Annotated in this window: 54 protein-coding genes and 1 tRNA gene (1 of these 55 running past the window's edge); 24 read left to right on the top strand and 31 right to left on the bottom strand. The window is 71.2% G+C overall.

What is annotated here, in order from left to right:
• Positions 1-53: 53 nt before the first annotated feature.
• Positions 54-1,436, bottom strand: a complete 1,383-nt coding sequence (locus AC3WRT_RS09960; protein WP_492721414.1) for an aspartate aminotransferase family protein — start codon at positions 1,434-1,436, stop codon at positions 54-56.
• An 11-nt stretch (positions 1,437-1,447) separates the two neighbouring features.
• Entirely contained in the window at positions 1,448-2,947 is a 1,500-nt protein-coding gene (locus AC3WRT_RS09965; RefSeq protein WP_492721416.1) for a CoA-acylating methylmalonate-semialdehyde dehydrogenase, read from the bottom strand.
• A gap of 60 nt (positions 2,948-3,007) precedes the next feature.
• Here AC3WRT_RS09965 and AC3WRT_RS09970 point away from each other — a divergent pair, with 60 nt between their 5' ends.
• Positions 3,008-4,360, top strand: coding sequence for an aminotransferase-like domain-containing protein (locus tag AC3WRT_RS09970; RefSeq protein WP_492721417.1), 1,353 nt, complete (start codon positions 3,008-3,010; stop codon positions 4,358-4,360).
• A 156-nt stretch (positions 4,361-4,516) separates the two neighbouring features.
• On the opposite strand, the gene AC3WRT_RS09975 is transcribed toward AC3WRT_RS09970, so the two are convergent.
• On the bottom strand, positions 4,517-4,894 hold the full coding sequence (locus AC3WRT_RS09975; protein ID WP_492721418.1) for a DUF5997 family protein: 378 nt from the start codon (positions 4,892-4,894) through the stop codon (positions 4,517-4,519).
• A gap of 120 nt (positions 4,895-5,014) precedes the next feature.
• Between AC3WRT_RS09975 and AC3WRT_RS09980 the strand changes: the two genes are divergently transcribed.
• Entirely contained in the window at positions 5,015-5,800 is a 786-nt protein-coding gene (locus AC3WRT_RS09980; RefSeq protein WP_492721420.1) for a LysR substrate-binding domain-containing protein, read from the top strand.
• 53 nt (positions 5,801-5,853) lie between these two features.
• Here AC3WRT_RS09980 and AC3WRT_RS09985 read toward each other — a convergent pair whose 3' ends face one another.
• Positions 5,854-6,561 carry an HAD family hydrolase gene (locus tag AC3WRT_RS09985; protein WP_492721421.1) on the bottom strand — a complete coding sequence of 236 codons (708 nt, stop codon included), beginning with the start codon at positions 6,559-6,561 and terminating at the stop codon, positions 5,854-5,856.
• 4 nt (positions 6,562-6,565) lie between these two features.
• Positions 6,566-10,351: a methionine synthase gene (metH, locus tag AC3WRT_RS09990; RefSeq protein ID WP_492721423.1), complete on the bottom strand. Its 3,786-nt coding sequence runs from the start codon at positions 10,349-10,351 to the stop codon at positions 6,566-6,568.
• 250 nt (positions 10,352-10,601) lie between these two features.
• On the opposite strand from metH, the gene AC3WRT_RS09995 reads away from it, so the two are divergent.
• The gene (locus tag AC3WRT_RS09995) at positions 10,602-11,456 is read left to right on the top strand and encodes a PAC2 family protein (protein WP_492721425.1); all 855 of its coding nucleotides are present in this window, start codon (positions 10,602-10,604) and stop codon (positions 11,454-11,456) included.
• A 50-nt stretch (positions 11,457-11,506) separates the two neighbouring features.
• On the opposite strand, the gene mshC is transcribed toward AC3WRT_RS09995, so the two are convergent.
• From mshC to AC3WRT_RS10015, 4 genes are all read right to left on the bottom strand, one after another.
• Entirely contained in the window at positions 11,507-12,763 is a 1,257-nt protein-coding gene (gene mshC, locus AC3WRT_RS10000) for a cysteine--1-D-myo-inosityl 2-amino-2-deoxy-alpha-D-glucopyranoside ligase (RefSeq protein WP_492721427.1), read from the bottom strand.
• 67 nt (positions 12,764-12,830) lie between these two features.
• On the bottom strand, positions 12,831-13,640 hold the full coding sequence (locus AC3WRT_RS10005; RefSeq protein WP_492721429.1) for an SCO1664 family protein: 810 nt from the start codon (positions 13,638-13,640) through the stop codon (positions 12,831-12,833).
• On the bottom strand, positions 13,624-14,172 hold the full coding sequence (locus AC3WRT_RS10010) for a DUF3090 domain-containing protein (RefSeq protein WP_492721432.1): 549 nt from the start codon (positions 14,170-14,172) through the stop codon (positions 13,624-13,626). Before AC3WRT_RS10010 ends, AC3WRT_RS10005 begins: the two co-directional genes overlap by 17 nt.
• A gap of 31 nt (positions 14,173-14,203) precedes the next feature.
• A complete protein-coding gene (locus AC3WRT_RS10015; RefSeq protein ID WP_492721434.1) occupies positions 14,204-14,914 on the bottom strand; it encodes an MSMEG_4193 family putative phosphomutase in 711 nt (236 codons plus the stop codon).
• Between the two features lie 100 nt (positions 14,915-15,014).
• Between AC3WRT_RS10015 and corA the strand changes: the two genes are divergently transcribed.
• Entirely contained in the window at positions 15,015-16,016 is a 1,002-nt protein-coding gene (gene corA, locus AC3WRT_RS10020) for a magnesium/cobalt transporter CorA (RefSeq protein ID WP_492721435.1), read from the top strand.
• Positions 16,017-16,073: 57 nt separating this feature from the next.
• Here corA and AC3WRT_RS10025 read toward each other — a convergent pair whose 3' ends face one another.
• Together AC3WRT_RS10025 and AC3WRT_RS10030 are read right to left on the bottom strand one after the other, a co-directional pair.
• Positions 16,074-16,934: an undecaprenyl-diphosphate phosphatase gene (locus tag AC3WRT_RS10025; RefSeq protein WP_492721437.1), complete on the bottom strand. Its 861-nt coding sequence runs from the start codon at positions 16,932-16,934 to the stop codon at positions 16,074-16,076.
• A gap of 86 nt (positions 16,935-17,020) precedes the next feature.
• Entirely contained in the window at positions 17,021-18,109 is a 1,089-nt protein-coding gene (locus tag AC3WRT_RS10030) for an LLM class F420-dependent oxidoreductase (protein ID WP_492721439.1), read from the bottom strand.
• Between the two features lie 75 nt (positions 18,110-18,184).
• Here AC3WRT_RS10030 and AC3WRT_RS10035 point away from each other — a divergent pair, with 75 nt between their 5' ends.
• The gene (locus AC3WRT_RS10035) at positions 18,185-19,120 is read left to right on the top strand and encodes an aldo/keto reductase (protein ID WP_492721441.1); all 936 of its coding nucleotides are present in this window, start codon (positions 18,185-18,187) and stop codon (positions 19,118-19,120) included.
• Positions 19,121-19,137: 17 nt separating this feature from the next.
• Here the strand turns inward: AC3WRT_RS10035 and AC3WRT_RS10040 are convergent, their stop codons facing one another.
• A complete protein-coding gene (locus AC3WRT_RS10040; protein WP_492721442.1) occupies positions 19,138-19,539 on the bottom strand; it encodes a hypothetical protein in 402 nt (133 codons plus the stop codon).
• Between the two features lie 159 nt (positions 19,540-19,698).
• Positions 19,699-20,493 (bottom strand): SCO4651 family lipoprotein, encoded by a 795-nt coding sequence (locus tag AC3WRT_RS10045; protein WP_492721443.1) that lies wholly within the window; start codon positions 20,491-20,493, stop codon positions 19,699-19,701.
• 186 nt (positions 20,494-20,679) lie between these two features.
• On the opposite strand from AC3WRT_RS10045, the gene AC3WRT_RS10050 reads away from it, so the two are divergent.
• On the top strand, positions 20,680-20,865 hold the full coding sequence (locus AC3WRT_RS10050) for a DUF5703 family protein (protein ID WP_492721444.1): 186 nt from the start codon (positions 20,680-20,682) through the stop codon (positions 20,863-20,865).
• A gap of 15 nt (positions 20,866-20,880) precedes the next feature.
• On the opposite strand, the gene AC3WRT_RS10055 is transcribed toward AC3WRT_RS10050, so the two are convergent.
• Complete coding sequence (locus tag AC3WRT_RS10055; RefSeq protein ID WP_492721446.1) at positions 20,881-22,239, bottom strand: M20/M25/M40 family metallo-hydrolase; 1,359 nt, start codon at positions 22,237-22,239, stop codon at positions 20,881-20,883.
• 121 nt (positions 22,240-22,360) lie between these two features.
• Here AC3WRT_RS10055 and AC3WRT_RS10060 point away from each other — a divergent pair.
• The 5 genes from AC3WRT_RS10060 to AC3WRT_RS10080 all read left to right on the top strand — a co-directional run bounded on the left by AC3WRT_RS10060 (position 22,361) and on the right by AC3WRT_RS10080 (position 25,511).
• Positions 22,361-22,447 (top strand) — tRNA-Leu (locus AC3WRT_RS10060).
• A 125-nt stretch (positions 22,448-22,572) separates the two neighbouring features.
• Entirely contained in the window at positions 22,573-23,076 is a 504-nt protein-coding gene (locus tag AC3WRT_RS10065; protein ID WP_492721448.1) for a MarR family winged helix-turn-helix transcriptional regulator, read from the top strand.
• A gap of 16 nt (positions 23,077-23,092) precedes the next feature.
• Positions 23,093-24,361, top strand: a complete 1,269-nt coding sequence (locus AC3WRT_RS10070; RefSeq protein ID WP_492721450.1) for an MFS transporter — start codon at positions 23,093-23,095, stop codon at positions 24,359-24,361.
• Between the two features lie 5 nt (positions 24,362-24,366).
• Entirely contained in the window at positions 24,367-25,137 is a 771-nt protein-coding gene (locus tag AC3WRT_RS10075; protein ID WP_492721452.1) for a HipA family kinase, read from the top strand.
• Positions 25,134-25,511 (top strand): DUF3037 domain-containing protein, encoded by a 378-nt coding sequence (locus tag AC3WRT_RS10080; protein ID WP_492721454.1) that lies wholly within the window; start codon positions 25,134-25,136, stop codon positions 25,509-25,511. The genes AC3WRT_RS10075 and AC3WRT_RS10080 overlap by 4 nt, the downstream gene beginning before the upstream one ends.
• Positions 25,512-25,520: 9 nt before the next feature.
• Here AC3WRT_RS10080 and AC3WRT_RS10085 read toward each other — a convergent pair whose 3' ends face one another.
• The 5 genes from AC3WRT_RS10085 to AC3WRT_RS10105 form a co-directional block, all read right to left on the bottom strand.
• The gene (locus AC3WRT_RS10085) at positions 25,521-26,348 is read right to left on the bottom strand and encodes a TrmH family RNA methyltransferase (RefSeq protein ID WP_492721455.1); all 828 of its coding nucleotides are present in this window, start codon (positions 26,346-26,348) and stop codon (positions 25,521-25,523) included.
• 74 nt (positions 26,349-26,422) lie between these two features.
• Positions 26,423-27,193: a sulfite exporter TauE/SafE family protein gene (locus tag AC3WRT_RS10090; protein WP_492721457.1), complete on the bottom strand. Its 771-nt coding sequence runs from the start codon at positions 27,191-27,193 to the stop codon at positions 26,423-26,425.
• A 46-nt stretch (positions 27,194-27,239) separates the two neighbouring features.
• Positions 27,240-28,436, bottom strand: a complete 1,197-nt coding sequence (locus tag AC3WRT_RS10095; protein WP_492721459.1) for an SPFH domain-containing protein — start codon at positions 28,434-28,436, stop codon at positions 27,240-27,242.
• 158 nt (positions 28,437-28,594) lie between these two features.
• Positions 28,595-29,044 (bottom strand): NfeD family protein, encoded by a 450-nt coding sequence (locus tag AC3WRT_RS10100; protein WP_492721460.1) that lies wholly within the window; start codon positions 29,042-29,044, stop codon positions 28,595-28,597.
• Between the two features lie 129 nt (positions 29,045-29,173).
• Positions 29,174-29,959 (bottom strand): ABC transporter ATP-binding protein, encoded by a 786-nt coding sequence (locus tag AC3WRT_RS10105; RefSeq protein ID WP_492721462.1) that lies wholly within the window; start codon positions 29,957-29,959, stop codon positions 29,174-29,176.
• A 60-nt stretch (positions 29,960-30,019) separates the two neighbouring features.
• On the opposite strand from AC3WRT_RS10105, the gene AC3WRT_RS10110 reads away from it, so the two are divergent.
• The gene (locus AC3WRT_RS10110) at positions 30,020-30,784 is read left to right on the top strand and encodes an Rv1486c family protein (protein ID WP_492721464.1); all 765 of its coding nucleotides are present in this window, start codon (positions 30,020-30,022) and stop codon (positions 30,782-30,784) included.
• A gap of 19 nt (positions 30,785-30,803) precedes the next feature.
• Here the strand turns inward: AC3WRT_RS10110 and AC3WRT_RS10115 are convergent, their stop codons facing one another.
• The gene (locus tag AC3WRT_RS10115; protein ID WP_492721466.1) at positions 30,804-31,214 is read right to left on the bottom strand and encodes a pilus assembly protein CpaE; all 411 of its coding nucleotides are present in this window, start codon (positions 31,212-31,214) and stop codon (positions 30,804-30,806) included.
• Positions 31,215-31,268: 54 nt separating this feature from the next.
• Between AC3WRT_RS10115 and AC3WRT_RS10120 the strand changes: the two genes are divergently transcribed.
• Positions 31,269-32,000 (top strand): PIG-L deacetylase family protein, encoded by a 732-nt coding sequence (locus AC3WRT_RS10120; protein WP_492721468.1) that lies wholly within the window; start codon positions 31,269-31,271, stop codon positions 31,998-32,000.
• A 16-nt stretch (positions 32,001-32,016) separates the two neighbouring features.
• On the opposite strand, the gene glgA is transcribed toward AC3WRT_RS10120, so the two are convergent.
• On the bottom strand, positions 32,017-33,219 hold the full coding sequence (gene glgA / locus AC3WRT_RS10125; protein ID WP_492721470.1) for a glycogen synthase: 1,203 nt from the start codon (positions 33,217-33,219) through the stop codon (positions 32,017-32,019).
• Positions 33,220-33,322: 103 nt separating this feature from the next.
• On the opposite strand from glgA, the gene glgC reads away from it, so the two are divergent.
• The 5 genes from glgC (at position 33,323) to cphA (ending at position 40,694) form a co-directional block, all read left to right on the top strand.
• Positions 33,323-34,579, top strand: coding sequence for a glucose-1-phosphate adenylyltransferase (gene glgC, locus AC3WRT_RS10130; protein ID WP_492721472.1), 1,257 nt, complete (start codon positions 33,323-33,325; stop codon positions 34,577-34,579).
• Positions 34,576-35,451 (top strand): LLM class F420-dependent oxidoreductase, encoded by an 876-nt coding sequence (locus tag AC3WRT_RS10135; protein WP_492721473.1) that lies wholly within the window; start codon positions 34,576-34,578, stop codon positions 35,449-35,451. The genes glgC and AC3WRT_RS10135 overlap by 4 nt, the downstream gene beginning before the upstream one ends.
• A gap of 88 nt (positions 35,452-35,539) precedes the next feature.
• The gene (serB, locus tag AC3WRT_RS10140; RefSeq protein ID WP_492721475.1) at positions 35,540-36,787 is read left to right on the top strand and encodes a phosphoserine phosphatase SerB; all 1,248 of its coding nucleotides are present in this window, start codon (positions 35,540-35,542) and stop codon (positions 36,785-36,787) included.
• Positions 36,788-36,796: 9 nt separating this feature from the next.
• On the top strand, positions 36,797-37,717 hold the full coding sequence (locus tag AC3WRT_RS10145; protein ID WP_492721477.1) for a cyanophycinase: 921 nt from the start codon (positions 36,797-36,799) through the stop codon (positions 37,715-37,717).
• Positions 37,718-37,802: 85 nt separating this feature from the next.
• Positions 37,803-40,694: a cyanophycin synthetase gene (gene cphA, locus AC3WRT_RS10150; protein WP_492721479.1), complete on the top strand. Its 2,892-nt coding sequence runs from the start codon at positions 37,803-37,805 to the stop codon at positions 40,692-40,694.
• Positions 40,695-40,793: 99 nt separating this feature from the next.
• Here the strand turns inward: cphA and AC3WRT_RS10155 are convergent, their stop codons facing one another.
• From AC3WRT_RS10155 to AC3WRT_RS10165, 3 genes are all read right to left on the bottom strand, one after another.
• A complete protein-coding gene (locus tag AC3WRT_RS10155; protein WP_492721481.1) occupies positions 40,794-43,055 on the bottom strand; it encodes a tetratricopeptide repeat protein in 2,262 nt (753 codons plus the stop codon).
• 39 nt (positions 43,056-43,094) lie between these two features.
• Entirely contained in the window at positions 43,095-43,856 is a 762-nt protein-coding gene (fabI, locus tag AC3WRT_RS10160; protein WP_492721483.1) for an enoyl-ACP reductase FabI, read from the bottom strand.
• 78 nt (positions 43,857-43,934) lie between these two features.
• Positions 43,935-44,654, bottom strand: coding sequence for a beta-ketoacyl-ACP reductase (locus AC3WRT_RS10165; RefSeq protein WP_492721484.1), 720 nt, complete (start codon positions 44,652-44,654; stop codon positions 43,935-43,937).
• Between the two features lie 119 nt (positions 44,655-44,773).
• Here AC3WRT_RS10165 and AC3WRT_RS10170 point away from each other — a divergent pair, with 119 nt between their 5' ends.
• Entirely contained in the window at positions 44,774-45,064 is a 291-nt protein-coding gene (locus AC3WRT_RS10170; protein WP_492721486.1) for a DUF3099 domain-containing protein, read from the top strand.
• Positions 45,061-45,315: a hypothetical protein gene (locus tag AC3WRT_RS10175; protein ID WP_492721488.1), complete on the top strand. Its 255-nt coding sequence runs from the start codon at positions 45,061-45,063 to the stop codon at positions 45,313-45,315. Before AC3WRT_RS10170 ends, AC3WRT_RS10175 begins: the two co-directional genes overlap by 4 nt.
• A gap of 21 nt (positions 45,316-45,336) precedes the next feature.
• On the opposite strand, the gene AC3WRT_RS10180 is transcribed toward AC3WRT_RS10175, so the two are convergent.
• On the bottom strand, positions 45,337-46,809 hold the full coding sequence (locus AC3WRT_RS10180; RefSeq protein ID WP_492721490.1) for a carboxylesterase/lipase family protein: 1,473 nt from the start codon (positions 46,807-46,809) through the stop codon (positions 45,337-45,339).
• A gap of 56 nt (positions 46,810-46,865) precedes the next feature.
• Positions 46,866-47,888 carry a GTP 3',8-cyclase MoaA gene (moaA, locus tag AC3WRT_RS10185; RefSeq protein WP_492721491.1) on the bottom strand — a complete coding sequence of 341 codons (1,023 nt, stop codon included), beginning with the start codon at positions 47,886-47,888 and terminating at the stop codon, positions 46,866-46,868.
• Positions 47,889-47,921: 33 nt separating this feature from the next.
• On the opposite strand from moaA, the gene AC3WRT_RS10190 reads away from it, so the two are divergent.
• On the top strand, positions 47,922-48,722 hold the full coding sequence (locus tag AC3WRT_RS10190) for an SURF1 family cytochrome oxidase biogenesis protein (RefSeq protein ID WP_492721493.1): 801 nt from the start codon (positions 47,922-47,924) through the stop codon (positions 48,720-48,722).
• A gap of 84 nt (positions 48,723-48,806) precedes the next feature.
• Positions 48,807-49,172 (top strand): VOC family protein, encoded by a 366-nt coding sequence (locus AC3WRT_RS10195; RefSeq protein WP_492721495.1) that lies wholly within the window; start codon positions 48,807-48,809, stop codon positions 49,170-49,172.
• A 27-nt stretch (positions 49,173-49,199) separates the two neighbouring features.
• On the opposite strand, the gene AC3WRT_RS10200 is transcribed toward AC3WRT_RS10195, so the two are convergent.
• The 5 genes from AC3WRT_RS10200 to AC3WRT_RS10220 form a co-directional block, all read right to left on the bottom strand.
• The gene (locus AC3WRT_RS10200) at positions 49,200-51,143 is read right to left on the bottom strand and encodes an ABC transporter ATP-binding protein (protein WP_492721497.1); all 1,944 of its coding nucleotides are present in this window, start codon (positions 51,141-51,143) and stop codon (positions 49,200-49,202) included.
• Between the two features lie 91 nt (positions 51,144-51,234).
• Positions 51,235-52,008, bottom strand: coding sequence for an enoyl-CoA hydratase/isomerase family protein (locus AC3WRT_RS10205; RefSeq protein ID WP_492721499.1), 774 nt, complete (start codon positions 52,006-52,008; stop codon positions 51,235-51,237).
• 39 nt (positions 52,009-52,047) lie between these two features.
• A complete protein-coding gene (locus tag AC3WRT_RS10210) occupies positions 52,048-52,245 on the bottom strand; it encodes a hypothetical protein (RefSeq protein ID WP_492721501.1) in 198 nt (65 codons plus the stop codon).
• An 87-nt stretch (positions 52,246-52,332) separates the two neighbouring features.
• Positions 52,333-53,049, bottom strand: coding sequence for a hypothetical protein (locus AC3WRT_RS10215; protein WP_492721503.1), 717 nt, complete (start codon positions 53,047-53,049; stop codon positions 52,333-52,335).
• A gap of 26 nt (positions 53,050-53,075) precedes the next feature.
• Positions 53,076-54,674 (bottom strand): ABC-F family ATP-binding cassette domain-containing protein, encoded by a 1,599-nt coding sequence (locus AC3WRT_RS10220; RefSeq protein ID WP_492721505.1) that lies wholly within the window; start codon positions 54,672-54,674, stop codon positions 53,076-53,078.
• A gap of 180 nt (positions 54,675-54,854) precedes the next feature.
• Here AC3WRT_RS10220 and AC3WRT_RS10225 point away from each other — a divergent pair, with 180 nt between their 5' ends.
• Both AC3WRT_RS10225 and AC3WRT_RS10230 read left to right on the top strand, forming a co-directional pair.
• Positions 54,855-55,973: a lipid II:glycine glycyltransferase FemX gene (locus AC3WRT_RS10225; protein ID WP_492721506.1), complete on the top strand. Its 1,119-nt coding sequence runs from the start codon at positions 54,855-54,857 to the stop codon at positions 55,971-55,973.
• Between the two features lie 6 nt (positions 55,974-55,979).
• A protein-coding gene (locus AC3WRT_RS10230; RefSeq protein WP_492721508.1) for an alanine racemase crosses the window boundary here: on the top strand, positions 55,980-56,717 show its 5' portion. Its footprint extends 279 nt past the window's final position; 738 of the gene's 1,017 nt are visible here — the first part of the coding sequence; its start codon is at positions 55,980-55,982; the stop codon falls past the right edge of the window.

A 56,717-nucleotide genomic window follows, 5' to 3' on the forward strand; every position in this document is an offset into this window, starting at 1 on the left:
TCTCGCGACCCGGCCCCACTGCGGACGGAGCACATGGCATCCGGCTGGTCGGCTCAGGTGGTGAAGGTGTCGGCCACCTCGAGCGCCTCGTCGAGCGCGGTCAGGCCCTCCTCCACCTCGGCCGGCGTGGTCGTGCACGGCGGGACCACATGGGTGCGGTTGAAGTGGGTAAACGGCCAGAGCCCACGCTCCTTGCAGGCAGACGCGAACTCCACCATCGGCCGGGCCGCCTCCCCCGCGGCGTTGTAGGGCACGAGCGGCTCGCGCGTCTCCCGGTCGCGCACCAGCTCGACCGCCCAGAAGACGCCGAGGCCCCGCACGTCGCCGACGCTCGGGTGCCTCGCCGCGATCTCGCGCAGGCGCGGGCCGATGACGTCGCGCCCGAGCATCCGGGCGTTCTCGATGATGCCCTCGTCGCGGAAGGCGTTGATCGACGCGACGGCCGAGGCGCAGGCCAGCGGGTGGCCCGAGTACGTCAGCCCGCCGGGGAACGCCCGCTGGTCGAAGGTGGCCCGGATCTCGTCGGAGATGATGACACCGCCGAGGGGCACGTAGCCGGAGTTGACGCCCTTGGCGAAGGTGATCAGGTCCGGTCGGACACCCCAGCGGTCCATGGCGAACCACTCGCCGCACCGGCCGAAGCCGGCCATCACCTCGTCGGCGATGAGGACGATGCCGTGCTCGTCACACAGGTCGCGCACCCCCTGCAGGTAACCGTCCGGCGGCACGAGGATGCCGTTGGTGCCGACGACCGTCTCGAGGATGATCGCTGCGACGGTGTGGGAGCCCTCGACCATGATCGTGTCGCGCAGGTGCGCCAGCGCGCGGTCGCGCTCCTGCTCCTCCGTCTCGGAGTGGAAGGCCGAGCGGTAGGTGTAGGGGCCCCAGAAGTGCACGATGCCGGACAGGCCGGGCTCGGACGGCCAGCGCCGCGGGTCGCCGGTCAGCGTGATGGCTCCCGCGGTGGCGCCGTGGTAGCTGCGGTAGGTGGCGAGTACCTTGTGCCGGCCCGTGTGCAGCCGGGCCATTCGGATGGCGTTCTCGTTCGCCTCGGCGCCGCCGTTGGTGAAGAAGACGGCGGAGAGCCCGTCGGGGGCGACCTCGGTGATGAGCCGGGCCGCCTCGCTGCGGGCGTCGTTGGCGAAGGCGGGTTGGATGGTGGCCAGCCGGGCGGCCTGCTCCTGGATCGCGGCGACGACCTTGGGGTGGTTGTAGCCGATGTTGACGTTGACGAGCTGGCTGCTGAAGTCGAGGTAGCGCCGGCCGTCGTAGTCCCAGAAGTGGGAGCCCTGGGCGCGGGCGATCGGCAGCGGGTCGATGAGCGCCTGCGCCGACCACGAATGGAAGACGTGGGCCCGGTCCAGCTCGCGGACCTGCTCCCCGGTCATCTGGTCCAGCAGGTCCCTGACGACGGTTCGCTCGTCGGTCTCGGTCATGGTCGCCCCTCTCAGCGGGTGCGCGGGAAGCCGAGGTCGACGCTCGAGGTGGCCGGGTCCGGCCACCGCTGCGTCACCACCTTGCCGCGCGTGTAGAAGTTGATGCCCTCGGGGCCGTACATGTGGGTGTCGCCGAAGAGCGAGTCCTTCCACCCGCCGAAGGAGTAGTAGGCGACGGGCACGGGGATGGGCACGTTGATGCCGACCATGCCGACCTCGACCTCGTTCTGGAACCGGCGGGCGGCGCCGCCGTCGCGGGTGAAGATCGCGGTGCCGTTGGCATACGGGTTGCGGTTGATCAGGGCGAGGCCCTCGTCGTAGGTCGCGACGCGCACGACTGACAAAACCGGCCCGAAGATCTCGTCGCGGTAGACGGTCATGTCGGGGGTGACGTCGTCGAGGAGGGTCATGCCGAGGAAGAAGCCCTCCTCCGGGACGTCCTGCTCCCGCCCGTCGACGACGACCGTGGCGCCCGCCTCCGCGCCGGCCGCGACGTAGTCGGCGACCTTGTCGCGGTGCTCGCGGGTGATGAGCGGACCCATGTCGGTGCCTGCTGCGGAGCCCGGGCCCACCGTGAGCTTCGGCAGACGGGAGGAGATGGCCGACACGAGGTCGTCGCCGACGTCGCCGACGGCCACCGCGACCGAGAGCGCCATGCACCGCTCGCCGGCCGCCCCGTACGCCGCGGACACGATGGCGTCTGCGGCCATGTCGATGTCCGCGTCCGGCAGGACGAGAGCGTGGTTCTTCGCGCCGCCGAGCGCCTGGACGCGCTTGCCGTTCGCCGTGCCGCGCTCGTAGATGTACCTGGCGATCGGCGTCGAACCGACGAAGCTGACGGCGGCGATCTCGTCGTGGTCGAGGAGCGCGTCGACGGCCTCCTTGTCACCGTGCACGACGGTGAAGACGCCGTCGGGAAGGCCGGCGTCCTTCCACAGCTGCGCGAGGAAGAGCGAGGCCGACGGGTCCTTCTCGCTGGGCTTCAGCACGAAGGCGTTGCCGCACGCGATGGCGTTGGCACACATCCACAACGGGACCATGACGGGGAAGTTGAACGGCGTGATGCCGGCGACGACGCCGAGCGGCTGGCGGATGCTGTAGACGTCCACCCCGCTGGCGGCCTGCTCGGAGAAGCCGCCCTTGAGCAGCTGCGGGACCCCCGTCGCGAACTCGACGTTCTCCAGGCCGCGGGCGATCTCGCCCACGGCGTCGGAGAGCACCTTGCCGTGCTCGGCGGTGACGATCGCGGCGAGCTCATCAGTGCGCGTGTGAAGGAGCTCGCGGAAGGCGAACAGAACGGCTGCGCGCTTCGACAGCGAGCTCGCGCGCCAGCCGTGTGCGGCAGCGGTGGCGGTCTTGACGGCGGCGTCCACCTCCGCCACGGACGCGAGCGCCACCTCGCCGGTCCGGCGGCCGGTGGCGGGGTCGTGGACCGGGGCGGTGCGGCCGGAGGTGCCGGGCACGCGCCCGCCGGAGATCCAGTGGTCGATGGGCGCTGCAGCAGTCGTCATGCCACCGAGATTACGTGACAGGCGCACCCCATACGAAGGTCTCATTGCTATGTTACGAACATGAGAGCCGTCATCTCCTCCCTCGAGGAACGCCTCGAGGCCCCCACGGCCAAAGGCCTGGCCCAGGCCGTCTCCCGGGCCATCCGGGATGGTGCCCTGCTGCCCGGGGACCGGCTGCCGCCCATCCGGCACATCGCCGAGGAGCTGATGATGTCGCCGACGACGGTCAGCGCGGCCTGGCAGCTGCTCGCCCGCTCGGGCACCATCCGGTCCGACGGCCGACGCGGCACGACGGTGGCACCGACCGGCCGCGGCGGGCAGCGCTACTCACGGGCCCTGCGCCACGAGTCCCCCGTCACGCTCGACCTCTCGACCGGAATCCCCGACGGCGACCTGCTTCCGGCCCTCGTGCCGGTCGTGTCCATGCTGGCCGAGCCACCGACGCCCAGCAGCTACCTCGACGACCCCGTGCTCGACGAGCTGCGCGTCGAGCTGCTCCGGGACTGGCCCTATGCCGTGGACGACCTGCTCGTCGTCGACGGCGCCATGGACGCCCTCGACCTGCTGACGCGCACCCTGTTGCGCCCCGGCGACCTCGTGGTCGTGGAGAACCCCGGCTTCCCTCCCCTCCTCGACCTCCTCGAGGACCGCGGCGTCGAGGTCGTGGGTGTTCCCCTCGACGAGGACGGCATCCGTCCCGAGCCCCTCGAGGCGCTGCTCCCCCGACGACCGGCGGCGCTGGTCCTCCAGCCCCGCGGTCACAACCCCACGGGCGTGTCCCTGTCGCCGGCACGGGCGCGCCGGCTTGCAACACTCTTGGAGGGCAACGACTGCGTCGTCATCGAGGACGACTCGAGCGGTCCCATCTCGACGTCGGCCCCGATCAGCCTCGGCGCGTGGATCCCCGACCAGGTCGTCCACATCCGCAGCTTCAGCAAGTCCCACGGCCCTGACCTCCGGATCGCCGCCGTGAGCGGACCAGGCGCCCTGCTGGCCCCGGTGCAGCGCGCGCGTGCCATCGGACAGGGCTGGACGAGCCGACTGCTCCAGCGGGTCCTCGCCGGCATGCTTCGCAACGAGGACTGCGGTCGCGGCATTGCGTCGGCCGCGACGGAGTACACCCGCCGACGACAGCTCGTCGTCGGTCGCCTCGCGGAGCACGGCATCGAGGTGCCGGGCACCGACGGGCTCAACATCTGGGTGCCGGTACGGGACGAGGTCGCGGCGGTGCTCCGGCTGGCGAGCCAGGGCATCGCCGTGACACCGGGCGCACCCTTCTCCGTCGGCCGCGTCACCGGGCCCGGGGGCCATGTGCGTGTCACGACGGGACTCGTCCGCGACCATCACGCCGAAGTCGCCGACCTCGTCGCGGAGGCGGCCACCGCGGGCGCCTGGACGACCCAGCACCGCTGAAAGCGGTCCTCGGATGGTGTCCGATCGGAGCAGCGGTGTTCGTAGCGCGCTCGGTCAACGACAGGGCCATCGAGCTGGCGGGGAACCGCGCCGAGACCACCTTCCTGACCGCCGCCGCGACCAGCTGGCGACGTGAGGAGCGTCCGCGGCGCGCCGTCAGGCGCGCTCGGCGTCCCGAGCCTTCAGGCGCGCGTCCTCGGCCCGGACGTGGGCGAAGATGTCGCGCTCTGCCATGAGCCAGGCCGGCATCTCCTCCAGGAGGGCCTTGATCTGGTCGGTCGTCAGGTGCTCGCCGACGCCGCCGCGGGCCAGGCCCGAGTTGGAGATGCCAAGGCGCCGCGCCGTCTCCTGGCGCGTGTGCGGTCCGTTGCGCCGAAGGTCCGCCAGCCACTGCGGCGGGTCGGCCTGCAGGGCGTTCAGCTCGGTGCGGCTGACGACGCCCTCCTGGAAGTCCGCCGGGGTCTCGGAGAGCAGGACGCAGAGCTTCTTCGCGGCCGTCTGGGGCTTCATGGTCTGCGGCTTCGGCGTGGGCATGGCACCAGCCTAGGCGGTCGCGGAGCGTGCCCCGCGCGCCCCTCGCGACGGCCTGCGGCGGTCCCTTCCGCCCGGTGGACTAGCCTCGACCCACCTGTCCGAGAACGTGGAGGCCGACCCATGACGGAACCGTTCCGCGTCGAGTTCGTCCCCGGTGTGACGCCCGACAAGTGGCTGCGGGTGTGGGGCGAGCGGCTCCCGGACTCCCCCCTCGAGGCCCACCCCGTCGAGGACGCGAATGCCCTGGCGCACCTCCGCGATGGCACGGCGGCGATGGTGCTGCTCCGGCTACCGGTCGAACGCGAGGGCCTGCACGTCATCCCCCTATACGAGGAGGTGCCGGTCGTCGTCGTGGCCAAGGAGCACGTCGTCGCCGCGTTCGACGAGGTCGACGTCGCCGACCTCGCGGACGAGGTCCTGATGCAGGACCCCGCACTCGTCCCCGAGTGGGCAGCAGTCGCCACGTCCGAGACGCGCGAGAAGGCCGCCGCGATGCCCCCCATGTCGACGAAGCAGGCGGTGTCCGTGGTGGCCGCGGGCTCGGGGATCGTGGTCGTGCCGATGTCGGTCGCCCGCCTGCACCACCGCAAGGACGTCGTGCACCGACCCGTCATCGGCGTGGCGCCGTCGCGGGTCGGGCTGGCGTGGCGCGTCGACGACGACGACCCCCGCATCGAGGACTTCATCGGCATCGTTCGTGGCCGCACCGAGCGCAGCACCCGCGGCGCCTCCTCGCCCGAGGCGACGCCCGTACGCGACGACGGCACGCCGCGGCAGCCCGCCGGATCGAAGACCCCCAAGGCGGGTGGCAGCCAGTCCCAGCGCCGAGCCCCCCGACGTGGTGGGCAGGCGGGTCGCACCGGCGGGGCCCGCGGGGGCGTTCCCCAGCGCAAGCGTCGCCGATGAGAGGCAAGGGCAGCGCCGAGGCCGCGTCGCGCAGCTTCTGACCTCGGCGTCGCTCAGCGAGGAGACTGCACGCTCGACACGATCGACGTGAGGTCGGCGGCCGCCACGCCGGCCAACGTGTCGATGTGCACCGCGCCATCGATGGGCGGCACCGGGACGACGTGCGGGATGGCGATGGTGGGCACGCCCGCCGCGGTTGCCGAACGCACGCCCGCGGGCGAGTCCTCGATGGCGATGCACTCGGCGGGCTCCAGCCCCACGAGCCGCGCGGCCGCCAGGTAGGGCTCGGGATGCGGCTTGCCATGGCTCACCGCGTCTCCCGTGACGAGGTGTTCGAAGGCTCCCTCAGGGAGGGCGCGCACGACCACGTCGGCGAGCGATCGCCAGGACATCGTCACGAGCAGTGACGGCACACCGAGCTCCCCCAGCTCTAGCAGCAGCTCGCGGGCCCCCGGGCGCCACGGCACCCGCTGCTCGACGCGGCTGATGACGCGGTTGAGCAGGGCGTCGACGATCTCCGGCACGGTCAGGGTGATGCCCGACTGGTCGATGATCAGCTGCGCCGAGACCTCCAGCGCGTTGCCGACGAGCTGGTGGGCGAACTCGTCGTTCCACACGCCCCCGTGGGCCCCGACGAGCTCGTGCTCGGCCTCGATCCAGTAGGGCTCGGTGTCGACGAGCGTGCCGTCCATGTCCCACAGCACGGCACCCGGCAGCGCCGGCACCACGTGGTCGCGGCCGGCGGTGTGGGAAAGGGTCACCGGGTCAGTCCTCCGGGTCGTAGGCGAGGTTCGCGGACAGCCAGCGCTCGGCCTCGGCGAGGGTCCAGCCCTTGCGGTCGGCATAGTCCTGCACCTGGTCGCGACCGAGGCGGCCGACGACGAAGTACTGGGACTGCGGGTGTGAGAAGTACCAGCCGGACACCGAGGCCCCCGGCGCCATGGCCATGCCCTCGGTGAGCGTCATGCCGGTGTTGACCTCGACGTCGAGCAGGCGCCAGAGCGTCTGCTTCTCGGTGTGCTCGGGGCACGCCGGGTAGCCCGGCGCGGGCCGGATGCCGGCGTACTGCTCCTTGATGAGGGCCACGTTGTCGAGGTGCTCGTCCGGTGCGTAGCCCCAGAACTCCTTGCGCACCCGCTCGTGCATGCGCTCGGCGAAGGCCTCGGCCAGACGGTCGGCGAGCGACTCGAGCAGGATCGCGTCGTAGTCGTCGAGGTCGGCCCTGAACTGCGCCACCCGTTCGGCGCCACCGAGACCGGCCGTCACGGCGAAGCCGCCGACCCAGTCCGACGTGCCCTCAGGCGCGACGTAGTCGGCGATCGACCGGTTGGGCACGCCGGCTCGGTGGTCCCCCTGCTGGCGCAGGTGGTGCAGCACCGCGAGCGGCTCGGTGCGGGCGTCGTCGGTATAGACCTCGACGTCGTCACCGACGGAGTTGGCCGGGAAGAAGCCGATGACGCCGTTGGCGGTGAGCCACCGCTCCTCGATGATGCGGTCCAGCATGGCCTGGGCGTCCTCGTAGAGCTTGCGGGCGGCTTGTCCGCTGGCCGGGTTGTTGAGGATGTCCGGGAAGCTGCCCTTCATCTCCCAGGCGTTGAAGAACGGCTGCCAGTCGATGTAGCGGCGCAGCTCTGCCAGGGGGTAGCCGTGGAACACCTTGACGTGCTTGGCAACCCCGTGCGAGCGCGTGATGGGTGAGACGTCGTGGTCCTGCTGGAGCAGCAGGTGCGGGTGCGGCGGTCGGTAGCCCGACCAGTCGATGGGAGTCCGCCGTTCGCGGGCCTGCTCGAGCGGCAGCAGCGGCCGGTCGTGCTTGCCCGCATGGCGCTCGCGCAGCGAGTCGTAGTCCTCCTTGAGCGTGGCCAGCAGCTTCGGCCGCAGGTCGTCGCTGAGCAGCGCGGCGGCGGTGGGCACCGAGCGGGAGGCGTCCTTGACCCAGACGACGGGGCCGTCGTAGCGCTTGTCGACCTTGACCGCGGTGTGCGCGCGGGAGGTCGTCGCCCCGCCGATGAGGAGCGGGATGGTCAAGCCCTGACGCTGCATCTCGGCGGCGAAGTTCACCATCTCGTCGAGCGAAGGCGTGATGAGACCGGACAGCCCGATGATGTCGGCCTGGTGCTCCTTGGCGGCGTCCAGGATCTTCTGCGCAGGCACCATGACGCCGAGGTCGATGACCTCGTAGTTGTTGCACTGGAGCACGACGCCGACGATGTTCTTGCCGATGTCGTGGACGTCGCCCTTGACCGTGGCCATGACGATCGTGCCGTTGGTGTCCTTCGCCGTGGCGAGGGAGGGATCGTCGAGCTTCTCCTGCTCGATGAAGGGGATCAGGTACGCGACGGCCTTCTTCATGACCCGCGCGCTCTTGACCACCTGTGGGAGGAACATCTTGCCGGCGCCGAAGAGGTCGCCGACGACGTTCATCCCGTCCATGAGCGGGCCCTCGATGACCTCGATGGGCCGGCCCCCGCGCTCGGCGATCTCGGCGCGCAGCAACTCGGTGTCGGCCTGGATGTGCGCGTCGATGCCCTTGACCAGCGAATGGGTGATGCGCTCGCCGAGCGGAAGCGCGCGCCACTCCTCCTCGCTCACCTCGGCGGCCTGACCGGCCTTGTTGTACGTCTCGGCGACCTCGAGCAGGCGCTCCGCGGCGTCGGGGCGACGGTTGAGGACGACGTCCTCGATGCGCTCGCGCAGCTCGGCGTCCACCTCGTCGTACACGGCCAGGGCACCGGCGTTGACGATGCCCATGTCGAGGCCGGCGGCGATCGCGTGGTACAGGAAGACGGCGTGGATCGCCTCGCGGACGGGGTTGTTGCCGCGGAAGCTGAACGACACGTTGGAGATGCCGCCGGAGACCTTCGCGCCCGGCAGGTTCTGCTTGATCCACCGTGTGGCCTCGATGAAGTCGAGGCCGTAGGAGGCGTGCTCCTCGATGCCGGTGGCGACCGCGAAGACGTTGGGGTCGAAGATGACGTCCTCGGCGGGGAAGCCGACCTCCTCCGTGAGCAGGCGGTAGGCACGGGAGCAGATCTGCTTGCGACGCTCGAGCGAGTCGGCCTGGCCGTCCTCGTCGAAGGCCATCACCACCGCCGCCGCGCCGTACTTGCGCACGAGGCGGGCCTGGCGCAGGAAGGCCTCCTCACCCTCCTTGAGCGAGATCGAGTTGACGATCGCCTTGCCCTGAACGCACTTGAGGCCGGCCTGGATGACCTCCCACTTCGAGGAGTCGACCATGACGGGCACCCGGCTGATGTCGGGCTCGCTGGCCACGAGCTTGAGGAAGCGGTCCATCGCCGCGACGCCGTCGATCATCCCCTCGTCCATGTTGACGTCGATGACCTGCGCGCCGCTCTCGACCTGCTGGGCGGCGACCGAGAGCGCGGTGTCGTAGTCGCCGTCCTTGATGAGCGTGCGGAAGCGGGCCGAGCCGGTGATGTTGGTGCGCTCGCCGACGTTGACGAAGAGGCTGTCGTCGGTGATCGTGAACGGCTCCAGACCGGACAGCCGCATCACGGGCGGGATCGGCTCGAACTCACGGACCGGCTTGCCGTCGACGGCGGCTGCGATGGCCGCGATGTGGTCAGGAGTCGTGCCGCAGCAGCCGCCCACGAGGTTGACGAGGCCGGCCTGCGCGAACTCGCCCAGGATGCCGGCGGTCTCGTCCGGTGCCTCGTCGTACTCGCCGAAGGCGTTGGGCAGCCCGGCGTTGGGATAGCACGAGACGTAGGAGTCGGCGAGGCGCGCCAGCTCGGCGATGTAGGGGCGCATCTCCTTGGCTCCGAGGGCGCAGTTGAGGCCGACGGCGATCGGCGAGACGTGGCGGATCGAGGCCCAGAACGCCTCCGTCACCTGCCCCGAGAGCGTGCGTCCCGACGCGTCGGTGATCGTGCCCGAGACGACGACCGGCCAGCGCCGGCCCTGCTCCTCGAAGAGCGTCTCGACGGCGAAGATCGCGGCCTTGGCGTTGAGCGTGTCGAAGATCGTCTCGATGAAGATCAGGTCGCTGCCGCCGTCGACCAGCCCCCGCGCGGCGTCGAGGTACGCGGCGACGAGGTCGTCGTACGAGACGTTGCGGGCGCCGGGGTCGTTGACGTCCGGGGAGATCGAGGCCGTACGCGTCGTCGGCCCGAGCGCGCCCGCGACGTAGCGGGGTCGGTCGTGGGTGCGCTCGCTCATCGCGTCGGCCTCGCGGCGGGCCAGGGCGGCCGCCTCGAAGTTCAGCTCGTAGGCGAGCGCCTCCATGCCGTAGTCCGACAGCGAGATCGCGTTGGCGTTGAAGGTGTTGGTCTCGATGATGTCCGCGCCGGCCTCGAGGTACTCGCGGTGGATGCCCGCGATGATGTCGGGGGCGGTGAGGGTGAGCAGGTCGTTGTTGCCCTGGACGTCGCTGGGCCAGTCCGCGAACCGCTCGCCGCGGTAGCCGGCCTCGTCGGGGCGGTCGCGCTGGATCGCCGTGCCCATGGCGCCGTCGAGGATCATGATGCGCTGGCCGAGGGTGGCGGTCAGGCTCTCGGTGGCGTCGGGTCGCTGCTGCGGCGACTGGGACAACGTGGCTCCTCTCGGCGGCACGGGAGCGTGCCGTATGACGGGACCGGCCCGATTCTACGGACCTGCTGTGACGCGCGCCGCCCCGCCCGCACTACGGTCACACGGCCGCACCCCCCACGGCATACCCAGCGGGGATCGGCGGGCTCCCGAGCTCAGGTGGGGCGCGTCCGGCGCGACACCGGCACGCGGACAGCGTCAGGTCCTAGTCTGAAGGGGTGGGCGCGTGCGCGGCCACGGTGAAGGAGATGACGTGCTGGAGTTCGAGGACGTGCCGGAGCTGACCGATCCGGTGCTCATCGCAGCCTTCGAGGGCTGGAACGACGCGGGCGAGGCCGCCACGAGCGCCGTGCGACACCTCGCCGAGGTCTGGGACGCCGAGGTCGTGGCCGCCTTCGACCCCGAGGAGTACTACGACTTTCAGGTCAACCGTCCCCGGGTGTCGCTCGAGGACGGCCGCCGGATGCTGAGCTGGCCGACGACCCGCATCCTCGTGGCCACCGAGACCGGATTCGGGCGCGACGTCGTGCTGGTGCAGGGCATCGAGCCGTCGATGCGCTGGCGGGCCTTCTCGATCGAGCTGCTCGAGCTGGCCGAGCAGCTAGGGGTCACCACCATCGTCACGGTCGGCGCGCTGCTGGCGGACGTGCCCCACACCCGCCCCATCCCGGTCACCGCGACCGCGGAGGACGAGGCCGGGATCCACCGCTTCGACGTCGAGGCGTCTCGCTACGAGGGCCCGACCGGCATCGTCGGCGTCCTGAGCCACACGGCCACCGACTCGGGCATCCCGACCGTCTCGGCATGGGCGGCCGTGCCCCACTACGCCGGCGGCGCCCCGTCACCCAAGGCGACGCTGAGCCTGCTGCGACGCATCGAGTCGCTCCTCGGCATCACCGTGCTGCACGGCGACCTGGAGGAGAACGCTCGCGCGTGGGAGCGCGGCGTCGACGAGCTCGCGCAGTCGGACGAGGAGGTTGCCGAGTACGTCCAGTCGCTCGAGGAGGCCCAGGACACCGCCGAGCTGCCCGAGGCGAGCGGTGACGCGATCGCCCGCGAGTTCGAGCGCTACCTCCGCGGCCGCGACGACGACCCGCCCGGCCGGTAGATCTCCAGACCGCGTATGCCGCCGGTGCCCTCGGTCACCCGGCGGACGTGTCAGAGGCGAACGCCGAGGAGGGCGTCGAGCGCCCGGCCGAGCACGCCCGGGGCGCCCGGGTCCTCGCCCCCGCGCGTCAGCGCCTGGCTGGCCCACCGGTCGACGGCCTCGAGCGCCCGCGGGCTGTCGAGGTCGTCGGCGAGGGCGGCCCGCAGGTCGTCGACGGTCTGGTCGGCGACCGGACCGCCGTTGCCGGACAGTGCCTTGCGCCAGGTGTCGAGCCGCTGCTGCGCGTCGACGAGCTGGTCGTCGGTCCACATCCAGTCGTCCGCGTGGTGGCGGGCGAGCAGGGCGAGCCGGATCGCCATCGGGTCGACGCCTTCACGACGCAGCCCGGACACGAGCACGAGGTTGCCCTTGCTCTTGCTCATCTTCTCGCCCTCGAGACCGACCATGCCCTGGTGCACGAAGGCACCGGCGAAGGAGGGCGCCCCGCTGAGCGCCCGGCCGTGGGCTGCACTCATCTCGTGGTGCGGGAAGATGAGGTCGCTGCCACCGCCCTGCACGTCGACGGGGATGCCGAGGTGGTCCAGCGCGATGCACGCGCACTCGATGTGCCAGCCGGGGCGACCCCAGCCGAGGCTTGCGCCGTCCCACTCGGGCTCGCCCTCGCGGTGCGCCCGCCAGAGCAGCGCGTCAAGGCGGTTGCGCTTGCCCTCGCGCTCGGGGTCGCCGCCGCGCTCGGCGAAGACCTCCATCATGCCGGCCTCGTCGAGGTGGCTCACCGACCCGAAGCGCGGGTCGTGGGCCACGTCGAAGTAGTAGTCGGAGGCACCCTTTCTCGACGCGTCCGGAGCCGGCACGGCATACGCCCAGCCGTCGGCGACGAGCTTCTCGATGGGACCGACGAAGGTGGGGATGCTCTCGACGGCGCCGAGGTACTCGTCCGGCGGGATGACGGCCAGCGCGGTCATGTCCTCGCGGAAGAGGGCGATCTCGCCGGTGGCGAGGTCGCGCCAGTCCACGCCGTCGCGCTCGGCACGCTCGAGCAGGGGGTCGTCGATGTCGGTGATGTTCTGCACGTAGCGCACCGTGTGGCCGCTGTCGCGCAGGGCGCGACCGAGCAGGTCGAACGTCACGTACGTCGCCGCGTGTCCCAGGTGGGTGGCGTCGTAGGGCGTGATCCCGCAGACGTAGAGGGTGACGACGTCACCGCGCGCCGCCGGGACCAGCTCACCGGATGCCGTGTCGCGCACGCGCACCTCGGGGGCACTGCCGGGGACCTGCGGGATGAACGGCATCGGCCAGCTTCTCACTCGCAGACTCTATCCCGGCGTCCGTGAGACCTCCGACGGGCCATGGGGCGTGAGTCAGAGTGTGCAGTCAGAGTGGCGGCCAGGGCACCGACGGCCAGTCGCGGCTCGGGCGGGGATGGACGCCCCGGGCGATCAGGCGGTCCACGCGCGCGGCCAGCGCATCGACGTCGGACTCGGGCAGCAGGGCGAGCAGGCGGTCGCGCACGGCGTCGTCGTCGAGGGCGCGCCGCAGCCGTGCCAGCCGGGACAGGTCGGCGTCGGTGAGGGGCTCCCCCGCCCAGCCCCAGAGGACGGTGCGCAGCTTCGGGGTCGGTGAGAACGTCACGCCGTGGTCGATGGCCCAGAGTCGCCCGTCGACGTCGCGGAGGCAGTGGGAGCCCTTGCGGTCGGAGTTGTTGAGGGCGGCGTCGAGGACCGAGAGGGAGCGCACGTCATCGGCACCGGAGTGCACGACGGTGACCGCGGCACCGCCGGGCGTCTCGCCGTCGAAGACCGCCCGCCAACCGTCGGGGGCCCGCCCCTCGGGGACGAGGTCGACGACGACGTCGTCGGACACCGGGTCGAACGGGTCGCCGATCCAGAGCTGCACCGACCCGGGGCCGAGGGGACCGTCCCGCAGGACGGTGGGCGGCACGACGTCCCAGCCGCCGAGCTGGGACACGACGTGGGCGGCCACCTCGCGACCGGCCAGCGTGCCGTCGGGGAAGTCCCACAGCGGGCGCTCGCCGCGCACGGGCTTGTAGATGACATGGCCCCCCGGCAGCGACGAGACCCGCGCGACGACGGCGAGGTTGGAGGAGTCGGTGATCCGCCCCAGGACCTCTAGCTCGCCGGTCAGGTCGACCGACGACGGACTGCGGTCAGCGTTTGTAGCCATTGGCCCGCGGGCAGATGTGGCCCGTGGGGTCGAGGGGGTTGCCGCAGAACGGGCACGGCGGCCGGCCGGCCGAGACGAGGGCGTTGGTGCGGCGAGCGAAGGCCCGCGCCTCGGCTGGCGTCAGGCTGATCCGGATCGAGTTGCGCCCCAGGGGACCGACCTCGTCGTCCGGGGCGTCCTCGTCGACCTCGTCGGGGTCGTGGTCGTGACACTCGATGACGAGCTTCTGGCGCTCCTCGTCCCACGCGAGCGACAGGGTCTGCACGCGCCAGTCCTCGTCGAACGGGGTCGTCAGCGGCTCGGTGTCCTCCGGCGCCCCGCCTGGCTCGCCCGGCTCGACGGCCAGTCCCGGGGCGAGCTGGTCGAGCACGTCGTTGATGCGGTCGGCGAGGATGGAGACCTGCTGCTTCTCGACCCCCACGGTCACGACCACGGGGCCCGTGCTCGCCTGCAGGTAGAAGGCGCGCTGACCGGCGGGGCCGACCGTCCCGGTGACGAACCGGTCAGCGGGATCGAAGTCCTGGACCGTCATGCGATCGACCCTATCCGAACCGTCCCAGCGCTCATGTGCCCCCGCCCACGACCGCGTCGCCCTCCTCGGCGGCCGGCTCGGCCGGCGGGCGCAGACCCGTGAGGTCTCCGCCGACGTCGTTGAGCCGCAGGACGAACGGCTTGCGGCTGGTGTAGCGGACGACGCTCACCGACGCCGGCTCAACGTTGATCCTCTGGAAGTCGTCGAGGTGCGCCCCGGTGGCGTGCGACAGGATGGACTTGATGACGTCACCGTGCGACACGGCGACCCACACCGCGTCCTTCCCGTGCTGCTCGAGGATGCGGGCGTCCGTCTCGCGGACGGCCCGCAGTGCCCGCTCCTGCATCTCGACCATGGACTCCGCGGGGTATGCCGAGGAGTCGGGAAAGCGCGCCTCGCTGGGCCGGTCCTGCACGACCTTCCACAGCTCCTCCTTGGCGAGCTCGGCGATCGGTCGTCCGGTCCAGGCGCCGTAGCGGCACTCGCCGAAGCCCTCGTGGATGCTGCGCGCCACGTGGTCAGGCAGGGGGGCGGCGAGCAGGTCGGCCGTCTGCACGCAGCGGTCGAGCGGAGAGCTGACGACCTCGACGACTGGCAGCACGGCAGTGGCCAGGCGCTGCCCGACGGCGGCAGCCTGGGCCTCCCCCGTCTCGTCGAGGAAGACCCCGGGCATCCAGCCGGCGAGGGTGCCGGCGGTGTTGGAGGTGGAGCGCCCGTGGCGTACGAAGAGAACGGTCGGCACGAGCCTCACCCTAGCTCCCGACCACGCCTGCCCCGCGGCCCGCCGGAGGCCGCCGGGCCACCTGCGCGACGGCGCCGGGCAGACGTGGTGAAGTAGCCCTGTGATCATGGACAAGGCCATCTATCGCAACGGCCGGCGCCAGGGGTGCGGCGACCTCAGTGACGAGCTCGACGTGCTGCGCGTCACGCAGGACGGCTTCCTCTGGATCGGCCTGAAGGACCCCACCGACCAGGAGTTCGACCTGGTCAACGACGAGCTGCACCTGCACCCCCTCGCCGTCGAGGACGCCGTCAAGGGGCACCAGCGGGCGAAGATCGAGACGTACGAGTCGTCGGTGTTCGTCGTGCTGAAGACGCTGCGCTACATCGAGGCGACGAGCGACATCGAGACCGGCGAGGTGATGCTCTTCATCGGCGACCGCTTCGTGGTCACCGTCCGGCACGGGGAGGGCAACCCGCTGGCCGGGGTGCGCCAACGGCTCGAGACCGAGCCGGAGCGGCTCGTGCACGGGTCGATGACCGTGCTGCACGCCGTCATGGACTCGGTCGTGGACAACTACCTCGTCGTGGACCGCGAGGTGCGCAAGGACCTCGAGCAGATCGAGGAGCAGGTCTTCGCCTCCGACGTCGGCGGCGACGCGAACACGATCTACCGCCTCAAGCGCGAGGTCCTCGAGTTCCGCCGGGCCACCCAGCCCCTCACCGACACCCTGACGCAGTTCATGGAGCGCACCCGCGGGAGGGGTCTCACCGAGGCGATGCTGCCGTTCTTCCGCGACGTGGCCGACCACCTGCGCCTCGTCAACGACCACGTCGAGTCCTATGACCGTCTCCTGACCGACGTGCTGTCGGCCCACCTGGCGAGCGTCTCGGTCAAGCAGAACGAGGACATGCGCCGCATCTCCGCGTGGGTCGCCATCGCGGCGGTGCCCACGATGATCGCCGGCGTCTACGGCATGAACTTCGAGCACATGCCGGAGCTGACCGCGAGCGTGCACGTGGGGGACGGCGAGCTCTACTACGGCTACTACCTCGTGCTCGCAGTCATGGCGACCGCCTGCGTCGGCCTGTACCGGGCCTTCAAGCGCTCCGGCTGGCTGTAGGACGACCGAGGGCCGGCTCCCAGGGAGTGGGAGCCGGCCGTCGCGTGGGGACCTGCGTCAGGTGGCGCTCAGCACGCCAGCCGAGAGGACGGCGACCAATACGACGCCGAGCACGACGCGGTACCAGACGAACGGCATCAGCGTGTTGGTCGCGACGAAGCGCAGCAGCCACGCGATCGAGGCGTAGGCCACGATGAAGGCCACGACCAGTCCCACGAGGACCGGCCCGACGCCCAGCGCCGAGAGGCCGTGCCTCTCCTCGACCGCCTGGAAGAGGCCCGCAGCGGTCAGGGCCGGGATCGCGAGGAAGAAGCTGAGGCGGGTGGCCGTGACACGGTCGATGCCGCGGGCGATGCCGGCGGAGATCGTGGCGCCCGACCGCGAGATACCGGGGATCAGCGAGAAGCACTGCACGAGACCGATGACGAGGCCGTCGACCGGTCGGACCGCGTGCTCGCCCCGCAGCGCGCCGCGCGCCTCGTACCGGGCGTACAGCCGCTCGGCGGCGACCATGACGACGCTCCAGGCCAGCAGGGCGGCCGCAACGACCCAGAGACTGCGCAGCCCACCGGAGATGAGGTTGCGACCGAGGAAGCCGACGATGCCCACCGGGATCGAGCCGATGACCACGGCCCAGGCGAGGCCGTAGTCCGGGTCGTGCCGAGCCGCTGCGCTGCCGAGCCCCCGGAACCATGCGACCGCGAAGCGGACGATGTCGCGGAAGAAGTAGAGCAGAGTCGCCGCGATCGCGCCGAGCTGGATCACGGCGGTGTATGCCGTCACGGCGGCGTCGTCGACCTCGAGGCCGAGCAGCTTCTCGGTGATGGTGAGGTGGCCGGTGGAGGAGACCGGGAGGTACTCGGTGAGGCCTTCGACGACGCCGAGGATGACGGCGTCGAGGTAGCTGAGGTCAGCCATGGGTCAGGGTGGGCCTTCTGTGCTGGAGGGACGGGACAGGCCGTGGACCCGGGAGGGTCTGCGGCCGCTGGGCACAATGTCGCACCCTATCCGCAACGCGGGCTGGGAGAGCCGGGCGCCGACAGGCCCGCGATCCCCGCCACGACCGTCAGCGTGGTCAGCGCCTGGTCCCGCGTCATGCCACCCCCGACCGCGACGGCGAGCGTCGTGACGCCCGCCGGCTCGTAGCGGGCGAGCCGCTCGGCGATGCGACGGGGCGAGCCGAGCAGCGCTGTCTCGTCGATGAACTCGAGCGGCACGGCGGCTGCGGCCTCCCGGTGGCGGCCGGCGAGGTAGAGGTCTTGGATGCGCGCGGCGTCCTCCTCGAAGCCCATCCGGCACGCGAGCTGGTTGTAGAAGTTCTGCTCGCGTGAGCCCATGCCCCCGATGTAGAGCGCGCAGTAGTCGCGCACGTGGTCGGCCGCCGCCTCGACGTCGTCGAGGAGCACGACGGGCGCCGTGGCGACGACGTCGAACCCGGTCATCGGCGACGCGTCCGGTCCGCGGCCGCCGCGGCGGCGCCCGGTCTCCATGGCGGTGAGCAGGTCCCCGGCATGCTCGGGGCTGAAGAAGATCGAGAGCCACCCGTCGGCGATCTCCCCGGTGAGCTCCAGGTTCTTCGGGCCGACGGCGGCCAGGTAGACGGGCAGGTCGGGCCGGACGGGACGGGACGCCAGCTTGAGCGGCTTGCCGACACCACCGGGCAGGGGCAGCGGGTAGTGCGGGCCGGCGTGCGTCACCGTGTCCCGGCGCAGGGCGGCCCGGACGATCTCGACGTAGTCGCGCGTGCGCGCCAGCGGACTGCGGAACGGCACCCCGTGCCAGCCCTCGCTCACCTGCGGACCGGAGACTCCCAGCCCGAGGCGGAAGCGGCCACCGGACATCGCGTCGATGGTGGCTGCCGTCATGGCCGTCATGGCGGGGGTGCGCCCGGGGATCTGCATGACGGCCGAGCCGAGGTCCACGTGCTCGGTGAGCGCGCCGATCCAGGCGAGCATCGAGGGACTGTCGGAGCCGTATGCCTCCGCGACCCACACGCTGTCGTAGCCGAGCCGGTCGGCGGCCTGCGCGATGGCCACCTGGTCGGCTCCCGTCGTTCCGCGTCCCCAGTAGCCGAGATTCACACCGATCCTCATGGTGGGCAGGCTATCGGCGCGGCTCCCGACGTGGCGGTCACTCTCTGGCCGGCGCGGCCCACTAGCGTTCGTGCCATGCGCAGGCGTCTCGGCTCGTCCGGTCTCACGGTCACTCCCCTGGCCCTCGGAACCATGCTGTGGGGCAACGCCGTCGACCGCCACGAGGCCGGTGACCACCTGCGTGCGTTCGTGGACGCAGGGGGCAATCTCGTAGACACGGCATACGGCTACGGCGGCGGGGACGCCGAGACCATCCTCGGCGGTCTGCTGGGGGGCGTGGTCCCCCGCGACGACGTCATGGTCTGCACCAAGGCGGGCATCTCGCGAGCCGGCGGGCAGCGCCGGGTCGACGTGTCGCGCCGCGGACTCATGGCGCAGCTCGAGACGTCCCTGCGCCGCCTGGGCACCGACCACGTGGACCTCTGGCTCGTGCACACGTGGTCCGACGACGTGCCCCTGTCAGAGACCCTGTCCGCGCTCGAGTGGGCCGCCGGATCCGGCCGTGCCCGCTACGTCGGGGTCTCCAACTACTCGGGGTGGCAGTCCGCCCGCGCCTTCAGCCTGCTCGAGACCGCACGGATCCCTCTGGTGGCCAACGAGATCGAGTACTCCTTGGTATGCCGCACGCCCGAGCACGAGGTCACGCCGGCGGCCGGCGCGCTGGGCTTCGGCCTGCTGCCGTGGTCACCACTGGGTCGGGGCGTGCTGACCGGCAAGTACCGCAACGGCATACCGTCGGGCTCTCGGGCCTCCTCGAGCGACTTCCCCGGCTTCGCCGAGCGCTTCCTCGACGAGCACACGACTCGCGTCGCGGACGCCGTGGCGATGGCCGCTCGTGGTCTGGGCGCCAAGCCGGCCGAGGTGGCGCTCTCCTGGGTACGCGACCGCCCGGGTGTGGCCGCACCCATCGTCGGGGCTCGCACGGCGACCCAGCTGCGCTCGGCGCTCGCGAGCCTCGAGCTGACCCTCCCCGCGGAGATCGTCGCCGCGCTCGATGACGTCTCGGGCTAGCTCCGGCGGCTCACGCGTCAGGCGCGGGCGCCGCTGCCCTGGTTGACGCCGTCGCCGACCTCGTCATCATCGTCGTCATCATCGTCGTCATCATCGTCGTCGTCATCGTCGTCGTCGTCGTCGTCGTCGTCGTCGTCGAGCTCGTCGTACTCGTCCGAGTCAAGGCCGGCGTAGACCCGGACCTCCGGCCCGTCCTCGTCGTCGGGACCCTCGAGGTCGTCGCCGTAGATCGCCAGCGGCGTTGCCACCTCGGTCGCCTCGTAGAGCGCCTCGTCGTAGTCGTCGAACGCCTCCGCGAGGTCCTGGGCCGCGGCCATCACCATCGGGTGGTCGGGGTCTCGGCTGGCGTTCGCGGCCTCCAGGTGTCGTTCGAGAGCGGCGATCAGCTGCTCGAGGGCGGAACGTGGGTCGACGGTCATGTCTCGACCGTAGTCGACCGGTGGGGACCAGAGAACCGGTTCCGGGCCCGCAAAACCGCGGAAAGCCCCGAAACGCAGCGGTCCCGCAGCGAGGCGTGCTCGCTGCGGGACCGATGAGATGCGCTGGACAGGGTGTGACCCGTCAGGCGGCGCGGCGTGTCACATGGGCGCCTTGACCGTCTGGGCGGCCGGCGGAGCCGTGATGTCGACGGGCTCGCCGTACTTGCTCATGGTCATGTCGGCCTTGACGCCGGACAGGTCGAAGGTGACCTTGCGCAGCTGGTCCTTCTCGTCGAGCCACGCGGTGTAGGCGACGGAGGCGGGTAGCTGCGCCTTCGACCCGGCGGGAAGCTTCGCCGCCATGGCCTTGGTGTCGAGGGTCAGGTCGTACTTGAACGTCTTGGCCCCGTCGACGGTGTCCTCACCGACGTACTTGACGCTGGTGACTGCGGCGCCGAACTGGTCGTACATCTTGGTCGGGTCGGCCTGGTCGAGCGACTGCGACAGCTGCTTGCCCAGGGTCGAGCTGCTGTCGGTGACCGCCCACTTGGCCACGGGCAGCCCCGGGAAGCCCTTCAGGTAGACCGTCTTGTCGACGAGGATCATGTCGAGCTTCATCGAGGAGCCCATGTCCATCGACATCTTCATGGCCGGGTTGTTGGCGTCGACCTTCGTGTCGCCCGTGATGGCGATCTTCTGGCCGGCGGCGTCCATCGACATCGTCACGTGCGCCGAGCTGGCCCTCTGGCCCGCGGCCTTCATGGCGGCGACGAACGCTGCCTTGTCCTTGTAGGGCTGGCCCGCCGTGGGGGCGTCGCTCGTGGCGGCGGCGGAGGTCGCCTGCGTCTGTGCCGTCGCGGGAGCCGGGCTCTCGCTCTTGCCGCAGGCCGCGACGCCGAGGACTGCGGGAAGGACGATGGCTGCTGCCGCGAGGCGGCGGGTGTTCCAGTTCATGTGTGTTGACCTCCTGTGCCTCCAACGCCAGGCGGCGCCGGGCGGTTCCCCTGCTTGCCCGACCACATGGGTCCTGGGCTCTCCCCGGTGCGGTCGGATGACGCAGAGACGGTACCGCGGCCATGGCGACCGCCGTGCCGCAGATCCGGTCTCGGTGGGGTCACGGTTGGTGTCAGAATGGAGGCGATGACGGATTACGAGTACCGGGTCCTGACGTTCGACCGCCACACGTCCAAGGCCCAGGCGAGGCAGGCGGTGCGAGAGCATGCCGAGTACGGCCGCTGGGAGCTGTCACGCACCGTGATCTACGAGGGCGGGGTCCGCCGCATGTGGCTGCGGCGCCGGATCATGCGCGTGCAGCGCACGGCCTGACCCTCTCCAACGCCCTCAGCAGGTGCGCAGGAAGTCGCCCAGCACGCGCGCGCCGAAGCGGAGCGACTCCACCGGGACGCGCTCGTCGATGCCGTGGAACATCGGTGCGAAGTCGAGGTCGGCAGGCAGCCGCAGCGGCGCGAAGCCGTAGCCGCTGATGCCGAGGCGCCCGAGGGACTTGTTGTCGGTGCCACCGGAGAGGCAGTAGGGCAGCACCGCCGCCTCGGGGTCCTCACGCAGCAGCGACTGCTTCATCGACTCGACGAGGTCACCTGAGAAGGGCGACTCGAGCGCGACGTCGCGGTGCACGACCTCCACCTCGAGGTGCTCGCCGGCGAGCTCCCGGATGGTCGCCATGAGCGACTCCTCATGGCCCGGGAGGAAGCGGCAGTCGACCGCCGCGCTGGCGGTCTGTGGGATGACGTTGTGCTTGTAGCCGGACTCGAGCATCGTGACGTTGGCCGTGTCCCGCAGGGTGCCGCGGACGAACCCCTGCGCGCCGCCGAGGGTTGCGAGGAGCGGCTCGAGGTCTTCGTCGCCTGACGGGATGCCGGTCATCGTGCCCAGCGTGTCGAGCAGCTCCCGGACGGAGGCGATGTACTCGCGCGGCCACTCGTGGGCGGCGATGCGGCCGATCGCTGCGGCGAGACGCACGATGGCGTTGTCGTCGTTGGGAACCGAGCCGTGCCCAGCGCGGCCGTGCGCCCGCAGCCGGAGCCAGGCGATGCCCTTCTCGGCCGTCTGCAGCAGGTACGCGCGCTGCTGGCCCGAGGGGGTCGGCACGGTCACGCTGTAGCCGCCCACCTCGCTGATCGCCTCGGTGACGCCCTCGAACCACTGCGGCTCGTGGTCGACGAGCCAGTGGCTGCCGAGCCTGCCGCCGGCTTCCTCGTCGGCGAAGAACACGAAGGTGGTGTTTCGCGCGGGCTTGGTGCCGGTGCGGGCGAAGTGGCGGATGTTGGCCAGGATCATGGCGTCCATGTCCTTCATGTCCACCGCACCGCGACCCCAGATGCAGCCGTCGCGCTCCTCCGCGCCGAAGGGGTCGACCTGCCAGTCAGCAGCGTTGGCGGGAACGACGTCGAGGTGTCCGTGTACCGCGAGGCCCGGACGCGAGGGGTCCTCGCCCTCGATCCGCACGATGACGGTCGCGCGCCCCGGCTCGCTCTCGAGCAGCGTGCCGTCGAGACCCACCTCGGCGAGCTCACCCATGACGTACTCGGCGGCCTTGCGCTCCCCCGGCCCCGAGCCGTCGCCGTAGTTGGACGAGTCGATCCGGAGGAGGTCGCCGCAGATTCGCGCGACCTCCTCCTCGGGCGTCACGGCGGTCTGTGCCGTGGGGGTCACGGTGCGGTCTGCGGCGTCGTGGCTCATGTCCGACAGGGTATGCCGCGGGCCGCCGGCCGCCGCACCCGTCCGTTTGGTCTTTTGGTCGGGCCACGTGTAACGTTTCGCCTCGCCGCAAGGGATCCTCGGAGCCCCTTGTTGACACCTTGTCGGGGTGGCGGAATGGCAGACGCGCTAGCTTGAGGTGCTAGTGCCCTTAACGGGCGTGGGGGTTCAAGTCCCCCCCTCGACACCACAAGACCCCCGGGATCCTGCAGGTCAGGAGCCCGGGGGTCTTCTCGTCCGTCTGGACCGATGTCTCGTGGGCTTGACCGCGCCTGCCTCTGGCCCTCGGTCCGGCAGCCCCCGTACCCTTCGAGCGTGAGCGACGAGAACGTGGCCGAGCTGGTGGACGACCTCTATGACGTCATCGGGCTGCTGCGGCGCCGCTCCCGGCGCCTGGTCGGCGTCCCGCTCCCCGAGCTCGCCCTGTCCGGCGCCCAGCTCGAGCTGGTGCGCGTCGTGCGCCGCAACCCGGGGATCACGGTGGCCGAGGCGGCTCGGGTGCTGGGGCTCGCACCCAACACCGTGTCGACCCTCGTCGGTCAGCTGATTGCTTTGGCGGTCCTCGTCCGCGAGCGGGACACGACCGACCGCCGGGTCGCGCGGCTCCACCTCACCCCCTCGGCCAGGGCGGGTCTCGAGCAGTGGCGTGACCGCAGGGCCCAGGGCACTGCTGCGGCGTTGGCCGCGCTTCCCGCGGACGAGCTGGCCCGGCTGGCGGCGGCCCTGCCGACGATCGCCCGCGTCGCGGCCGGGCTGCCCGCCTCTGACACCCCGGAGCCCGAGCCCGAACCGGTGCTGCCGTCGGCCGGAGGTCGCTGACCGTACGCTGTGCCGCGTGACCTTCCTGCGCGCTCTCTGGACGCTGCTCCGGGGACGCGGCTTCCGACGGCTCTTCGTCAGCCGGGTCACGTCGTCCTTCAGCGACGGGATCTTCCAGGTCGCGCTCGCCAGCCACGTCCTGTTCAACCCCGAGCAGGCGGCCGACGCCCGCGGCATCGCGATCGGTTTCGCCGTCGTGCTGCTGCCCTACACCGCCCTCGGACCGTTCGTCGGCGTGCTCCTCGACCGGTGGCCCAGGCGCCGCGTCATCGTCGTGAGCCAGCTGATCCGGGGCGCTGCGATGCTGGGCGTGGCCGTCCTGGTCACGAGCTCCGGGACTGGCCCTGTCTTCTACGGGCTCGTCCTGCTCGTCTTCTCGGTCAACAGATTCATCCTGGCCGGGCTCTCCTCGGGGATGCCCCACGTCGTGCCGCGTGAGGCTCTCGTCAGCGCGAACTCCGTCGCCCCCACCTGCGGCTCACTGGCCTACCTGCTCGGCGGCGCCGTGGGCACCGGTGTGCGCGCCCTCGGCGGCAGCGACATCCTCGACGTGTTCCTCGCGGCCGCTGGGGTGCTCCTTGCCGCCTGGGCAGCCGCCCGGCTGCCCTTCATAGGCCCGGACGACACGAGCGACTCGCCCTCGGTGGGGCAGATCACGCGTTCGGTGGTCACGGGTCTCGTCGAGGCCGTGCACACCCTCCCCCGACGCGCCTGGCTGCTGCTCGGGCTCGTCTTCGTCACTCGCGTCCCGTTCGGCTTCCTGCTGCTCCAGACCCTGCTGCTCTTCCGTGGGCCGTTCGAGGGTGGCCACGGCCCGATGGGGTTCGGTATCGCCGCCGGCGCCTCCGCCGTCGGCTTCGCCTCCGCCGCCTTCGTCACCCCATGGCTGGCGCCGCGCCTGTCGGCGATCCGGTATGCCGCCCGGATGCTCGCGCTCGGCGCGCTGGTCTGCGCGGCGCTGGGGTTCTTCCTGGCCCCCTGGAGCATCGTCGTGGTCGGCTTCGTCGTCGCCTTCACCTCCCAGTGCGTCAAGATCACCGTCGACTCGCTCATGCAGGCGCACGTCGAGGACCACCTGCTGGGCCGCGCCTTCTCGGCCTACGACGTCGTCTACAACGCCGGCATGGTGGCGGCGGCCGCGCTGGGGGCGGTGGTCCTGCCGGCGAGCGGCCTCGCGTGGTGGCCGCTTCTGCTCTTCGCCTGCCTCTACGGCACGACGGCGCTGCTGCTGGGCCGCCTCTGGTCGCGGGCCACCGTGCTCGACCACGAGTGCCCACTAGGCTGACGGGCGTGCTGCCCGAGCTGACCGCCACCCGCTACGTGACGCCGCTCAAGGAGGGCGGCTCGCTCCCGGGCATCGTCGAGGCCGACGACGACGGCACCTACGTGCTGAAGTTCCGTGGCGCCGGGCAAGGACTCAAGGTCCTCGTGGCCGAGGTGCTCGTCGCCGGCCTCGCGCGGCTGCTGGAGGTCCCCGTCCCCGATCTGGCCGTCATCCGGCTCGACCCGCGGATCGCGAAGTACGAGGCCGACGAGGAGGTCCAGGACCTGCTGACCGCGTCGGTGGGCACGAACCTCGGCGTCGACTTCCTGCCCGGGTCGCTGGGCTACGACGGCTCCCGACCGCCCGACCCCGACCTCGCCGAGCGGATCCTGTGGCTCGACGCGGTGACGGCCAACGTCGACCGTACGTGGTCCAACCCCAACCTCCTCGTCTGGCACGGCCGGACGTGGGCCATCGACCACGGGGCGGCGCTCTACTTCCACCACTCGTGGCCCAGTCGGGCGCCCGCGCCCGAGCGCTTCGCCGCGCAGCCGTTCGACGCGAGCCGCCACGTCCTGCGTGACGTCGCCGGAGACGTGGCGCGTCGACACGACGAGCTTGCAGCGCGGCTCACGCCCGAGGCCGTCGACGCCGTCGTCGCGGAGGTGCCGCAGGAGTGGATCGAGACGACGCCCCACCTCGCCGACGCGCCCGCGGTGCGGACGGCATACGCCTCCATGCTGCGCGCCCGGCTCGACGGCCCGCTCACCTGGCTGCCGCGGGAGGTAGCGGCGTGAACGCGTACCAGTACGTCCTACTGCGCCTGGTGCCGCGCGTCGACCGCGAGGAGTTCATCAACGTCGGGGTCGTGCTCTACTCCCAGGACGCGGAGTTCCTCGACGCCGCCTGGGAGCTCGACGAGTCCCGGGCCGCGGCGCTCGGGCCGACGTGCGACCTCGACGGCGTGCGCTCGATGCTGGAACGGGTCCGTGCCGTGTGCCGTGGCGAGACGGGCCGTGGCCTGCCGACCCTCGACAAGCCGGGGCAGCGCTTCGGGTGGATCATCGCCCCACGCTCCACGGTCGTGCAGCCGGGGCCCGTCCACGGCGGGCTCTGCGACGACCCGGCGGTCGAGCTCGAGCGTCTGCTCGACCGGCTCGTCCGCACCTGACGCCGACGCTCAGACGGGTCGGGCGTCGCCGCGAGAACGCAGCGCCCACATCGCGACGGCACTCGCCGCCGCGACGTTGAGCGAGTCGACCCCACCGGCCATCGGGATCCGCAGGGTGAGGTCGGCGTCGGCGACCGTCCGGTGGGACAGCCCGTCGCCCTCGGCGCCGACGACGAGCGCCAGCCTGGCTGGCGGCTGCGCCTCGAGGTCGTCGAGCGACACCGAGTCGTCGGACAGTGCCATCGCTGCCACGGTCAGGCCGGCGTCGTGCAGCAGCCCCATCCCCTGCGGCCACGGGTCGATCCGCGTCCAGGGCACCTGGAAGACGGTCCCCATGGACACCCGGATGGAGCGCCGGTAGAGCGGGTCGGCGCAGCGCGGCGTGATCAGGACCGCGTCGACCCCCAGCGCGGCCGCCGAGCGGAAGATCGCGCCGACGTTCGTGTGGTCCACGACGTCCTCGAGCACGATGACGCGCCGCGAGCCCTCGAGCAGCGACTCGGGGCTCGGCAGCACCGGGCGCTGCATGGCGGCCAGGGCGCCCCGGTGCAGGTGGAAGCCGGTGAGCTGCTCGATGACGTCGTGGTCACCGAAGTACACCGGCACCCCGGCCTGCTCGGCGTCGTCCACGATGTCGGAGAGGTCGTCCAGCCAGCGCCTGGCCATGAGGTAGGACCGCGGCCGGTGACCGGCCCGGAGGGCACGCCGGATGACCTTCTGGCTCTCGGCGATGTAGAGGCCCCGCTCGGGCTCCGTCCGGCGCCGGAGGACGACGTCGGTCAGGGAGACGTAGTCGGCCAGCCGGGGGTCGGTGGGGTCGCTGATCTCGATCGGCACGCCCGACAGGCTAGTCGGCGTTCCGGCTCGCCCCCGACGGCGCCGGCCGTGGGCCGCTGCCTCGGGGTGCACCGTCAGGGGAACCAGACGAGCTTGCCGACCGCCACGAGTCCGATGGCGATGATGAGGGCGCGGAGCACGCCGGGCGGGATGCGCCGACCCACCCGCGCCCCGATGATGCCGCCGACGAAGGCGCCGGCGCCGATGAGCACGACGATGAGCCAGTCGATGTCGTCCCGGGCGAACAGCACGAAGACGGTCGCCGCCACGAAGTTGACGATCAGTGACAGCACGTTCTTGTAGCCGTTGAGGCGCTGCAGGGGCTCCAGGCTGAGGGCGCTGAACAGGCCCATGAGCAGGACGCCCTGCGCTGCGCCGAAGTAGCCCCCGTAGACGCCTGCGACGAAGACGCCCACGGCGATGGCCGGCGTGTGCCAGCGCGGCGCCCGCACGTGCTCGCCCTGGGGATGCGCGTGCGCCTGGATGCGCGGACCGGCGACCACCAGCACCAGGGCGATGAGGATGAGGACCGGGACGATCGCGCGGAAGGCCGCCGCCGGCAGCACCAGCAGGAGCGTGGCGCCGACGACCGAGCCGACGAACGACAGGGGCGCGAGCCGCCGCAGCGTGCGGGCCTGTCCGTCGAGCTCCTGCCGGTAGCCCCAGGCCCCCGTCACACCGCCCGCGACCAGCCCGATGTTGTTGGAGACGTTCGCCACGAGCGGGTTGACGCCGAAGAAGAGGAGCGTCGGGAAGGTGATCAGGGTGCCCGACCCGACGATCGTGTTGATGATGCCGGCACCGGTCCCGGCCAGCGCGACGGCGACCCCGGACCAGAAAGACACCCGGTCACCCTACAGAGGGCGACCGGGTGTCTTCAGGCGGTGTCCGTCAGCGTGACGCGGGCGGCTCCGGCGGTGCGTCGGTCATCGCGCCCGGCATGCCCCCACCGAGGTCGACCGGAGGATCGACGGGAGGCACGGGGGGCGCCGTCATGGGGGGCGGAGCCATCTCGGCACCGGCCGGGGGGACGGATTGCTGCGCCCGACCCGCGGGGTTGGAGTGCTCCGTCGACTCGGCGCTGAGGGCAGCCGCCTCGCCGCGGGCCTCGGCGAGGGCCTTGGCCGGGTCCTCGAGCAGCGTCTCGGCGAAGGCGTCGTCGACGGCGTCGCCGTTGTCGACCCACTGGTCTTCGTCGCCGTTGCCCATCTGGCCCTGCTCACTGCCGCCGAGCGCGTTGCCGATGCCCTTGAGAGCGTCGGTCAGCTCCGAGGGGACGATCCACATCTTGTTGGAGTCACCGCGCGCGAGCTGGGGCAGCACCTGGAGGTACTGGTAGGCGAGCAGCTTCTGCGTCGGCTTGCCGCGGTGGATCGCGGCGAAGACCTGCTGGATGGCACGTGCCTGGCCTTGTGCCTCCAGGATGCGGGCCTGGGCGGAACCCTCGGCACGCAGGATCTGGCTCTGCTTCTCACCCTCTGCGGTGAGGATCGCCGACTGCTTGAAGCCCTCGGCCGTGAGGATGGCGGCACGGCGGTCACGCTCCGCGCGCATCTGCTTCTCCATCGTCTCCTGCACGGAGTGGGGCGGGTCGATCGCCTTGAGCTCGACGCGGTTGACCCGGATCCCCCAGTTGCCGGTGGCCTCGTCGAGGACACCTCGCAGCTGGCCGTTGATCTGGTCGCGGCTCGTCAGGGCCTGCTCGAGGTCGAGCGAGCCGATGACGTTGCGCAGAGTCGTGACCGTCAGCTGCTCGATGCCCTGGATGAAGTTGGCGATCTCGTAGACGGCGGCCTTGGCGTCGGTCACGGAGTAGTAGATGACGGTGTCGATGTTGACGACGAGGTTGTCGCTGGTGATGACTGGCTGCGGCGGGAAGGTGACGACCTGCTCACGTAGGTCGATGTTGGCACGCACCTTGTCGACGAACGGGATCAGGAAGTGGATGCCTGCCGTCAGGGTCTTGTTGTAGCCGCCGAGCCGCTCGACGATCTGTGCCGTCTGCTGGGGCACGATGCGCACCGTGCGCACGACGATGACGAGTGCCACGATCACGATGAGTATCGGAATGATGTAAACCGGGTCCACGACCTTCTCGACCTTCTCCTGTGTGGTCCGTGCTCCCCCGAGGAAGCACGGTACGTGCGAACGGACCGGTCGGCCCGTTCGGTGGTTCGGTGGTTCGGTGGTGTCAGTGCGGTGGCGGCGGTGCAGCGCCGGCACGGTGGGGGGCGGCGGTGGTCGACTCAGCCCCCCACGATGTGGGCACGGCGCACGATGGCCGTGGCGCCCTCGATGGAGTCGACGACGACCTCCTCGCCGGGCTCGATGTCGTCACCGAGGGTGCGCGCCGACCAGGTCTCGCCCGAGAGCTTGACCCGGCCCCCGGCCGGGTTGACCCGGTCGATGGCGACAGCCGAGCGGCCGACGTGGGCGGCCGCGCCCATGAGCTGTTGGGGTGTGCTGGCCGACAGCCGTCTCTTGAGCCAGGGACGCACGATCGCGAGCAGCGCCACGGCGACGAGGGCCGCGACGATCGCCTGCACGGCGGGAGTGGCGCCGAAGGCTGCAGCGACGGAGGCTCCCACCGCGCCACCGGCGAGCATGAGGAAGGTGAAGTCGGCCGTGACCGTCTCGATGGCGACGAGGACGAGAGCCACCGCGAGCCACACCATCCACGCGTGCCCCTCGAACACGTGACCCACCCTGCCTTCGTCGAGCCGACGATGGACGCCGACGTCCCGTCCGTCACTCCTGTGACGTTTTCGATTCTGCCTTAGTTCCCTGCCCCGACCTACGGATCGGTGCACGAGGGAACGTTTCGATCAGGACTCGGCCCGAGCGGTCCACCGCTCACCGTGCTGCTCGAGGACGAGCGGGAGCCCGAAGGTGGCGCTCAGGTTGTCGGCGGTGAGTGTGACCGGGATGGGTCCCGCGGCGACGACCTTGCCGTCGCGGATCATGAGGACGTCGGTGAACGACGGCGGGATCTCCTCGACGTGGTGGGTGACGAGCACCATCGCGGGGGCCTCCGTGTCGGCGGCCAGGTCGCCGAGGCGGCGCACGAGGTCCTCGCGTCCGCCGAGGTCGAGACCCGCGGCAGGCTCGTCGAGGAGCATGAGCTCCGGGTCGGTCATCAGTGCCCGCGCGATCTGGATGCGCTTGCGCTCCCCCTCGCTGAGGGTGCCGTAGGACCGGTCCGCCAGGTGGTCCGCGCCGAGCGCCTTCAGCAGCTCCATCGCGCGGACGTAGTCCACGTGGTCGTACGTCTCGCGCCAGCGGCCGATGATGCCGTAGGACGCGGTGACCACGACGTTTCCGACGAGCTCGTCGCCCGGGATGCGCTCCGCCATCGACGAGCTCGCGAGGCCGATGCGCGGCCGCAGCTCGAAGACGTCGACCGCCCCGAGCACCTCGCCGAGGATCCCGGCGACGCCGGTGGTCGGGTGGAGGCGCGCGGCGGCGATCTGCAGCAGGGTCGTCTTGCCGGCGCCGTTGGCGCCCAGCACGACCCAGCGCTCGCCCTCCTCCACCTCCCAGGTGATGTCGTCGAGCAGCGTCGAGGCACCGCGGCGGACGGTGACTCCGGCGAAGGCGAGGACGTCGCTCATGGACCGACCCTATGACACGGCCCGGCGGCTCGCCGATGCGGCGCCCCCTACGATGGCGAGGTGTCCGAGCTCCCTGCGTCCGTCCGACTCGCGCTCTGGGTGACCGCCTCCTGGCGCGGCGACCTCGGCACCGCGGACGCCCTGCGGCGCGCCTTCCCCGACCTCGACCACGTGGCGGGGGACCTTGCGCGACTGGACCTCTGGTGTGACCTCGGCGAGCGGGCGCTCTTCGTCGCCCTTCCCCGCCCCGGTGACATCAGTCGTATGCCGCGGGGCTCGGGAGCGGCCACGGCGCACGCGGCGGACGCGGGCGAGTGCGTCTTCGTCGCCGGCATCGGCGGCGTCCTGGTGCCGACGCTCTCGCAGTTCGGTCCTGAGGGGGACCTCGGGGTCCGCGCGGACTGGACCGCGTACGAGGCGGATCCAGTGCCGCGCCACCGCATGGAGATGCTCGACCTGCGACAGATCGAGCGCGACCTGATGACACGGCTGCGTGAGCACACCGTGCGCTTCGAGCAGGTCGGCGGCCAGCCCTGGGGACAGGAGGCACGGGCCGAGGCACACCTCGACCTCGACACCGCCCTGTGGGGCATCCCGACCGCCACCTCTGGCCGGGCCCTGCGCATCATGGCCCTCGCGGCCAACCTCTCCCGTGTGGCGCACCGCACCGAGAGCCTCACCTCACTCGGCTCGGGTGGGCTCGACGCCGGCACGGCCGCCAACCGCTCCCGGCTGCTCCGCGACCTCGCCGCCGACGCGGACACGGCCCTGGCCGACGCCACGAACATCGCGGTGATGTCGATCGCGGGCTGGCGCCCGGCCTGACCTCGCGCGGGGATCGGCCTCAGGCTGTAGTGGATCCGAGTCGCGCCAGCAGCGCGCGGGCGTACGCGCGCTCGGCGTCGATGTCGACCTGCCGCTCGACCGCGCCGTGCTGCAGGAGGACCGACACGGCATACCCTCCGTCGAGCTGTTCGAGCGAGACGAACGACTCGCCCAGCAGGTCACGCAGCTGGTCCTCGCGAGGCAACCAGACGACCTTGTCCTGCTCGACGCTGTCGAGGGCCCACTCCGTGGTGCCGTTGAAGCCGATGACGTCTCCGGTGGTGAAGTGGTGGACGTCGACCGTGATCTCGCTGATCACGAAGACCTCCTCCTCCATCCCGTCGACGGGCACGACGAAACGGTCACCGGAGACCGGTTCCCAGGTGAGGCCGGCATCGGTGAGCCGACGGGCGAGCTCGATGGTCAGCATCTGTCCATCGTCACATCCGCTCGGGACTTCGCCAAGCAACCCTAGATTGGGTCCATGACGGACGAGCCCCTGCTGCAGCCCCTTGACGAGAGCACCTTCGAGACGGTCCTGTGCGTCGTCGCGCACCCGGACGACCTGGAGTACGGCACCGCGGCCGCGGTCGACAGGTGGGTTCGGGCGGGCAAGAGCGTGACCTACCTGCTGGCGACGCGTGGCGAGGCCGGCATCGACACCATGCCGCCGGAGGAGGCCGGGCCGCTGCGCGAGCAGGAGGAGCGTGACGGTGCGGCCAGGGTCGGGGTCGACGTCGTGGAGTTCCTCGACGGGTTCAGCGACGGCGTCGTCGAGTTCGGTCTCCCATTGCGTCGGGCGATCGCCCGCGAGATCCGGGTCCGTCAGCCCGACCTGGTCGTCACGGCCACGTATGCCGACCACTTCCCGGGTGGCTTCGTCAACCAGGCCGACCACCGGGCCGTGGGCCTCGCCGTCGTCGACGCCAGGGCCGACGCGGGCAACCGGTGGATCTTCCGCGACCTGCTCGACGAGGGCCACGAACCGTGGCAGGTCCCCCGGCTGCTCGTCGTCGCCGACCCGCAGCCGACGCACTTCGTCGACGTCTCGGACCACTTCGACGCCGCTGTGGCGTCGCTGTCCGCCCACGACGCCTACCTCAAGGCGCTCGGGCCCGACTACCCGGAGCCCCCAGAGCTGCTCGGCCGCATCCTCGGAGCGGCGGCCGACCTCGTCGGGGTGCCCTACTCGCTGACGGGTCGCCTCATCGGCTGACGGGTGCTCGTCGGCCTCAGGCGTCGAGCACGGACCGATAGACCTCGAGGGTGCGGTCGCCGATGGAGGCCCATGAGAAGGACTCCACGGCACGGGCTCGGCCGGCGCGGCCGAAGGCACGGGCGCGGTCCACGTCCGAGACCGCCTCCGTCAGCGCCGCCGCAAGGTCGGCGACGAAGCGGTCGGGGTCGACGGGGGTGCCTGTGCCGTCCTGGACCTGTTCGATCGGCACCAGCCAGCCCGTCTCGTCGTGGACCACCACCTCGGGGATTCCCCCGGTGGCCGTCGCGACGACCGCGAGCTCGCAGGCCATCGCCTCGAGGTTGACGATGCCGAGGGGCTCGTAGACGGACGGGCAGGCGAAGACGGTGCCGTGGCTCAGCAGCGCGACGACCTCGTTGCGGGGCAGCATGTCGGGGATCCAGACGACACCCTCTCGCTGCGCCCGCAGATCATGCATCAAGCCCTCGACCTCGGCAAGGATCTCCGCGGTGTCGGGGGCTCCTGCGCAGAGGACGAGCTGGACGTCGGGAGGCAGCTGCGCGCAGGCGCGGAGCAGGTAGGGCAGGCCCTTCTGGCGGGTGATGCGACCGACGAAGACCACCGACCGCCTGTCGGGATCGACGCCGTGCCGTCGGACGATCTCGGTGGCCGCCGGCGAACGGTCCGCCGACCACAGCTGCGCGTCGATCCCGTTGTGCACCACGTGAACTCGCACCGGATCGAGCGACGGATAGCTCCTCAGGATGTCCTCGCGCATCCCCGCGCTCACGGCGACCACGGCGGCAGCCGACTCGTAGGCCGTGCGCTCGGCCCACGACGAGACGCGGTAGCCACCACCGAGCTGCTCCGCCTTCCACGGCCGCATCGGCTCGAGGGAGTGCGCGGTCACGACGTGCGGCATACCCCCGAGAACCGACGCAAGGTGGCCGGCCAGGTTGGCGTACCACGTGTGGGAGTGGACGAGGTCCGCGCCGACGCAGTCGCCCGCCATGCTGACGTCGACGCCGAGCGTCTGCATCGCCGCGTTGCCGCCGGCGAGCTCCGTGAGGTCGGCGTATGCCGTCGTCCCCGGCTCGTCGCGCACGGCACCGAAGCAGCGCACCTGCACGTCGATGTCACCGCGCGAGCGCAGTGCCCGGACGAGCTCGGCCACGTGCACCCCCGCGCCTCCGTAGATGGCGGGCGGATACTCCTTGCTGAGGATGTCGACGCGCACGTGTCGACCCTAGTGCCGCCCGCGGTTCGGCGAGAAGGACGCGCGACGTCCATCCTGCGCGCCTCGCCTGTCGGCCGGTCGATGGCTGCCCTAGGGTGGCGGCATGGCCCGACGAAGCCCAGCCGCTGGTCCGAAAGTCCTCGCGATCGTGCTCGCCGGCGGTGAGGGCAAGCGGTTGATGCCGCTCACCGCCGACCGGGCCAAACCGGCCGTGCCGTTCGCCGGCATCTACCGGCTCATCGACCTGGCGTTGTCGAACGTCGTCAACTCCGGCTACCTGCAGGTGGTCGTGCTCACGCAGTACAAGTCGCACAGCCTCGACGCGCACGTGACGAAGACGTGGCGCATGTCGGTTCTGCTCGGCAACTACGTGACGACCGTCCCGGCACAGCAGCGCGTCGACAAGAACTGGTACCTCGGCAGCGCCGACGCGATCTTCCAGAGCCTCAACCTGATCCACGACGAGCGACCCGACATCGTCGTGGTCGTGGGCGCCGACCACGTCTACCGCATGGACTTCAGCGCCATGGTCGAGCAGCACATCGAGTCGGGCGCCGCGTGCACCGTGGCGGCCATCCGGCAGCCGATCTCGCTCGCCAACCAGTTCGGCGTCATCGAGGTCGACGACGCCGACCCCTCGAAGATCGCCGCCTTCCTCGAAAAGCCCAGCGATCCCAAGGGCCTGCCCGACAACCCCGACGAGGTGCTGGCGTCGATGGGCAACTACGTCTTCACGGCGTCGGCGCTCGAGGAAGCCGTCACTGCCGACCGCGACACCGACTCGAGCCACGACATGGGCGGCGACATCGTGCCCTACTTCGTCGGCCGCGGCGAGGCCGGCGTCTACGACTTCAAGGACAACGACGTGCCCGGCGCCACCGATCGCGACCGCGGGTACTGGCGCGACGTCGGCACGATCGAGTCCTACTACGACGCACACATGGACCTCATCTCGATCCACCCCGTCTTCAACCTCTACAACTACGAGTGGCCCATCTACACGCAGCACAGCCCCTACCCGCCGGCGAAGTTCGTGCACGGCAGCGGCGACCGCATCGGCGAGGCGCTCAACTCGGCCGTCTCCCCCGGCGTCGTCGTCTCCGGGGCGCACATCTACGCGTCGGTGCTCTCGCCCCTGGTGCACGTCCACTCGTACGCCAGCATCCAGGGGTCGGTGCTGCTCGACAACGTCCAGGTCAACCGGCACGCGCAGATCCGCCGGGCCATCATCGACAAGAACGTCGTCATTCCGGAGGGGTGCCAGATCGGCATCGACCACGAGCACGACCGCGCCCGGGGCTTCCATGTGACCGACACCGGCATCGTCGTCGTCGGCAAGGGCCAGGTCGTCAGCCGATGAGCCAGGAGACCATCGCGGCCGAGGGCCAGCAGGCCCCGGCCAGTGCCGGCGACCCCCGTCCGGCGCGCGTCGGCATCCAGATCCCGCCGCAGCACGCGACCTGGGCCCAGATCCGGCAGACGGCCGCGACGCTCGAGGAGCTGGGCGTCGACGTCCTGCTCAACTGGGACCACTTCTATCCCTTGAGCGGCGACAGCGGGGGCCTGCACTTCGAGTGCTGGACCATGCTGGGCGCCTGGGCAGAGTCCACCGAGTCCGTCGAGATCGGCGCCCTCGTGACCTGCAACAGCTACCGCAACCCGAACCTGCTCGCCGACATGGCGCGGACCGTCGACCACGCGAGCGGCGGCCGGCTCATCCTCGGCATCGGCTCCGGCTGGCAGCAGCTCGACTACGACGCGTACGGCTACGAGTTCGGCACCGCCGGCGGCCGCCTCGACGACCTCGCGCGGGACCTGCCCGTCATCCGTGACCGGTGGACGAGGCTGAACCCGCCACCCACCCGTGGCATCCCGATCCTCATCGGCGGTGGCGGGGAGAAGAAGACCCTCCGGATCGTCGCGGAGCACGCCGACATCTGGCACGGCTTCGGCGAGCCCGAGCAGATCGCCCACAAGCACCGGGTGCTCGACGAGTGGTGCGCCCGCCGCGGCCGCGACCCGCTGGAGATCGAGCGGTCGGCCGGGGTGGCCTTCGTGCCCGGGCGCAACCCGGACCAGTCCGGGGACTACGCGAGCAACGCCCAATCGCTGCACGAGGTCGGCACCCGGCTCTTCACCGCGAGCGTGGCAGCTGCGAATCCCGACCTGGCGCGCGTGCGCGACCTGCTCGAGTGGCGCGACGACGTCAACGCGTCCACCGACGCCCGATGAGCGCCGCCCGGCTCACCTCGTTCGTGACCAGCGGTCGTATGCCGGAAGGCGGCGCCCCAGCGCCCGCACCCTCACTACCCTGACGCGGGTGACCGACGCGAGCCGAACCGACGGAACGGACATCCACACCCTGAGCGTGACCGTGACGGGCGATGACCGTCCCGGCGTGACGGGGACGCTCCTGGGGGCGCTGTCGGGGGCGGGCGCGGAGGTGCTCGACATCCAGCAGGTGGCCGTGCACGGTCACCTCACCCTCACCGTCCTGCTGCAACCGGGCACCCACGTCGACCAGCTGCGTGACGCCGCAGCCGTCGCGGCGCACCGGCTGGGGCTGAGCCTGACCGTCGTCGAGGGCACCGGCGTCAACGCCCGCTCCCGCCAGGGCCGCGCGGCCGTCGTCGTGCTCGGGGCTCCCCTCAGCGCCGACGCGGTCTCGCTCGTCACCGCGCGCATCGCCGACCACGGCGCCAACATCGACCGCATCCGCAGGCTCTCGCGCTACCCGGTGACCACCGTGGAGTTCGACATCTCCGGCGCCGACGTGCCGTCCCTGCGGACCGAGCTTGCGCTCGTCGCGACGTCGGAGGGCATCGACATCGCCGTGGCCCCCGGTGGCCTGGCGCGTCGCGGCCGTCGTCTCGTCGTCCTCGACGTCGACTCGACGCTGATCCAGCAGGAGGTCATCGAGCTGCTCGCCGCGCACTGCGGACGGGAGGCCGAGGTGGCCGAGGTGACGGCACGCGCGATGGCCGGAGAGCTCGACTTCGAGGAGTCGCTGCGCGCCCGGGTGGCGACGCTGGCCGGCCTACCGGCATCGGTCCTGGACGAGGTGCGCGAGGCGGTCCAGCTCACCCCTGGAGCTCGCACGCTCGTGCGCACCCTGAAGCGCCTCGGCTTCACGGTCGGGCTCGTGAGTGGCGGCTTCATCGAGATCGTCGGCGAGCTGGCCGACGACCTCGGCATCGACCATGCCCGCGCCAACCGGCTCGAGATCGAGGATGGCCACCTCACCGGACGGGTCGTCGGCGAGGTCGTCGACCGCGCCGGAAAGGCCCGCGCCCTGAGGGAGTTCGCCGAGCAGGAGGGCCTGCCCCTCAGCCGCACCGTCGCGATCGGGGACGGCGCCAACGACCTCGACATGCTCGACGTCGCGGGCCTCGGCGTCGCCTTCAACGCCAAGCCGATCGTGCAGGAGCAGGCGCAGACCGCGGTCAACGTGCCCTACCTCGACTCGGTGCTCTACCTGCTCGGGATCTCGCGCGAGGAGATCGAGGAGGCGGATCTCGACGACGGCACGCCGACCCTGGCTCCGCCCGTCCCACACGCCGGTCACTAGGCTGGCGCGATGCAGACCGTGGCCACCTCGTCCGCAGCCCCGACCCCGGACGGCGTCCGCCGCACGCTGCTCATCATCGGCGGTGCAGAGGACCGGATCGGTCGCTCGGTGGTGCTCAAGCGCTTCGTCAAGCTCGCCGGCGGACGTCGGTCGCACATCGTCGTCATCCCGACGGCGTCCTCCTTCGCGGAGGAGGTCTCAGAGTCCTACCGCGACGTCTTCACCCGTCTGCGGGGCGGGGAGGTCTCGGTGGTCCACCCCGAGACGCGGCGTGACTCCGACGACTCGGCGATGGTGGCGGCGCTCGACAGCGCGACCGGCGTCTTCATCACCGGTGGCAGCCAGGTCAAGCTCGCCCAGAACATCGTCGGCACTCCCGTCGGGGCCGCGGTCGTCCGCGCCTACGAGCGCGGGGCGGTCGTGGCCGGCACGTCAGCCGGTGCCTCGATCATGAGCCGGTTCATGATCTCGCTCGGTGAGGAGGGCCTGACACCCAAGCAGCGGGCCAGCCAGATCTCCGCGGGGCTCGGCCTCGTCGAGGACGTCATCATCGACCAGCACTTCGACCAGCGCGGCCGCTACGGGCGGCTCATGTCGATGGTGGCCGCCTCACCCAACCTGCTCGGCATGGGCATCGACGAGAACACCGCCGCGGAGATCCGGAACGAGAAGGTCATGTCGGTCATCGGCGCCGGATCGATCTTCGTCGTCAACGCCCGCAACGCCATCACCGACGCTGCGGACGCGCGCCGAGGAGCACCCCTGCTGGTCTCGGGAGCAGTCGTGCACTCCCTGCCGACGGGCAGTACCTTCGACCTTGACCACGTCGAGCTGACCGCCTTCGTCGAACGCCACCCGGATGTCGAGGGCGCCGTCGTCCCCGCCACGGTCCGAGCAGCCCGTTCGTCGACGGACAGCGCCGCTCACTGAGTCCTGTCCGCCCAGTCACCACGCACCGAACGTCGAGGCCGTATGCCGCAGGGCACGGTCTGCTCGACCACGTAGGAGGAGCTCCATGGCCGTCGAGGTACCCACCCCAACAGGACCGGCCCGCCCGGACCTGACGATCCTCGAGACCCGGATCTACCGCGGACCGAACGTCTGGAGCTACCAGCAGGCGGTCCATCTCGTCGTCGACCTCGGCAGCCTCGAGGAGTACCCGACGGTCTCGCTGCCCGGCTTCACGGACCAGCTGCTCGAGCTCGTCCCCGGCCTGGAGCGACACACCTGCTCGCTGGGTCGCCGTGGCGGCTTCGTCGAGCGGCTCCGCGAGGGCACCTGGCTGGGGCACGTCGCCGAGCACGTGGCGCTGCAGCTGCAGACGCTCGCCGGCCACGACTCGCGTCGCGGCAAGACGCGCGCCATCAAGGGCAAACCCGGCCACTACAACGTCGTCTACAGCTACACCGACGAGACGGTGGGAGTCGCCGCCGGCAAGCTCGCCGTCCGCCTCCTCAACCACCTCGTCGACGCCGAGGACGGCTTCGACTTCGAGACCGAGTTCAACGCCTTCCTGCGCCAGGCCGAGCGCGTCGCGTTCGGGCCCTCGACGGCCGCGATCCTCGAGGAGGCCGCCGCGCGGGACATCCCATACATCCGGCTGAACTCCGCCTCCCTCGTCCAGCTCGGGCAGGGCGTCCACGCCCAGCGCATCCGCGCCACCATGACGTCGAGGACCGGCGCCCTCGCCGTCGACATCGCCGGCGACAAGGACCTCACCGCCAAGCTGCTCGGCTCGGCCGGGCTACCGGTGCCCAAGCAGGAGGCCGTGCGCACGTTGCACGGCACGCTCGAGGCCGCCCGACGCATCGGCTTCCCCGTGGTCGTCAAGCCGCTGGACGGCAACCACGGCCGGGGCGTCTGCCTCAACCTGCAGAGCGACGAGGAGGTCGAGAAGGCCTACGACATCGCCAAGGCGGAGTCGCGCCGCGGCACCATCGTCGTCGAGTCCTTCGTGACCGGACGCGACTACCGCTGCCTCATCGTGGGCGGCCGGATGCAAGCGATCGCCGAGCGGGTGCCTGCACACGTCGTGGGCGACGGCAGGCACACCGTCGCCGAGCTCGTCGAGATCACGAACGCCGACCCCCGCCGCGGCGTGGGTCACGAGAAGGTCCTCACCAAGATCAAGGTCGACGCCAACGCGCTCGAGGTCCTCGCCGGCCAAGGCCACGCCCTGGAGTCGGTGCCGCCCGAGGGCGAGATGGTCAAGCTCGCGCTCACCGGCAACATGTCGACCGGCGGAATCTCCATCGACCGCACCTTCGACGCCCACCCGGACAACGTCGAGATCGCCGAGGAGGCCGCGCGCATCGTCGGCCTCGACGTCGCGGGGATCGACTTCATCTGCCCCGACATCACCTACCCGGTCCGGGAGACCGGCGGGGCCATCTGCGAGGTCAACGCGGCGCCCGGCTTCCGCATGCACACGCACCCCACGGTGGGTGAGCCGCAGTTCATCGCCAAACCCGTCGTCGACCTGCTCTTCCCGCCGGGCGCGCAGTCGCGCGTGCCGATCGTCGCCGTCACCGGCACCAACGGCAAGACGACGACCGCGCGGATGATCGCCCACATCTTCAAGGGCCTCGGCCGCAAGGTCGGCATGACCTCCACCGACGGCGTCGTCATCGACGAGCGCCTCGTCATCAAGGCCGACGCCTCTGGCCCGCGGTCGGCGCGGATGGTGCTGCAGAACCCCCGCGTCGACTTCGCCGTCATGGAGGTGGCGCGCGGCGGCATCCTGCGCGAGGGCCTCGGCTACGACCGCAACGACATCGCGGTCGTCACCAACATCGCCCCGGACCACCTGGGGATGAAGGGCATCGACACCCTCCGCCAGCTGGCCGACGTCAAGGCCGTCATCGTCGAGGCGGTGCCACGGGACGGTTTCGCCGTGCTCAACGCCGACGACCCGCACGTGCGCAACATGCGACGGCGCTGCTCCGGCGGCATCGTGTGGTTCTCCATGGCCGAGCCCGGCAGCGAGGTCCGCGAGTTCGTCGACGACCACTGCCGGCGCGGCGGCCGCGCCGTGGTGCTCGAGCCGAGCGACCGCGGCGAGATGATCGTCATCAAGCACGGACGGCGCAGCATGCAGCTGGCATGGACGCACCTTCTGCCGTCCACGTTCGGCGGCGCGGCGCGCTTCAACATCGCGAACGCCCTCGCTGCGGCGGGTGCAGCCTTTGCCGCCGACGCCCCGCTGCACGACATCCGGCAGGGCCTGCGCACCTTCGCGACGACCTACTACCTCTCCCCCGGCCGGCTCAACCTCGTGCAGGTCGGCAACGCCGAGGTGTTCGTCGACTACTGCCACAACCCCGCCGGCATGCAGGAGCTCGGCGCCTTCGTCGACCGCTATGCCGACCAGAAGCAGGGCCAGTCGGACCTCGGCCGCACCTCGCGCATCGGCATGATCGGCGCGGCGGGCGACCGGCGAGACGACGACATCCGTGAGCTAGGCGCCGTCGCGGCCCACCACTTCGACGTACTGGTCGTACGCGAGGACGCGCGCCTGCGCGGACGCAAGCCGGGCGAGACGGCCGCACTGGTCGCCGAGGGCGCGAAGGCCGCGATGCAGGACGGTGCGCGCTGTCGACAGGTCGAGATCGTGCTGGACGAGCTGGAGGCCACGCGGCACGTCCTCGCCCGCACCAACCCCGGCGACCTCGTCGTCCTGTGCGTGGACCAGCACGCCCGGGTGGTCGCCGAGCTCGAGGAGCGCACCAAGCACGCGCAGGCGGGCGCCCGCATCGGCACGCCCGCCGCGGCCACGAGCGACCCCGACCTCGACCCGAGCACGCTCACCGAGACGGCCGAGGCCGAGGGCGACGAGGCCGAGGGTGAGGCCCTCGGCGCCGTGCCGTCCGACGCCCAGCCCGAGATGGCCGACGACACCGCCGTCTGACGTCGAGCGGGCCCCTAACCCACCCTTGGTACGCGGGAAAGTGCCCACTCGACGTTGCGTCAGCCGTCGAGTGGGCACTTTCCCACGCCCTGGTGGCCCTCAGTCGCTCACCGGGGCGAGCTCGTCGGCATACGCCCGCAGGGCTCGGCGGTAGGTCTGGGTGTCGACGTCTGTCGTCGCCTCCAGCGTCGAGCGGATCAGGTCGGCGACAGCCTGGCGCTCCTGGCCGAGGTCGGCCTGCACGAGGGCGCGCAGCATGAGCGCCGCCGTGTTGTGCGGCCGTGCCTCGAGCACGTCGGCCACGACAGCCTGCGCCTCGGCGGCCCGACCCACGACGCGCAGGCTGGACGCGAGCTGCAGCTGCGCACGGTGGCGGTGCGGCTCGCGCAGGCCGCCGGCCAGCGCCTGCTCGTAGAGCCCGATGGCGCCCTGCTCGTCGCCCATGGCGTCCTTCGCGCCGGCGAGCTCGAACACCAGGCGCGGGTCGCCGGGGCGGCCGTCGACGAGCTGCTGCGCCACGGCCAGCCTGGCGTGGTCGTCGTCGGTCTCCCAGAGCGCCGCGATCTCGGCCTCGAGCTCGTGCTCGCCGCGCGCGGCCACGACCTTGCGGCGGATCGCCTTGGCGTCGTCGACCTTGCCGCCCTGATCGCGGATCCAGGCGTGGACCTCCGTCCGCTCCGCGTGGCACATCAGGGCGATGACGTCACCGTCGAGGGCGTGCGGCACGATCGCCTGGAAGGACTCCAGCTCCGTGTCGTAGTCCGGCACGTCGAGCACGCCCACCTTCGCCAGGCCCTCGCGGAAGAGGCCGAGCAGCTCCTCCGGCTGGCGTCCGCGCAGGTAGTGGCGGGCGATCTTCAGGACGACCTCCTCGGCGGAGTGACCGGCGATCTCGCCCATCGCGACGATGGCCTCGTCGGCGCGGTCCCCGGCGCAGCCGAGGCCCAGGCGCACGGCGCCGCCCGGCGCGGCCAGTCCGCGGGCCACCTCGAGCAGCGCCTCGAGGCCCGCCTCGTTGTGGGCCATGTCCATGATGACCGTCGCCCTGCCCCCGTTCGGGAGCGGGAGCGTGTACGTGTTGAGCCGGCCCCAGTTGTGCTCCGGGTTGGGCGCGAAGGTGCGCAGCCCCTCGACGACCGCTGAGCGGGGGACGCCGAGGCCGAGGGCGGCCGCCGCACCGGCGAGGGCGTTGGCGATGTTGTTGCGGGAGAGCCCGCTGAGCGTCATCGGGACGTCGACGATCTTGACCAACCGGTCGGGGTCGCCGTTGGACGACAGGACGACGATCTCGCCGTCGAGGACGGTGATCCCGCGGCCACCGGCGTTGATCGACTCCCACAGCGCGGGCGAGGCCGGGTCGAGGCTGAACGCCCACGGCTTGGCCCTGATCCCGAAGTGCATCGCCCAGACCCGGGGGTCGTCGCCGTTGAGCACCACCCAGCCCTGTGGTTTGGTGACCGTGGTGACGATCGCCTTGACCTCGGCGAGCTGGTCGAGGGTGTCGATGCCCTGCAGCCCGAGGTGGTCGGCGCTGACGTTCGTGACGACGCTGACGTCGTTGGCCGTGACCCCCATCCCCCTGAGCAGCATGCCGCCCCGGGCGGTCTCGAGGATGCCGACGTCGAGGCCGGGGGTCTCGAGCACCCCCCGGGCGCCGGCCGGACCGGAGAAGTCGCCCTCCTCCTTGGTCTCTCCCATGACGACGATGCCGTCGGTGGAGCTCCACGCGGTCCGCAGGCCCGCCGTCATGCAGATGTGCGCCATGAGGCGCGTCGTGGTCGTCTTGCCGTTCGTGCCGGTCACCGAGGCGACGGGCACGCTCGGGGTGATGACGCTGGGCCCGGGCCCGTCGGGCGCCGCGAGGATGACGGCCGCGGCCTGCTCGATCACGTCGTCGGCACGCGTTGCCGGGTCGAGCAACCCGGCCATCACGGCACCGACCTGCTCGCCCGCGACACGTCCACGCGTGCGGTGCACCCACGGGAACGCGAGCACCACGTCGTCGACGGTCTGACCGGCCCGAACGCGTACGCCCAGGCGCCCGGCGCCGATCTCGGTGCCGACACGTCGGGTGACGGTGCGGATGACGCGCATGACGAAGCGCTGGCGCAGGGCCGTCCCCCGCTTGCCGGGCCGCGCCGAGCGCATCCCGAGCCGGCGGGCCAAGGCCTCGGCGTCGGTGCGCTTCAGGTCGAGGTAGCCGGGCACGTGCAGGATGACCTTGATCGCGGGCCGCGAGAAGTAGAGGTTGGGCCCGTCGAGCACCCGCACCTCGTCGACACGGACGGCGTCGGCGGGGACCCGCGACACCGCCTCGGGATCCGTCGTCAGGGCATCGGTCTGGGTCCCGGCGTGAGGCATGGGCAGGACTCTAGCGAGAGCTGCAGAGACGGCGCGCCGTCACTGTCCCATCGCGTGGACGCCTCCGTCGACGTGGACGATCTCGCCCGTGGTCGCCGGGAACCAGTCCGAGAGCAGCGCCGCACAGGCCTTGGCCGCGGGCACCGGGTCGTTGACGTCCCAGCCGAGCGGCGCCCGCTCGTCCCAGACCTGTTCGAACTGCTCGAAACCCGGGATCGACTTGGCCGCCGTCGTGCGGATCGGTCCGGCCGCGACGAGGTTGCAGCGCACGTTCTTCGGACCGAGGTCGCGGGCGAGGTAGCGGTTGGTCGACTCGAAGGCGGCCTTGGCCACGCCCATCCAGTCGTAGACCGGCCACGCGAACTTGGCGTCGAAGGTGAGGCCGACGACCGCCCCGCCGTCGGACATCAGGGGAAGCGCCGCGACGGCGAGCGACTTGAGGCTGTAGGCGGAGATCTGCAGTGCCGTCGACACGTCCTCCCAGGAGCCCTCGAGGAAGTTGAAGGCGCCCTGGGGAGCGAAACCGATGGAGTGCAGCACACCGTCCAGCCCGTCGACGTGCTCGCGCAGACGATCGGCGAGCGTGTCGAGGTGCTCCTGGTCGGCCACGTCGAGCTCGATGACCGCCGGCGTCTCGGGGAGGCGCTTGGCGATGGTCTGGGTGATCCTCATCGTCCGGCCGAAGGAGGTGAGCACGACCGTCGCGCCCTCCTGCTGTGCGGTCTTCGCGACGTGGAACGCGATCGAGCTGTCCATCAGGACGCCGGTGATGAGGAGCTTCTTGCCTTCGAGGATTCCCATGCCTGCGACTTTCTCGTGTGGTGAAGAGGCTTGCTACGCAAGGATGCTCACGGCATACGACCGTATGCCGTGGGTGGCTCAGTGGCCCATGCCGAGCCCGCCGTCGACGGGGATGACGGCACCGGTGATGTAGCCGGCGTCGTCGCTCGCGACGAAGCGGACGACAGACGCGACCTCCTCCGGGGTGGCGAACCGGCCCGCTGGGATGGTGGAGAGGTAGGTCTTCTTCTGCTCCTCGGGCAGCACTGCCGTCATCTCGGTGTCGATGAAGCCGGGCGCGACGACGTTGGCGGTGATGCCCCGGCCGCCGAGCTCGCGCGAGATCGACCGGGCCAGCCCGACGAGGCCCGCCTTGGACGCGGCGTAGTTGGTCTGGCCCGGCGAGCCGTAGAGGCCCACGACGCTGCTGATCAGGACGATCCGCCCGCGGCGCTTGCGGATCATGCCGGTCGACGCGCGCCGGGCGCAGCGGAAGGCACCGGCGAGGTTCGTGTCGAGAACGGAGTCGAACTCCTCGTCGCTCATGCGCATCAGCAGGGTGTCGCGGGTGATGCCGGCGTTGGCGACCAGCACCTCCACGGGCCCGCCGAAGATCTCCTCGGCGGCCGTGAAGGCGGCATCGACGGAGGCCGAGTCGGTCACCTCGCAGATGACGCCTCGCAGGCCCTCGGGCGGCTCGCCGGACCGGTGCGTGATGACGACGTTGTCACCGGCGGCGGCGAAAGCCCTCGCGATCGCCAGGCCGATGCCGCGGTTGCCTCCGGTCACCAGCACGTTGCGCGCCTGGGTCGTTGACACTGTGCGTCCTCCATCCGTCCGGCCGCTGCCGGGTCGCTGTCACTGCCCGAAACCTAACGGACTACCGAAGGGTAGACAGCACCCACAGGCACCCGCTCGAACAGGCTTATGGTGGAGAGGTGCCAAGAGCCAAGAACCAACCCGTGGTGCACACCGTCACCTCGGCGTCGACCTCCACGACGGACGACCAGGACCAGCGGGTCCGTCGCTACTTGACGATGATGGGCATCCGCATCGCCTGCTTCGGCCTCGTCTTCGTGACGTCGGGCTGGCTGCGCTGGACCGCCGTGCTCGCCGCCGTCTTCATCCCCTACGTCGCCGTGGTGGTGGCCAACGCCGTGAGCCCGCGACAGGCGGGCAGCATCCAGTCCGTCACTCCCCGTGACGACACCCCACGCATCGAGCCGTGAGCTCCCACGAGCCGGCGCCGCTGTCCTCCCCCTCGGACGGCGGCGCTGACCATGTCTGCAGCGCCAAGGGCTGCCGTCGGTCCGCGAGCCGTGCGGTCGTCTGGAACAACCCGAAACTGCACGCCGCCTCCCGCCGCAAGGTGTGGCTCGCCTGCGACGACCACGAGAAGAGCCTGGCCGACTTCGTGGCTCTGCGTGGCTTCCTCATCGAGGTCGTCCCCGTCGAGCACCTGACCGAGGCCGACGGCTGACGGATCCGCAGGAGCGGACCCTCAGCCCCAGAGCGCGAGCTCGTCGGCCCGAGGCGCCGGGGCCACGGACGACGCGACGCCGAACGTCATGACGGCGGGGCGCTCGGGCGACCACGTCGGCCATCCCGTGTCGCCGCTGCGGCCGAAGCTCACCCAGGCCCGGTGCATCTGCGCGGCCAGGTCATGCGGGGCGTCGTCTCCCACCATCGGCACGGCGCCGTCGAGGGTGTCGAAGACGAAGGCCAGCTCGAGCGCGTGGCACGCGCCCAGTCCGGCCACGGGCGTCTCCCAGTCGAACTCGTACACCTGGACCGCTCCGCCCGCGGCGTGGTGCGCGGCGGCCAGGCGGGCCGTGGGAGCGCGGAAGGCGGCATCGGTCAGGATCGCGCAGGCGACGTCGCCGGGGGACGCCGTCGGGCGGTTCGCGGCATACGTCTCCAGTGCGTGCTCCGGCCAGCCATACCGCTGGGCCAACAGCGGCAACACCTCTGCGGTGACCCCCGCGGCGACGCCGGTGGGCACCAGGAAGAGGCGGAACTCATCGCGCGTCGTCCCGATGAGCAGTGGGATCCCGGCCGCAGCTCCCTCACCGATGCGCTCCTCGGGCACTCCGGGCACGACGTCGCCGTCGACGACCGGGAAGAGACTCATGATCCCGAGTCCTCCGCGCAGCACCGACGCGCCCCACCGCCGCGGGTCCGGGTCCGTCTGGATGGCCAGCGCCACGGCGGACTGGGCGGCCACCACGACGTCGGGGTCGAGCGCGCCGAAGGCCTCGGCCGTGGCCGGCACCCCGAGGTGGGCGGCGATCTCGGCGCTGACCCGGCGTGCGTCGTCGAGCGTGCAGACCGCCATGCCGCCACCACTCTGGACGACGGCCTTGTGGAAGAGCCCGTGCGCGACCGGCGAGGTCATGAGTGTCGCCACGCTCATGCCGCCGGCAGACTCGCCGAACACCGTCACGTCGTCGGGGTTGCCACCAAAGGCGGCGACGTTGTCGCGCACCCACTCGAGCGCCGCGACCTGGTCACGCAGCCCCAGGTTGGTCGGGGCTCCCTCGAGCACCGCGAAGCCCGGCACACCCAGGCGGTAGTTGACGCCCACCACCACGACGCCGTCCCGTGCGAAGGCGGCACCGTCATACGTGGGCACCGAGTTGGCGCCGCGCACGAAGGCGCCGCCGTGGATCCACACCATCACCGGCAGTGCCGTGGCGTCCTCGGGCGCCCACACGCTGACGTTGAGGTAGTCGTCACCGGGAGCCACCGAGCTCGGCAGCACGGCGTCCATCGGTGCCGGGTAGGCCGACTGCGCTGCGGTCGGGCCGTGCTCGGTCGCTGCCCGCTCCCCTTCCCAAGGGAGGACCGGCGCAGGTGCCCGGTAGCGGTCGACCCCTACCGCCGGCGCGGCGTACGGGAGGCCGAGGAAGGCGTTCACGCCGTCCCGGTTCACACCACGGACGAGGCCACCAGAGACACGCACCACGGGATCCATGCGCACATCAAACCAGCCCCGGCTCCCGTGGGAGCGACGCGACACCGGGCCGCGCGTCAGCCGCCGATGGCGGACATGGGGCGGTCGGGCTGCACGAAGTCGGGGTCACCGATGCCGTGGCCGCGCCGCTTGCGCCACATCTCGCCGCGCATGAGGCCGAGCAGCTCGTCGTCGGTCGCGCCCTCGCGCAGCGGCCCGCGCAGGTCGGTCTCCGTGGTGGAGAAGAGACAGTTGCGTACCTGTCCGTCCGCGGTGAGGCGGGTGCGGTCGCAGGCGGCGCAGAACGGTGCGCTGACGCTGGCGATGATGCCGACGGTCTGGGGTCCGCCGTCGACGAGGAAGCGCTCGGCCGGTGCGCTCCCCCGGTCGGCCGCGGGCAGCGGTGTGAGCTGCCACCGGCGCGAGAGACGCTCCTGGATCTCGGCGGCGGTGATCATCTGGTTGCGGTCCCACGCGTGCTGCGCGTCGAGCGGCATCTGCTCGATGAAACGCAGCTCGTAGCCGCGCTCGAGGCACCAGGCGAGGACGTCGGCGACCGAGTCGTCGTTGATGCCCCGCATGGCGACCGCGTTCACCTTGACCGGGGTCAGGCCGGCATCGGCGGCGGCCATGAGGCCGGCCTCGACGTCGGCGAGCCGGTCCCGGCGGGTCAGCTGCGTGAAGGTCTCGGAGTCGATGGTGTCGAGGCTGACGTTGACCCGGTCGAGACCCGCCGCCTTGAGTCCCCTGGCGACGCGCTCCAGCCCCACCCCGTTGGTCGTCATAGCGATCCGCGGCCGCGGCTCGAGAGCCGCGATGCCGGCGACGAGGTCGACGAGCGAGCGGCGCAGCAGCGGCTCGCCCCCCGTGAGGCGCACCTGCGTCACGCCGTCGCGCACGAAGATGCCGATGATCCGCAGCAGCTCCTCGTCGGTCAGCATCTCCGCCTTGGGCATCCACGGAAGGCCCTCGGCAGGCATGCAGTACGTGCAGCGCAGGTTGCAGCGGTCGGTCACCGACACGCGCAGGTCGCGGGCCGCCCGGCCGAACTGGTCGGCCAGGCCTGCCGGTCGAACGCTCGGGTCCGGAAGGTGGGTCATGGTCTCCACTCTAGGCCGGGGTACCGTCGATGGGTGGTTCGACTCTGGCTGACGCGGCGCTGGCTGCTGTCGACCCTCGTCGCGATCATCTTCGGGGTCGCCTGCTTCTACCTGGGCCTGTGGCAGTGGCACCGGCACGTCGAGCAACGCACGAAGGTCGACGCCATCTCCCGCAACTACGGCGCCGCCCCCGCGGCGTTCGCCCCCTCGCTCGTCGAGTCGCCCCTCCCGGCGGAGCGCCAGTGGACGCGGGTGACCGCGACGGGGACGTATGCCACCGGCAGCGACCTGCTCGTGCGCAACCGCACGCTCGACCAGACGGTCGGCTTCGAGGTGCTCACCCCCCTGCAGACTGACGGCCTGACGCTGCTCGTCGACCGCGGCTGGGTGCCCAACGCCGCGGATGCGGAGACGAGCCCCCCGGTCGACCCACCCCCGTCCGGACCGGTGAGGGTCACGGGCTGGCTGCGCACCGGGGAGGTGAGCCTGGGGCGCGACCTGCCCCACCCCCAGCTGGCGAGCGTCAGCGTCACCGACGCGCGCCTGCAGGTGCCGTCACTGAGCCCGGTGAACGCCTACCTCGTCCTCGGCGAGCAGCGGCCGACCCCCGTGGCGGGCGCCCACCCGCTGCGACTGCTCCCCCGCCCCGAGGAGGACCTCGGGCCGCACCAGGCGTACGCCTACCAGTGGTGGCTCTTCATGCCCGGCGGGCTGGTCTTCATTCTCTTCGCGATCCGCCGCGAGGCCGCAGCCGGCCGCCTCGAGCAGGCCGGCCCGGACGCTGCGCCGGCCAGGCCCAAGAAGGTGCGTATCTGGGACGAGGAGGACGCCTGACGGGTGTCCCGACACCGCTGGGGCCCACGAGGTGAGAGGGTCAGAAGCCACACCCCTCGTGAAACACCACCAAGGAGATCCGCTGTGCAGATGCGCCTGGAGCTCGTCCCGTTGCCGACCACAGATGTCGACGCCAGCAAGGCGTTCTACGTCGACGGCATGGGCTTCGTGCTCGACCACGACGTCGAACCGGGCAACGGGATGCGTGTGGTGCAGCTGACGCCGCCGGGGTCGAGCTGCTCGATCGTCATCGGCGTCGGGATGAGCGCGCCCGACGCCCCTCGGGTGCAGAACCTCCACCTCGTCGTGGACGACGTGGAGCAGGCCCACGAGCTGCTGACCCGCAATGGCGTCGACGTGTCACCGGTCCAGGACATGGGCGGCGTGAAGTACGCCCACCTGAGCGACCCCGACGGCAACACCTGGGCACTGCAGCAGCTGTTCCGCTGAGCTCCGCCCTGGCGGCGCGAGCCCTGCTCAGAGGTGCCCGAGCAGCTTGGACGCCTCGGTGGACGGATCTCCCGGGACGTCGCCGTTCTGGTGCCGCTCCACGCGCTCGACCGCCCGGTCGTCGAACTGCGTCGCGTGCAGGTCGGCGTAGAGCCCGCCTGCCGCGAGCAGCTGGGAGTGGCGTCCGGTCTGGACGACACGCCCGTGGTCGAGCACGACGATGAGGTCGGCCTGGCGGATGGTCGAGAGCCGGTGGGCGATGACGATCGAGGTGCGGCCCTCGAGGGCTGCATCGAGGGCCCGCTGCACCGCGACCTCGGACTCCGAGTCGAGGTGCGCGGTCGCCTCGTCGAGCACGACCACGTCGGGCGCCTTCAGGAGCAGCCGCGCGATGGCGAGGCGCTGCTTCTCGCCACCGCTCAGGCGGTGGCCGCGGTCGCCGACGACCGTGTCGAGGCCCTCGGGGAGCTCCTCGACGAGGTCGCTGATCTGGGCCGCCCGCAGAGCCGCGTGAATCTGCTCGTCGGTGGCCTCCGGTCGGGCGTAGAGCAGGTTGGCGCGGATGGTGTCGTGGAAGAGGTGGGCCTCCTGCGTGACGACGCCGACGCGGTCGCGCAGCGAGGTCATGGTCACCTCGCGCAGGTCGCGCCCGCCGATACGCACGGTGCCGTCGCTCGGGTCGTAGAGCCGCGACACGAGAGAGGTCAGGGTCGTCTTGCCGGCACCGGAGGGCCCGACCAGGGCGACGAGGTGCCCGGCGGGGGCCGTGACGGTGATGTCGTGCAGCACGACCCCGCTGCCGCGACGGTCGCCCGACGCGACGGACTCGAGCGAGGCCAGGGACACCTCGTCGGCTGAGGGGTAGCGGAACGAGACGTGCTCGAGCTCGACGCCGAGCGGCCCCTCGGGCAGGGGCGCGGCGCCGGGGAGCTCCTTGACGAGCGGCTGCAGGTCCAGGACCTCGAAGACCCGCTCGAAGGAGATCAGGGCCGTCATGATGTCCACGCGGACGTTGGACAGTGACGTGAGCGGGCCGTAGAGCCGTGCGAGCAGGGCTGCGAGGGCCAGCAGCGTGCCGACCGACAGCGTGCCGTTGACAGCCATGACTCCACCGAAGCCGTAGATCATGGCCGTCGCGAGGGCGGCGACCAGGGTGAGGGCGGCCATGAAGATCGTGCGGTTGAGGGCGATCTGGATGCCGATGTCACGGACGCGGCCAGCGCGCTCGGCGTACTCGGCCTCCTCACGCGACGGGGTGCCGAACAGCTTGACGAGCAGGGCTCCCGCGACGTTGAAGCGCTCGGTCATGCGCGTGCCCATGTCGGCGTTGAGCGTCATCTGACGGTGCGCGAGGGCGGCGAGGCGCCGGCCCATGAGCTTGGCCGGGATGAGGAAGAGAGGCACGAGCAGGAGGGAGCCGACCGTCAGCTGCCACGAGAGCGCGAGCATGGCGCCGATCACGAGCACGACCGACACGACGTTGGAGACGACGTTGGACAGCACCGAGGTGAACGCCTGCTGGGCGCCCACGACGTCGTTGTTGAGGCGGGAGACCAGGGAGCCGGTCTGGGCGCGCGTGAAGAAGGCGATGGGCTGGCGCAGCACGTGCCCGAACACCTGCGTGCGCAGGTCGTTGATCAGGCCCTCGCCGATCCGGGAGGAGTACCAGCGGGAGACCACCGTGAGAAGGGCGTCGGCCACGGCGATGACGGCCACCACCAGCGCGAGCCGCACCACGACGGCTGAGTCCTTCGGGATGACGCCGTCGTCGACGAGGCTCTTGAGCAGCAACGGGACCGTCACCACGAGGACAGAGTCGAGCACCACGACGGCGAGGAAGGCGATGATGGCCGTCCGGTAGGGCGCGGCATACGTCAGTACCCGGCGACGGGTCCCCGGTGAGAGGCTCCTCTCGGCCACGGACGCGTCACGTGACATCGATCGCATCGCCATCCACGGCTGCATGCCCATACGGGACCTCCTGTCGTCCCTTCATCCAACCGCGCGGCACCGACAGCGATTCCCTCGGGCCCCTGCAGTGGGGCACACGGCTCACCGAGCCTCAGCCTGGGGAGCCGCCGAGCATGCCCAGCAGCAAGCCGGTCTGGGTCGCCCGCTCCCGTGCCAGCTGCTCCTCACGGTCTGCCCTCACCGCGCCCAGCAGGAGGGGCTTGAGCGCGCGCAGCGCCGTATCCGGAGCCGACAGCAGCGCCTCGACCAGCGAGCCGGTCGCCTCCTCGAGGTCGGCGGCCGGCGCCAACGAGCCCACCAGGCCGATGTTCTGCGCCTCGGGCGCCGAGACCTTCCGACCCGTCGCACAGATCTCGAGCGCCCGCGAGTAGCCCACGAGGTGGACCAGCGGCCCGGTGCCGCCGAGGTCGGGCACGAGCCCCAGGCTCGTCTCCCGCATCGCGAACCAGGCGTCCAGGGCCGCGATGCGCAGGTCGGCCGCAAGAGCCAGCTGGAAGCCCGCGCCGATCGCATAGCCGTGCACCTGCGCGACGACCACGGCCGGGCAGTGACCCCACGCCGTGAATCCCTGCTGGTATGCCGAGATCCCCCGTTCGATGAAATCCGCGCCTCCCCGGGCGAGCTCGACCACGCTCTCCTCGCCGGGCACACCCTCCGGGGTGAACATCGCGGTGTCGATGCCGGCGGAGAAGGCATCTCCCGCGCCGCGCAGGACGACGACGCGTACGTCCCGGGGAACCGAGCGGGCTTCGTTGGCGAGCGCCGCCCACAGCGACGGCGTCTGGGCGTTGCGCTTCTCCGGGTTGTCGAGCGTGAGGGTGCGGACGGGCCCGTCGGTCTCGACCCGAAGGTGCGGATGCGTCATGGACGGAGGCTACCTCCGGCCCTCCACGGGCAGCCCGGATCAGGCAGCGGTCGAGTGCGCGCGTGCCGGCGGGACCACGCGCAGGACGCCCCAGCCGCTGACGGGCACCGGCTGGACCAGCTCGACGCGGAAGACGCGCGCGCAGTCCAGGCACGACCACGCGGAGGTCGGGTCTGGAAACGGCGTGACCCCGTCGCCCGTGCAGTACGGGCAGGTGAGGTGGTGGTCGGTCGGCATGACACCCAGTGTGCAGAGGCGACCTTGCAAAATCAATAACAGTCCATTATGTGATTCACAGGCGCCAGTTATGCGAGACCGGAGCCGTCACTGCCCGAGGGCACCCACCGCCCGCGCCACGACGAGCAGCGAGGTGAGCAGGGCGGCCGTGGCCTCGAGGCCCATCAGGGCCTTGGCCCGCGCCGAGAGCGGCATCGTGTCGGTCGGGCTGAAGGCACTGGAGTTCGTCAGGGACACGTAGAGGTAGTCGATGAACTCGGGCCTCCAGTTGCTGCGCTCGCTCGACGTCGCGGCGACCTCGGTGATCGTGTCCTGGTTCTCGTCCTGCGAGAACCGCCAGTCAGCCGGGGGCATGCGATCGCGCGCCACCGTGTGGCGCGCCACCGGGCCGCCGCGGTCGATCTCCCAGAAGAGGAGCGCGAAGCCGATGACGTTGGTCAGCCACACCTGCATGCCGGCGAGCAGCAGACCTTGGGCGCCGGCGTCCGACGAGGACGTGAGGCTGCGCACCAGCATGCCGAGGGCCACGAGGTTCGTGGCGATGACGACACAGGCGAGCGCGATCGACGCGATGCGCGACCACCGGGACTGGCGCACCATGCGGCGCGGGTTCGTCACGAGCAGCGCACCGAGCAGGACGAGCTCGACGACCGGGATGGCCAGGCGCGGTCCGACGAGCACGCTCTCGGGCAGGACGGCATACGCCAGTACGGCGACGACGACCGCGGCCGCCGGCCAGAGGCGGTTCTCACCCGTGCTCGAGCGCGTCTCGCGCCGCCGTCGTGCCCTCGTCCCTGAAGTCATGGCGACAACCTAGCCAGTGGCGCCCGTCAGGCGAGGGAGATGAGGTCCTTGTAATCGGGCCCCCACAGGTCCTCGACGCCGTCGGGCAGCAGCAGGATGCGCTCCGGCTCGAGGGCGTCCACCGCTCCCTCGTCGTGCGTCACCAGGACGACGGCGCCCTCGTACGTCTTGAGGGCACCGAGGATCTCGGCGCGCGACGCCGGGTCGAGGTTGTTGGTCGGCTCGTCGAGCAGCAGGACGTTGGCCGCCGACACGACGAGCAGGGCGAGCGACAGGCGGGTCTTCTCCCCACCCGACAGCACCCCGGCCGGCTTGTGGACGTCGTCGCCCGAGAACAGGAAGGAGCCGAGGACCTTGCGCACCTCGGTCTCGCCCAGCTCGGGCGCGGCCGACTTCATGTTCTCCAGCACCGAGCGCGTGACGTCCAGGTTCTCGTGCTCCTGGGCGTAGTAACCGAGGCGCAGGCCGTGGCCGGGCTCGACCTCACCCGTGTCGGGGGCGTCCACGCCGGCCAGCATCCGCAGCAGCGTCGTCTTGCCGGCGCCGTTGAGGCCGAGCACGACGACCTTGCTGCCGCGGTCGATGGCGAGGTCGACGTCGGTGAAGACCTCGAGCGAGCCGTAGGACCGCGAGAGGCCGTTGGCGCGCAGCGGCGTCTTGCCGCAGGCGGCCGGCTTCGGGAAGCGCAGCTTGGCGACCTTGTCCTGGACCCGCTCGCCCTCGACACCGGCGAGCAGGCGCTCGGCGCGCTTGGCCATGTTCTGGGCCGCGGTCGCCTTGGTCGCCTTGGCCCGCATCTTGTCCGCCTGCGCGAGGAGTGCGCCCGCCTTCTTCTGGGCGTTCTGCAGCTCGCGGCGCCGGCGCTTCTCGTCGGTCTCGCGCGACTGCAGGTAGGTCTTCCAGCTGACGTTGTAGATGTCGAGAGCCGAGCGGTTGGCGTCGAGGTGGTAGACCTTGTTGACGACGGCGTCCAGCATCTCCGCGTCGTGGCTGATGATGATGAGCCCACCCTTGTAGGAGCGGAGGTACTCGCGCAGCCACACGATCGAGTCGGCGTCGAGGTGGTTGGTCGGCTCGTCGAGGAGCAGCGTCTCGTTGCCGGAGAAGAGGATCCGTGACAGCTCGACGCGCCGGCGCTGACCACCGGAGAGCGTCTTGAGCGGTTGACCGAGGATGCGCTCGTCGAGCCCCAGCGCGCTCGCGATCGACGCGGCCTCGGACTCCGCGGCATAGCCGCCCTGCGCCTCGAACTCCACCTCGAGCCGCGCGTACTTGCGCATCGCCTTGTCCCGGACCTTCTCGTCCTCGCTGCCCATGCGCGCCTCCGCCTCGGAGCGCTCGCGCACGATGGCGTCGAGGCCCCGGGCGGAGAGGATGCGGTCGCGGGCGAGGATCTCGAGGTCGCCGGTCCGTGGGTCCTGCGGCAGGTAGCCGACAGCGCCGGTGCGCGTCACGGTGCCGGCGGCCGGCTGCCCTTCGCCGGCGAGAACCTTGGTCAGCGTGGTCTTGCCGGCGCCGTTGCGCCCGACGAGGCCGATGCGGTCGCCGGAGTCGATGCGGAAGCTCGCATCCTCCAGCAGCAGACGCGCTCCCGCGCGCAGCTCGATCCCGGTGGCGACGATCACGGCATTCCTCCTATCGGTGCCGCACTACGTCAGCGGCCGGACAACCCCTCCATTCTAGGAGCCGTTCCGGGGTGCTCTCGACGCCTTGTCCGTGCCGATCACGGGTTGGAGGCGGCGCGACCGGCGAGCCCGGCGATCCGCGGCCTGAGGGAGCCGAGCCCTCGGGTAGCGTGAGCCAGCGTGAACGCGCCCATCTCCGTTCGTGACATCACCGCAGCCGAGCACCTCGCCTGGCTGCGGACCCAGCCGTCGGCGAGCTTCCTGCAGACGCCCGCCTGGGCGGACGTCAAGAAAGAGTGGCGCTCGGAGTCGGTGGGCTGGTTCGAGGGCGAGCAGATGGTCGGCGCGGCACTCGTGCTGCACCGCTCGCTCCCTCGGATCAAGCGCTCGCTCGCCTACGTCCCCGAAGGCCCGTGCATCGACTGGTCGTCACCACGGCTGGTCGAGGTGCTGCGCGCCCTGCGCGACCACCTCAAGGCCAAGGGCGCCTTCGCCCTGCGGCTCGGACCGCCCGTTGCCACCCACCGCTGGGGTGCGGAGACGATCAAGGCGGCCATCGCCGACCCAGCTGTCCGTCGCTACGACGAAGCGACGCCCGACGTCGTCGAGCCGGTCGGGACCGCGGTCGTCGCCGAGCTGGCGCGGCTGGGCTTCCGGCACCTCAGCCCTGACGACGGCTTCGCCGCGGGCCAGCCGGAGTACGTCTTCCAGGTGCCGCTGGCGGGCCGCACCGAGGCCGACGTGCTTGCCGGGATGAACCAGCTGTGGCGGCGCAACATCAAGAAGACCGCGAAGAACGGGGTCACCGTCCGAGAGGGGGACGCGTCCGACCTGCCCGCCTTCCACCGCACCTACGTCGAGACGGCCGAGCGCGACCGCTTCACTCCGCGCGGGCTCGCCTACTTCCAGGCCATGTATGCGGCACTGTCGGCGGAGGATCCCGCCCGGATCCGCGTCTACCTGGCCGAGCACGAGGCCGACGTCCTGGCGGCGACGATCTTCATCCGGGTCGGCGAGCACGCGTGGTACTCCTACGGTGCGTCGACCTCGGCCAAGCGCGAGCTGCAGGGCTCGACGGCGATCCAGTGGCGGATGATGCAGGACGCCCTGGCTGCAGGAGCCGGCGTCTACGACCTGCGCGGCATCACCAACACCGTCGACACCGACAACGCCCACATCGGGCTCATCCGTTTCAAGGTGGGTACGGGTGGCGAGGCCGTGCGCTTGGCCGGCGAGTGGGACCTGCCGTTGAATCGGTTGCTGTACAAGGCTTTCGACCTCTACATGAAGCGGCGGTGAGCGCCCGTGTCCTTCGTCCTGCACGTCGACGCTGAGAGCTGGCGCGCCGGCCACGACCGGTTCGTGGCCGCCCACCCCGGGGTCGTCCCGGTCGTCAAGGGCAACGGCTACGGCTTCGGCCGAAACCTGCTCTGCATCGAGGCTGCCCGGCTGGGGGTGCCGATGGTCGCCGTCGGGGCGTACGCCGAGGTGGCGTCTGCCCTCGCTGCGTTCACTGGCGACGTCCTTGTGATGGAGCCCTACCGCGCCGCGATCCACGCCGAGCTGCCCGACCTCGTCGACCGACGCGTCGTGCACACGGTGACCACGCAGTCCGACCTCGACAGCCTGCGCGGAGCCTCCAGCGAGGCGCGGGTCGTCGTCGAGGGGCTCACCTCGATGAACCGCTACGGCACGCCAGTGGCTGATGTGGCGGAGCTTGCGGGCTTCGCCGATGCGGTCGGGGTCACCGTGCACCTGCCTCTCGGGACGGGCCACGTCGAGGAGATCTCGCGCTTCATCGCCGCCGTTCCGGGCGAGCGCACGTGGTTCGTGTCGCACGTGTCGACAGGTGAGCTGTCCACTCTCGCAGCGCGTTTCCCGGAGCACGAGTTTCGGCCCCGCATCGGCACCGACCTCTGGTACGCCGACAAGGGCTCCTACGAGGTGCGCGCGCACGTGCTCGACGTGAGGCCCGTCACCAAGGGCACGCGCGTCGGCTACCGCCAGCGGCCGCTCCCCGCTGGGCACATCGTGGTCGTCAGC

It is taken from the genome of Terrabacter sp. FW104-15G4B, assembly GCF_058790095.1.

Excerpts from the sequence above, each read along its gene's own strand:
- AC3WRT_RS09960 (WP_492721414.1), bottom strand. The coding sequence starts at position 1,436 with ATGACCGAGACCGACGAGCGAACCGTCGTCAGGGACCTGCTGGACCAG.
- AC3WRT_RS09965 (WP_492721416.1), bottom strand. The coding sequence starts at position 2,947 with ATGACGACTGCTGCAGCGCCCATCGACCACTGGATCTCCGGCGGGCGC.
- AC3WRT_RS09970 (WP_492721417.1), top strand. The coding sequence starts at position 3,008 with ATGAGAGCCGTCATCTCCTCCCTCGAGGAACGCCTCGAGGCCCCCACG.
- AC3WRT_RS09975 (WP_492721418.1), bottom strand. The coding sequence starts at position 4,894 with ATGCCCACGCCGAAGCCGCAGACCATGAAGCCCCAGACGGCCGCGAAG.
- AC3WRT_RS09980 (WP_492721420.1), top strand. The coding sequence starts at position 5,015 with ATGACGGAACCGTTCCGCGTCGAGTTCGTCCCCGGTGTGACGCCCGAC.
- AC3WRT_RS10005 (WP_492721429.1), bottom strand. The coding sequence starts at position 13,640 with ATGGCTACAAACGCTGACCGCAGTCCGTCGTCGGTCGACCTGACCGGC.
- AC3WRT_RS10010 (WP_492721432.1), bottom strand. The coding sequence starts at position 14,172 with ATGACGGTCCAGGACTTCGATCCCGCTGACCGGTTCGTCACCGGGACG.
- AC3WRT_RS10025 (WP_492721437.1), bottom strand. The coding sequence starts at position 16,934 with ATGGCTGACCTCAGCTACCTCGACGCCGTCATCCTCGGCGTCGTCGAA.
- AC3WRT_RS10030 (WP_492721439.1), bottom strand. The coding sequence starts at position 18,109 with ATGAGGATCGGTGTGAATCTCGGCTACTGGGGACGCGGAACGACGGGA.
- AC3WRT_RS10035 (WP_492721441.1), top strand. The coding sequence starts at position 18,185 with ATGCGCAGGCGTCTCGGCTCGTCCGGTCTCACGGTCACTCCCCTGGCC.
- AC3WRT_RS10040 (WP_492721442.1), bottom strand. The coding sequence starts at position 19,539 with ATGACCGTCGACCCACGTTCCGCCCTCGAGCAGCTGATCGCCGCTCTC.
- AC3WRT_RS10045 (WP_492721443.1), bottom strand. The coding sequence starts at position 20,493 with ATGAACTGGAACACCCGCCGCCTCGCGGCAGCAGCCATCGTCCTTCCC.
- AC3WRT_RS10050 (WP_492721444.1), top strand. The coding sequence starts at position 20,680 with ATGACGGATTACGAGTACCGGGTCCTGACGTTCGACCGCCACACGTCC.
- AC3WRT_RS10055 (WP_492721446.1), bottom strand. The coding sequence starts at position 22,239 with ATGAGCCACGACGCCGCAGACCGCACCGTGACCCCCACGGCACAGACC.
- AC3WRT_RS10105 (WP_492721462.1), bottom strand. The coding sequence starts at position 29,959 with ATGAGCGACGTCCTCGCCTTCGCCGGAGTCACCGTCCGCCGCGGTGCC.
- AC3WRT_RS10115 (WP_492721466.1), bottom strand. The coding sequence starts at position 31,214 with ATGCTGACCATCGAGCTCGCCCGTCGGCTCACCGATGCCGGCCTCACC.
- AC3WRT_RS10120 (WP_492721468.1), top strand. The coding sequence starts at position 31,269 with ATGACGGACGAGCCCCTGCTGCAGCCCCTTGACGAGAGCACCTTCGAG.
- glgC (WP_492721472.1), top strand. The coding sequence starts at position 33,323 with ATGGCCCGACGAAGCCCAGCCGCTGGTCCGAAAGTCCTCGCGATCGTG.
- AC3WRT_RS10135 (WP_492721473.1), top strand. The coding sequence starts at position 34,576 with ATGAGCCAGGAGACCATCGCGGCCGAGGGCCAGCAGGCCCCGGCCAGT.
- AC3WRT_RS10145 (WP_492721477.1), top strand. The coding sequence starts at position 36,797 with ATGCAGACCGTGGCCACCTCGTCCGCAGCCCCGACCCCGGACGGCGTC.
- cphA (WP_492721479.1), top strand. The coding sequence starts at position 37,803 with ATGGCCGTCGAGGTACCCACCCCAACAGGACCGGCCCGCCCGGACCTG.
- AC3WRT_RS10155 (WP_492721481.1), bottom strand. The coding sequence starts at position 43,055 with ATGCCTCACGCCGGGACCCAGACCGATGCCCTGACGACGGATCCCGAG.
- fabI (WP_492721483.1), bottom strand. The coding sequence starts at position 43,856 with ATGGGAATCCTCGAAGGCAAGAAGCTCCTCATCACCGGCGTCCTGATG.
- AC3WRT_RS10180 (WP_492721490.1), bottom strand. The coding sequence starts at position 46,809 with ATGGATCCCGTGGTGCGTGTCTCTGGTGGCCTCGTCCGTGGTGTGAAC.
- moaA (WP_492721491.1), bottom strand. The coding sequence starts at position 47,888 with ATGACCCACCTTCCGGACCCGAGCGTTCGACCGGCAGGCCTGGCCGAC.
- AC3WRT_RS10200 (WP_492721497.1), bottom strand. The coding sequence starts at position 51,143 with ATGGGCATGCAGCCGTGGATGGCGATGCGATCGATGTCACGTGACGCG.
- AC3WRT_RS10205 (WP_492721499.1), bottom strand. The coding sequence starts at position 52,008 with ATGACGCATCCGCACCTTCGGGTCGAGACCGACGGGCCCGTCCGCACC.
- AC3WRT_RS10210 (WP_492721501.1), bottom strand. The coding sequence starts at position 52,245 with ATGCCGACCGACCACCACCTCACCTGCCCGTACTGCACGGGCGACGGG.
- AC3WRT_RS10215 (WP_492721503.1), bottom strand. The coding sequence starts at position 53,049 with ATGACTTCAGGGACGAGGGCACGACGGCGGCGCGAGACGCGCTCGAGC.